The organism is Thiemannella venezuelensis (assembly GCF_014203605.1).
Classification (GTDB): Bacteria; Actinomycetota; Actinomycetes; order Streptosporangiales; family Streptosporangiaceae; genus Planomonospora_A; species Planomonospora_A venezuelensis.
Genome location: NZ_JACHJJ010000022.1, coordinates 26804 through 83251, shown reverse-complemented (window position 1 = coordinate 83251; position 56448 = coordinate 26804). Strand labels below are relative to the sequence as shown.

The window sequence follows — 56448 nt, the reverse complement described above, 5'->3', positions numbered from 1 at the left end:
CCGGGCGAGGGCTCCGTCTTCACCATCACCCTGCCGGCCTCGGGGCCGCCGCGGGAGACCGGTGGGGAGTCCGGTTAGGGCCGGTCCTCAGGGGCGGCCGTCCAGTCGAGCTCCGGCCCCCGCGGCACGATCCGCGTCGGGTTGATGTTCGTCTGGGTGATGAAGTAGTGCCGCTTGATCTGGTCGAAGTCGGTGGTGCCGCGGAAGGCCGGGATCGCGTAGAGGCGGCGGGCGTAGGCCCACAGCGCCGGGTAGTCGACCAGGCGGCGGATCGCGCACTTGAAGTGCGAGTGGTAGACCGCGTCGAACCGGGCGAGCGTCGTGTAGGTCCGCACGTCGCTCTCGGTCAGCGCCTCGCCGTGCAGGTACGGCCGGCCGTCGGACAGGCGCCCCTCCAGCATGTCCAGCGTGGCGAAGACCTTCACCACCGCCTCGTCGTAGGCCTCCTGCGAGGTGGCGAAGCCGGCTCCGTAGACGCCGTTGTTGAGCCCGCGGTAGATCGTCTCGTTCAGCGCGTCGATCTCCGCGCGGAGCGCGGCCGGGTAGAGGTCGGGCGCGCCCTCGGCGTGCCAGGGGGCGAAGGCGGTCTCCAGGGTGAGCGTGATCTGGAAGTAGTCGTTGGTGGCGATGCGCCCGGCCGTGCGGTCCCAGACGCAGGGCACGGTGTAGCGGCCCCGGAAGTCCGGGTCGGTGGCGTGGTAGAGCTCCGAGAGGTACTCGACTCCGGTCACCGGGTCGCCGCCCGGGATCCGCCAGCCCTTCTCGTCCCTGATCGGATCCACGACGGTCACGCCGACCACGTCCTGGAGCCCGAGCAGCTCGCGCACGATGAGCGAGCGCTGCGCCCACGGGCAGGCGTAGGAGGCGTAGATCTGGTAGCGGCCCGGCTCGGGCGGGTGCTCGCCGCCCTCCTCGATCCGCGCGGTGAACCGGTTGGGCTGGCGGACGAACCGCCCGTCGCCCGCGATCTCGTTTCCCAGCTTCATGGGTTTCACGCTACGGCGCTCGTACGGCGTGCCCGGCGGCGCCCCGTGGTACCCCGAGTAGAACATAATTCGGTGCAGGGGGCAGAATCGGGGACGTCGAAGGGAGTTCGGGGATGACCAAGGTGACGCCGGCCAGTGAGGCGCAGCGGGAGGCGTGGACGAGCGGGGGCTTCCCGGAGGTGGAGCGGGTCCGGCCGGGGCTCTGGTCGATCCCGGTGCCGCTGCCCGCCATCCCCCTGCGCTACGTGCTGGTCTACGCCCTGGAGCTGCCCGACGGGGTGGCGATCGTCGACGCGGGCTGGAACACCGACGAGGCGTACGGCGCGCTGGCCGCCGGGCTGAAGGTCGCCGGGTACGAGATGACCGACGTCAAGGCGGTGCTGGTCACCCACATCCACCCCGACCACTACGGCCTGGCCGGGCGGATCCGCGAGGTCTCGGGGGCCTGGATCGGCCTGCACCCGGCGGACTCCCGGCTGCTGCACGACCGCTACGACGACGGTGCGGTCGACAGCCTGGTGGCGCAGGAGCGCGCACTGCTGGTGCGCTCGGGCGTGCCGCAGGCGACCCTGGACGAGCTGGCCGGGGCCTCGATGATGATCCGGCACTACGTGACCATGGCCAGACCCGACCGGCTGATCGAGGACGGCGAGCGCGTCGGCCTGCCCGGCTGGGACCTGCAGGCGGTCTGGACCCCCGGTCACTCGCCGGGCCACCTGTGCTTCGTCGAGCGGGAGCGGCGGCTGCTGTTCTCCGGGGACCACGTGCTCGCGAGGATCACGCCGATCGTGGCGGTCCACCCGCAGTCCGCGCCCAACCCGCTGGCCGACTACCTCCAGGCGCTGGCGACGGTGCGGAAGTTCGACGTGGACGAGGTGCTGCCCGCGCACGAGTACCGGTTCCTGGAGCTGGCCGAGCGGGTCGACCACGTGATGGCCCACCACTCCGAGCGGCTGGCCGAGATCGAGGCGGCGGTCGGCGCGGCGGGCGGGATCACCTGCTGGGACACCGCGACCCGGCTGACCTGGTCGCGGCCGTGGGAGACCATCCCGTCGTTCATGCGCCGGGCGGCCAACAACGAGACCCTGGCCCACCTGGTCTGGCTGGAGGCCCGCGGCCGCCTGCGCCGTGTCCCGGGCGAACCCGACCTCTGGCATCCGGCGTAGTCCCGGAGCCTCCCCCGCCCGCCGGCCGGTCGCGGGCCCGTCGGGGGGCCCGGACACCGCTTGCCGTAGTCTGTATCCGAATCGTCACACTATGTGTTCCACCGGTGGAGCGGTCCACCCGGTGGAGCGGTCCGGCGCCGGGAGGCCGACGGGCGGAGAGGGCACGGCAGGGCCCGGCGGAGGGGTCCGGGAAGGTGGGAGGCACGGTGCCGGAGACGCCCATACCGTCCGACGAGGCCGAACGGGTGCGGGAGCTGGAGGAGCTGGGGGTGCTGGACGCCCCGCTGGAGCCGGACCTCGACGCCATCGCCATGCTGGCCGCGCACGTCTGCGAGGCGCCCATGGCCCTGGTCAACCTGCTGGACGCGGACCGGCAGCACTTCAAGGGGCGGTCCGGCGTCACCTGGACCGGTGCCGACCGGGACAGCGGCTACTGCCACCGCACCATCTGCGGCCGGACTCTGCTGGAGATCCCCGACACGCTGGCGGACCCGGTCTTCAGCCGCAACGTCGTGGCCGAGGGGGAACCGTACGTGCGCTACTACGCGGGGGTGCCGCTGGTCAGCAGGCGCGGCCACGCCCTGGGCACGGTGTGCGTGCTCGACCACCGTCCGCGCCGGCTGGTCCCCGAGCAGCGGCAGCTCCTGCAGGCCCTGGCCGCCAGCGCCACCACGATGCTGGAGCTGTACCGCCACGCCGCCGGATCGGGCGGGCGCGTCCCGCGCCCGCCCGAGCTGGAAAGGCTGAGGGACCAGTTCCTGACCAGCATCAACCACGAGCTGCGCACCCCGATGACCTCCATCCGCAACGCCCTGCAGTTCCTGAAGGAAGGCGGGCTGGACGAGGACACCGAACGCAGGTTCATGGCGGTGATGGAGCGCAACAACGACAGGCTGATGCGGTTGCTGGACGAGCTGCTGCTGACGGCCAGCCTCAACGCCGGGACGGCCGCCTTCGCTCCGGAGCGGACCGACCTGGCGGGCGTCGCCCGGCTCGCGGCCGAGGACGTCGCCGACGGCGTCCGGCACAGAAGGCACACCCTGACCGTGCGGGCCCCGCAGGAGGCGGTGGTGCGGGCCGACCCCGGGATGTTGCGGATCGCGCTCAGGCACGTCCTGGACAACGCGGTCAAGTTCACCCCGCCCGGCGGCACCATCGCCGTGACGGTCACCGCCGGGCACCGGCCGGCGGTGGAGGTCCGCGACACCGGGATCGGCATCGGAGCCGACGACCTCGGGCACGTCCTGGAGGACTTCTACCGCGGAGCGGAGGCGGAGGAGCGGGCGATCGACGGCACGGGGCTCGGCCTGTCCGTCACCGAGAAGATCGTCCGCCTGCACGGGGGCACCGTGCGGCTGGAGAGCGAGCCGGGTGCGGGCACCTGCGTCCGCATCACCGTCCCCGCTCCGTAGCCCGCGCGCAGGGAGGCGCACACCGTCTCCGGGCCGCGGCCGTCCATGTCTGCCTGTGAGATAACATGCGATTATTCGCAAACGTTGTTTTTATTGCAAAAAGGTGACATGTGGCTATTGGGAGTAAAGAACGTAATAATCTGAATTTCTTGGGCAATCCTGGAGGAAGACCGATGGTCTTCTCCCACGGCTTCGGCTGTGACCAGAACATGTGGAGACTCGTCGCGCCCGCCTTCGCGGACCGGTACCGGGTCGTGCTGTTCGACCACGCGGGCGCCGGGGCGTCCGGTCCCGCGAGCTACTCCTTCGAGCGCTACTCCTCGCTCGGCGGCTATGCGCAGGACGTGCTGGAGATCTGCCGGGAGGCGGACCTGAAGGACGTCGTCTTCGTCGGCCACTCGGTCTCCGCGATGATCGGCGTCCTCGCGGAGGCCGAGGAACCCGGGCGGTTCGGCGCGCTGGTGCTGGTGGGGCCGTCCCCCCGCTACATCGACGACGGGGACTACGTCGGCGGGTTCTCCCGGGAGGACATCGACGAGCTGCTCGAATCGCTGGAGAGCAACTACCTGGGCTGGTCGAGCGCCATGGCTCCGATGATCGTCGGCAACCCGGACCGCCCCGAACTGGGCGCCGAGCTGACCAACAGCTTCTGCCGTACGGATCCCGCGATCGCCCGGCACTTCGCCGGCGTGACCTTCCTCTCGGACAACCGGGCGGACCTGCGCCGGGTGACGACGCCGACGCTCATCCTGCAGTGCTCCGACGACCTGATCGCGCCCCGGGCGGTGGGCGAATACGTCCACCGGGAGATTCCCGGCAGCGAACTGGTCCTGATGGAGGCGACCGGCCACTGCCCCAACCTGAGCGCTCCCCAGGAGACCGTGGACGCGATCCGCGCATTTCTGGGTGATTGAACGACGACGGGAAACGGGAATGCCTTCCGCGGGCCGATCGAACGAGGACGTGCGCCGGGCGCCCCGCCACCCGGTGGCGGGGGACGCCGACGAGAACCTGGAAGACCTGTACGAGAACGCGCCGTTCGGCTACCTGTCCACGCTCATGGACGGGACGATCGTCAAGGTCAACACCACGTTCCTGACGCTGACCGGATACGACCGGGAGGGGCTGGTGGGCCGGGCCCGCATCCAGTCCCTCCTGCCGGTGGGCGACCGGATCTTCTACGAGACGCACTTCGCCCCGCTGCTCGTGATCCAGGGACAGGTCAGGGAGATCGCGGTCGAGTTGAAGAGCGCCGGAGGCGCGCGGCTGCCGGTCCTGCTCAACGGGGTGGTGCGCGGGCCGGTCCCGGACCGGCCCGCGCTGGTCCGCTTCTCGGTGGCGCCGGCGACCGACCGCAGGGAGTACGAGCGCGAACTGCTCCGGGCCCGGCAGCGGGCCGAGCGTTCGGAGGCCGAGACCCGCCGGCTCGCCCAGATCCTCCAGGCGGGGTTCGTGCCGTCGGAACTGCCCCCGGTGCCCGGAGCGGACGTCGCGGGGGTGTACCGGCCCGCCGGGCGCGGCGACGAGGTCGGGGGTGACTTCTACGACCTCTTCGAGACCCCGCAGGGCTGGGCGCTGTCCCTGGGGGACGTGTGCGGCAAGGGGGCGCAGGCCGCGGTGGTCACCAGCCTGGCGAGGTACACGCTGCGCGCCGTCGGGATGCAGCGGACCCCTCCCCGGGACGCCCTCGCCCTGCTCAACCAGGCCGTCCTGCGTGAGCGCACGGACCGGTTCCTGACCGCGGCCTACGCCCGGATCGACCGGGACGGCGGGGAGGGCGCGCGCGTGACCATGTCCCTGGCGGGGCATCCGCCGCCCTTCCTCGTCCCGGCCGCCGGCGCCGTCGGGCCGGTGGGCCGTCCGGGGACCCTGCTGGGCGTGTTCCAGGATCCGAACCTGTACGAGACCGCCGTGGACCTGGCGCCGGGCGACGCGCTCGTCTTCTACACGGACGGGATCATCGAGGGGCGCGGCGCGGGCGAAGGCCTGTTCGGGGAGGAGCGGCTTGCGGGCCTGCTGGAGGCGGCCCGCGACCTGGACGCGAAGGGCGTCGCCGAGCACCTCGTGGACGAGGTGGTGTCGTTCCAGTCCGGGCTGCCGAGTGACGACATCGCCGTCCTGGTGCTGCGGATCCCCCGCGACGCCCCGCCGTCCCCGCCCCGGCCGCCGGGGCTTTGCCGGCCGAGCGGGGAGCGCGCGGGTTCAGGCGAGGCGGACGGTGCCGCGGCCGGTGGCGAGGGGGAGGTCGAGGACGGTGCGGACGCCGGGCGGGGCGGCGCAGACGGCGGCGATGGAGTTGACGGCGTGTGAGGCGGCCCCGGCCAGACCGTCGGAGACCTCGCCGCCGGTGACCGTCATCTGCGGGACGCCGTCGATGTGGACGGTGAAGCCGGGCGCGGACCAGCGGCCGACCCTGGTGGCGTCGGCCTTGTAGACGCACTCCACGGTCATGAACGGCCTCCCGCGGACCAGGCCGGAGAAGGTCCAGCGGGAGGCGCACACCGTGTCCGGGCGGACCACGCCGGCCGCGATCTCGAACTCCTCGGTTGCGAGCTCGAACTCGTCGCTCTCCTCCACCTCGTCGAGCGTGACGCCGAGGGCGGCGGCCACCAGCTGCACGCTCTCGGCGAACAGCGCGCGCTGGAAGGCGCGGAACGGGCGGACGGCGACGGTGTAGTCCTTGGCCGAGAGGGTGAAGCCCATCAGCCCGGCCACCATCTGCCGGGACGGGTGGCCGCGGAAGTCGGAGCACTCGCGGATGTAGACGTGGTCGATCCGGCCGGACAGGCCGGTGAGGGCCAGGGGGAGCAGGTCGCTCACGAACCCGGGGTTGATGCCGGTGCCGTGCAGGGACGTCCCGCCGGTACGGCAGGCCGCCTCCAGCCGGTCCACCAGGCCGGGGCCGTAGCAGGCGGGGTAGACGAAGCCGGTGGTGGTGATGACGTTCTTGCCCGAGGCGAGCAGCGCGCAGATCGTCTCGACGTCGGCCATGTGGTCGCCGCCGAAGGAGGAGGCGGGCAGCGGCATGTGCAGCACGCAGTCGGCCTCCAGGGCCAGGATCCGCTCGACCTCGTCGGTGCAGGCGACGCCGGTCTCCGGGAGCCCGACGAGCTCCCCGGCGTCCCTGCCCGCCTTGGCCGGGTCGTAGACCAGCACCCCGGCCAGCTCGAACTCGGGGCGGGTGATCAGGCTGCGGAGCGAATATCTGCCTACGGCGCCCGTGGCCCACTGGACCACGCGGAGGGGCGGCGACAAGGGCATGCGGGGCCTCCAGCCCGGAGCGGGGGGCGGGGGCCGTGCCGGGAGGTGCGTCGTCGTTGACCCACGCCAGGTGCGGGGGAGAAATCCTAACAGGGGGACGCCCTTTTGATCACTATCCGGGACGCCTCATCACGCTGACCTCCGACACCGGGATCCGACGGCCTCCGGCTCATGACGTCAGGGGGGCGGGCAGGCTATCCTCTGCAACACTAGAACTTTATTCTCGTGGGAGGGCTGCTGATGTCAGAGCTGCGGTTCGACGGCAAGGTCGCGGTCGTCACCGGTGCGGGGCACGGCCTGGGCCGGGCGCACGCGCTGTCGCTGGCCGAGCGCGGGGCCAAGGTGGTCGTCAACGACCTCGGCGGCGCGCTGGACGGCACCGGCGCGTCCGCCGGCCCCGCCGCCGAGGTAGTCGAGCTGATCGTCAAGAACGGCGGAGAGGCCGTCGCGAACACCGACAACGTCGCCACCCCGGAGGGCGCCCAGGCGATCGTGCGCTCCGCGATCGACGCCTTCGGGCGGGTGGACGTCGTCGTCAACAACGCGGGGATCCTGCGCGACAAGTCGTTCGGCAAGATGACGGTGGAGGAGTTCGACGCCGTCCTCGCCGTCCACGTCCGGGGCTCGTTCCTGGTCAGCCACGCGGCCTTCCCCTACCTCAAGGAGCAGGGCTACGGCCGGATCGTCAACACCTCCTCGCCCGCCGGCCTGTTCGGCAACTTCGGCCAGGCCAACTACTCCACCGCCAAGATGGGCCTGGTCGGCCTGACCAAGACCCTCGGCATCGAGGGCGCCCGGGCGGGCATCAAGGCCAACGCGATCGCGCCGATCGCCTGGACCCGGATGACCGAGGCGCTGCTCCCCGCCGAGTTCGAGGCCAAGTTCACCGCCGAGCGGGTCAGCGCGCTGGTGACGTTCCTGGCGCACGAGTCCTGCGAGACCAGCGGCGAGGTCTTCAGCGTCGGCGGCGGCCGGATCGCCCGGGTGTTCGTCGCCGAGGGGCCCGGCTGGAAGCAGGACGACCACACGGTCGAGGACATCAGGGACAACTGGGAGGCCATCATGGCCGAGCAGCCCTACCTGACCCCGACCACCCTCGGCCAGCAGGCCGGCGCGTCGATGAAGGCCATGCTCTAGGGGCGTCCACCGGGACTCCGGGCGCCCCGCCGAGGACCGCAGCGGGCCGCGCCCGTCCGGGCCATCGCAGGCGGCCCCCCGCCGGATCACGGCGGGGGGCTTCTTCATGTCCTCGACTTTTGCATAAATCAGCGAAAGTCTGCCGGAGATCGGTAAAAGGTCTTCACAAGCGACCAAAACAGGGTTAGCTTCTGCATCACAAACTCCGCATCTGGAATGTGCTGAGACGGAGGACCCGTGTCCGCAGAACCCCCTCTGCTGCTGATGCGAGGGATCGTCAAACAGTTCCCCGGTGTCCGCGCGCTCGACGGCGTCGACCTGGAGGTACGCCGGGGCGAGGTGCACTGCCTGCTCGGCCAGAACGGCGCGGGCAAGTCCACGCTCATCAAGATCCTGTCCGGTGCCCACCAGCCGGACGAGGGCGTCATCGCCCTCGGCGGAGAGGAGGTGCGGCTGACCGGCCCGACCGCCGCCATCCGGCTCGGCATCTCCACGATCTACCAGGAGCTCGACCTCGTCGACGGGCTCAGCGTGGCCGAGAACGTCTTCCTCGGCCACGAGCGGGCCCGGCTCGGCTTCGTCCGGCAGGGCGAGGCCAACCGGGCCACCCGCGACCTCCTCACCCGGCTCGGCCATCCCGAGATCCGCCCGTCCACCGAGGTCGGCCGCCTCTCGCCCGCCGCCAAGCAGGTGGTCAGCATGGCCCGGGCGCTCTCCCACGACACGCGCCTGATCATCATGGACGAGCCGTCGGCCGCCCTCGCCCACGACGAGGTCGCCAACCTCTTCCGGATCGTCCGCGAGCTGACCTCCCGGGGCGTGGCGGTCGTCTACATCTCCCACCGGCTGGAGGAGATCCGCGAGATCGGCGACCGGGTCACCGTCCTGAAGGACGGCCGGACCGCCGCCGTGGGCCTCCCCGCGAAGAGCACGCCCACCTCGGAGATCGTCTCCCTGATGACCGGCCGCACCGTCGAGTACGTCTTCCCGCCCCGCCGCCCCCGCCCCGCCACCGGGTCCGAGGTGCTCCGGGTGACGGGGCTGACCGTGCCCGGCGTCGTCGAGGACGTCTCCTTCACCATCGGGGCGGGGGAGATCGTGGGCCTCGCCGGGCTGGTCGGCTCGGGCCGGTCGGAGATCATCGAGGCGGTGTACGGCGCGCGCCGGGCCTCGGGCGAGGTGGTGCTCGAAGGCCGCCCGATGGGGCGCGGCAGAACGGCGGGGCGCGGCGGCACCGCGGCCGCGGTCAGGCTCGGCATGGGCCTGGCCCCCGAGGAGCGCAAGGCCCAGGCGCTGCTGCTGGACCAGAGCGTCGCGCACAACATCACCCTCGCCGGGCTCGGCAGGTACTCCCGGTTCGGCTGGCTCGACCGGCGCCGGGAGAGCGCGGAGGCGCGGGAACTGGTCGAGACCCTCGACATCCGGCCCGGCGACCCGGACCGGCCGATCAAGACGCTCTCCGGCGGCAACCAGCAGAAGGCGGTGCTCGCCCGGTGGCTGGTCGGCGAGCGCAGGCTGCTCCTGCTGGACGAGCCCACGCGCGGGGTGGACGTCGGCGCCCGCGCGGAGCTGTACGCCGTCATCCGGAGGCTGGCCGACGAGGGCATCGGGGTGCTGCTGGTCTCCAGCGAGGTGCCCGAGGTCCTGGGCCTGGCCGACCGGGTGCTGGTGGTGCGCGAGGGCCGGATCATCCACCGGGCCGACGCGCAGGACCTGGACGAACACCGGGTGCTCGACATGATCATGGAAGGGAGCGCGCTGTGACCGACGCCCGCGGGCCGAAGGCCCACGAGAGATCTCCGGCGGACGGGACGCCTCCCGCGGCCGGTGAGCCGCATGGCGGTGAGGCGCGGACCGGCGAGGCGCAGACCGCCGGCCGCACCGCAGCGGGGGCGAAGGCCCCGGTGCGCGGGTCGTCCGGACCCGCCGGGCTGGCCCGGCTCGGCGAGGCCCGGCATCTCGGCCTGGTCCTGGCGCTGGTGCTGCTGGCCGCCATCGGTCTGGTGACCCGGCCCGAGAACTTCGCCACCGCCTCCAACCTGGTCAGCATCCTCTCGCTGGCCGCCACCATCGGTGTGATCACCGTCGGCATGACATTCGTGATCATCGGCGGCGGCATCGACCTCTCGGTCGGCGCGATCATGGCGCTGGCCTCGGTCTGGGCCACCACGCTGGCCACCCAGTCCTACGGCCCGTTCGTGATGATCCTCTGCGCCGTCCTGGTCGGCACCGGGGCGGGCCTGGTCAACGGCTTCCTGATCTCCTACGGGCGGATGGTGCCGTTCATCGCCACCCTGGCCATGCTGGTCGCCGCCCGCGGCCTGGCCCAGCGCATGTCGGACCGGAAGACCCAGCTGATCCAGCAGGGCAACGAGGTGATCGTGGAGCTGTCCACCACCCGCGTGCTCGGCCTGCCGCTGCTGGTCTACGTCTTCGCCCTGGTGGTGGCGGCGGGCTGGGTCGTGCTCAACCGCACGACCTTCGGCCGCCGCACCTACGCGGTCGGCGGCAACCCCGAGGCCGCCCGGCTGGCCGGCATCGACGTGCGGCGGCACACCATGCTGCTCTACGCGCTGTCCGGGCTCTGCTGCGGCATCGCCGCGGTCCTCATCATGGCCAGGACCACCACCGGCTCCTCCACCCACGGAGACCTGTACGAGCTGGACGCGATCGCCGCCGTCATCATCGGCGGCACGCTCCTCACCGGCGGCCGAGGTTCGATCATCGGTTCGATCCTCGGCCTCCTGATCTTCACGCTGATCACCAACCTCTTCATCCTCAACGGCCTCAACACCAGCGACCAGCTGATCGCCAAGGGTCTGATCATCATCGTGGCCGTGCTGCTCCAGCGGCGCAGCCTCGAATCCCGGACCTGAGACCCGCGCCCCGCGGACCGGTCAGGGGCCCGCGGGGCGCGCCCTTCCCAACGTGATCCACACCGCCATCCAGACACCCCCCGCAAGGAACTCGAAGGAGCACGGCCATGTCCAACAACCCACTCGCCCGCCGGGGGTTCCTCGTCGGCGGAGCCGTCATCGGCGCCGGAGCCCTGGTCTCCGCCTGCACGAGCAACGAGCCCGCCGCCCAGTCCAGCCCCGCCGGCTCCCAGGCCGCGGCCGCCCCGGCCCCCGGCACCGACAACGACAAGCCGGGCGAGAAGGTCGTCATCGGCTTCTCCGCCCCCGCGGCCGACCACGGCTGGATCGCCGCGATCGCCAAGAACGCCGAGGCCACGGCCAAGCAGTACAGCGACGTGGAGTTCAGGCCGGTCGAGCCCACCAACGACATCAACGCGCAGATCTCGGCGGTCGAGTCGCTGATCGCGGCCAAGGTCTCCGTGCTGGTGATCCTGCCCAACGACGGCCAGCAGCTCAACCAGATCGCCCGCCGGGCCAGCGACGCGGGCATCCCGGTGGTCAACCTCGACCGGGTCTTCCCCGACAAGCTCTCGTACCGGACCTGGGTCGGCGGGGACAACTACGGAATGGGCGTGGCCGCGGGACACTACATCGGTAAGAAGCTCAAGGACGGCGGGGTGTCGAACCCGGTGATCCTGGAGATCCAGGGCATCGCGACGCTCCCCCTCACCCAGGACCGGAGCAAGGGCTTCGCCGACGCCCTGAAGTCGTACGGCTTCAGCGTGACGGCCCAGCAGGACGCCCAGTTCACCGTGGAGACCGGGAACGAGGTCGCCACCAACCTGCTCCAGGCGCACAAGAAGGTCGACGCGCTCTGGAACCACGACGACGACCAGGGCGTCGGCGTGCTGGCCGCGATCAAGGAGGCGGGCCGGGACGAGTTCTTCATGGTCGGCGGCGCGGGCTCGGCCAACGCGATGCGCGAGATCCAGGCCGGGACCGGCGTGCTGGAGGCCACGGTGACCTACAGCCCGACGATGGCCTCCTCGGCGGTCAAGCTCGCCCGGCTCATCGCCCAGGGCAAGGGCATGAGCGACCTGGTGGAGAACCAGGTGCCGCAGTCGATCACACTGGCCTCGGAGACCATCACCAAGGACAACGTCGCCCAGTACCTGCCGCTGGGGTTCGAGTCGTGAAGCCGTCCATCGGGGTGGGCATGGTCGGGCACGCGTTCATGGGGCGCGTGCACTCCCAGGCCTGGCGGAGCGTCTCCGCCTTCTTCGACCTCCCGGCCGTCCCGGCGATGGCGGTGCTCTGCGGCCGCTCGCCGGAACGCACGGCGGAGGCCGCGGCCCGGCTCGGCTGGGCCGCGGCCGAGACGGACTGGCGGCGGCTCGTCGAGCGGGACGACGTGCAGATCGTGGACATCTGCACGCCGGGCGACTCGCACGCCGAGATCGCGATCGCCGCGCTGGCCGCCGGCAAGCACGTGCTGTGCGAGAAACCGCTGGCCAACACCGTCGCCGAGGCCGAGGCGATGGCCGAGGCGGCCCGCAGCGCGGCGGCGCGGGGGGTGCGGTCCATGGTCGCCTTCAACTACCGCCGCGTCCCGGCCGTCGCCTTCGCCCGCCGGCTGGTGGCCGAGGGCCGCCTGGGCGAGCTGCGCCACGTGCGGGCGCAGTACCTCCAGGACTGGATCGTCGATCCGGAGTTCCCGCTGGTCTGGCGGCTGAGCAAGGACCGGGCCGGCTCGGGCGCGCTCGGCGACATCGGGTCGCACATCGTGGACACCGCCCAGTTCGTCACCGGTCAGCACCTGACGGGCGTCTCGGCGCTCACCGAGACGTTCGTCAAGGAGCGTCCCCTCGCGGAGGGGGCGGAAGGGCTGGCGGGCGGGAGCCGTACCGGGGAGCGGGGGCTGGTCGACGTCGACGACGCGGCGCTGTTCATCGGGCGGTTCGACGGGGGAGCGCTGGCCTCGTTCGAGGCGACCCGGTTCGCGTCGGGACGCAAGAACGCGCTCCGGATCGAGGTCAACGGCTCGAAGGGGAGCCTGGCCTTCGACTTCGAGGCGATGAACGAGCTCTGGTTCCACGACCACACGCTGCCCGACGCCGAGGCGGGGTTCCGGCGGATCGTCGTCACCGAGTCCGGCCACCCGTACGCAGGGGCCTGGTGGCCGCCCGGGCACGGACTGGGCTACGAGCACACCTTCACCCACGAGGTGAAGGACTTCCTTGAGGCGGTCGCCGCCGGGACCGACCCCGAGCCGTCCTTCGAGGACGGCCTGCGGGTGCAGCGGGTCCTCGAGGCGGTGGAGGCGAGCGCGGCCGACGAGAGCCGCTGGACGGTGGTGGAGAGATGAGCAGGCCGATCACGCTGTTCACGGGCCAGTGGGCCGACCTCCCGTTCGAGGAGGTCTGCCGGCTGGCCGCGGAGTGGGGCTACGACGGGCTGGAGATCGCCTGCTGGGGCGATCACTTCGAGGTGGACAAGGCCCTGGCCGACGACTCCTACGTCGGCCGGAAGCTGGAGACGCTCGCCAAGTACGACCTGAAGGTGTGGGCGGTCTCCAACCACCTCGTCGGGCAGGCGGTCTGCGACCACCCGATCGACGAGCGGCACCGGGCGATCCTGCCCGCGCGGATCTGGGGCTCCGGAGACCCCGAAGAGGTGCGGCGGGCGGCGGCCGAGGAGATGAAGGACACCGCCAGGGCCGCGGCCAGGCTCGGCGTGAAGACCGTGGTGGGGTTCACCGGGTCGCCGATCTGGCACACGGTCGCGATGTTCCCGCCGGTCCCGGCCGCCATGGTCGAGGCGGGGTACGCCGATTTCGCCGAGCGGTGGAACCCGATCCTCGACGTGTTCGACGAGGTGGGGGTCAGGTTCGCGCACGAGGTGCATCCGAGCGAGATCGCCTACGACTACCACACGACGGTCCGCACGCTGGAGGCGATCGGGCGCAGGGAGGCGTTCGGGCTCAACTGGGACCCCTCCCACATGGTGTGGCAGGACCTCGACCCGGCCGGGTTCATCCTCGACTTCGCCGACCGGATCTACCACGTCGACTGCAAGGACGCGAAGGTCAGGTGCGGCGACGGGCGGCGGGGACGGCTCTCCTCCCACCTGCCCTGGGCGGACATGCGGCGCGGCTGGGACTTCGTCTCGACCGGCCACGGCGACGTGCCGTGGGAGGACTGCTTCCGGGCGCTGAACTCCATCGGCTACGACGGGCCGATCTCCATCGAGTGGGAGGACGCGGGGATGGACCGCCTGGCCGGCGCTCCCGAGGCGCTGGAGTTCGTCAGGCGGCTGAACGCCATCACACCGCCGGCCGCCGCCTTCGACGCGGCGTTCGGCGGGGAGTGACGGTACCGGGCCCGCGTGCGGGGCGGCGGCGCCACGAGGGCCGCCGGTGAGCGGGGCGGCGGGCCGCTGCGTCCGCCGGGCATGCCGCCGCCCCGCCGCTCACCGGGCGTCCCGGCCGTTCAGGAGGTGCCGCCTGTCACAGGCGCCGCCACAGAGCCGGGACGTTCGGGGGCTCCCAGCCCGCCAGGGCCGTGTGCGCCTGGAGGCACCGGTAGCCCGCGCCGCCGTAGGTGACCTGGTCGCCGACGCTGTAGGCGGTCCCGGCCCGCCAGGTGCCGCCCCCGCCGGTGGGGGTCACCGTCGGCGTCGGCGTCGGCGTCGGCGAGCTCGTGCCGGCGACGTCGAGCACGAAGTCGAACGTCGCCTCCCGCCCGGAGCCGACCGTGCGCACGTTCATGAGCAGCGACGGGTCGTAGATCGTGTCGGTGTTGTTGCGCGGCTCGCCGGGGAAGTAGAGCTGGGTGGTCAGGATCTGCGGCCGGCCCGGGGCCTGGAGCTTGACGTGGATGTGCCGGGTCCGGCCCGGGTAGAGACCGGGGACGATGGTGGTCAGCCGGTAGACCCCGTTCGCGTCGGTGTACAGGTGGCCGCGCAGGGTGTAGCGGACGTTGTCGTAGGCGCCCATGGTGTCGGCCTGCCAGAAGTCCAGCAGCACCCGGCTGAGCGGCTGGCAGGCGCGGTTGAAGACGTGGCCGGTGACGACCAGGCGGGTGCCGGAGACTCCGGCGGTGAGGTCGTCGCGCTCGGGGGAGTTGGGCTTGAAGTACGGCCCCTCCGTCTGCGCGATGGTCGTCCGGCCGGGGGTGCAGGCCAGCGGCTCGTCCACCGCCGGGGCCCCGGAGGCGGCGGCGCCGGCGGTGGCGGCGCCGACCACGGCGGGGACGGCCAGGGCGCCCACCCCGACCGCGGCGATGAACTGCTTACGGCTGAGGCCGGACTCCTCGTCGGTCGCGTGAGGGTTCTCGGACATGAGTGCTCTCCTTCGGACAGCGGCGGTCGACCGCGCTGGGGGGTGCGGCGCGGTCCGTCCCGTCCTGACGTGTATATCCACCGGCCGGTCCGGAGTTTTGGCCTCCGGCGCCAGGCTGTTGGCGGGCAGCGCCAGGCCGGGAGGGGGCGCCGGGTATAACACGGGGCTGGAGACGCGGATGGGATTTCCGCCGGGCCGCGGCGGGACGGGAGGCTGGGACCGTCAGCGCGACGAGGAGACGGTCATGCCCACGTACGTCAGCACGGCCGGCCAGCCGGTCCGGGACCAGGCCGCGTTCTGGCGGCACCTCGTGTCGGAGGCCTTCGGCCCGCTGGAGCTGCGGGCCGACGCCCGCGAGGGGTTCGCCGGCCGGATCGTCGGCCGCACCCTCGGCCCGGTCCAGGTGAGCGAGGTGCACGCCCCGGCCCACGTGGTCAGCCGCGCCGCCCGGCATGTCCTGCGCGACGGCCGCGAGCACTACAAGCTCTCCCTGCTGCTGCGCGGCTCGGGCGTGGTCGAGCAGGCGGGCAGGCACGTCGAGGTCGGCTCCGGGGACCTGGTCCTGTACGACCTGGCCCGCCCGATCCGGTTCGCGCTGCGCGAGCACGACCTGCTGGCGCTCACGATCCCCCGGTCGGTGATCCCGCTGCCCCCGGCCCACGTGGCGGCCCTGGCGGGCACGGTGCTGGGCAGCCGATCGGGCCCCGGCCGGCTGGCCGTCTCGTTCCTGACCGCGCTGGCGGCCGACGGCGACGCCGCGGAGGGCCCGCACGGCCCGCACGTGGGGGAGGCACTGGTCAGCGTGGTGACCGGGGCGATGCGCGAGCGGCTCGACGGCGTGCTCCCCGCCGCGGGCGCCCACGCCGAGATGCTCGCGCGGATCGAGGACTGGATCGAGGAGAACCTGCAGCACCCCGGCCTGTCCCCGGCGGTGATCGCCCGGGCCCACCACGTCTCGGTCCGTCAGCTCCACCGGATCTTCCAGGCGGCGGGCACCACGGTCGCCGCGCACGTGCGGGCCCGCCGCCTGGACCACTGCCGCCGCGAGCTGTCGGCCGCGGAGCCGGGCGAGCGGGTGAACACCATCGCCGCCCGCTGGGGCTTCCCCGACGCGGCCTCGTTCAGCCGGGCCTTCCGCCGCGCCTACGGGGCCGCCCCCCGGGACTACCGCTCCTGACGGGGGTCCGCCCCCGACAGGACCACAGCCCCTGTGACGGGGGACTTCCGCGGCCGGCCGCTCGTACGGGTGGGGTGCGGCGGCCGGACGGAGACGGCCCGCGGCGTCCGGTGATCCGGATGCCGCGGGCCGTGCTGCCGGGGGGAGCCGCCGGGGCCGGGCGCCGTGCCGTCCCCGGCGGCGGGCCGTACCGGCCGTGCGGCCCGGAGCCGTCAGTCCAGGACCACGACCTGGCGCAGGACCTCGCCGCCGCGCAGCGCCGCCACGGCGTCGTTGAGGTCGGCGAGCTTGATCCGGGAGCTGATCATGCTCTCCAGGTCGAGCTTGCCCGCCTTGTACAGCTCGGCGAAGAACGGGAAGTCCCGGCGGACGTCGGACCCGCCGTACAGCGAGCTGAGGATGTTCTTGCCCTCGAACAGGAGGTTGAACGCGGTCAGCGGGACGGTGTCGTCCATCGCGCCCGCACCGACGATCACCACGTCACCGCCGCGCCGGGTGGCCTGCCAGGCGGTCATGATGGCGGCGGACTTGCCGACCGCCTCGAAGCCGTAGTCGAAGCCCTGGCCGCCGGTCAGCGTGCCGAGCGCGTCCGTGAGCTGGTCGGGCGTGATCGCGTGGGTGGCGCCGACCTTCTTGGCCAGCTCGTGCTTGGACTCCAGCGGGTCGATCGCCAGGATCGTGGTCGCGCCGGAGATCCGGGCGCCCTGGATGATCGACAGGCCGATGCCGCCGGCGCCGACCACGGCCACGGTCGAGCCCGGGCGGACCTTGGCGGTGTTGAGCGCCGCGCCGACGCCGGTGGTGACGCCGCAGCCGATCAGCGCCGCGACCTCGAAGGGCACCTCCGGGTCGACCTTGATCGCGCCCTGCCAGGGCACGACGATCTCCTCGGACCAGGTGCCGCACCCGGCCATGCCGAACGCCGGGGTGTCGCCGCCGTAGCGGAAGCGGGCGTTGACGAAGCTGTCCATGACGTAGGTCATGCACAGGAACGGCTGGCCGACCAGGCAGTTGGGGCAGGAGCCGCAGGCCGGGGTCCAGTTGACGATGACGTGGTCACCGGGCTGGAGGCCGGTCACGTGGTCGCCGACCTCGACGACCTCGCCCGCGCCCTCGTGGCCGGGGATGACCGGGAGCGGCATGGGCAGCACGCCGCTGAGAACCGACAGGTCGGAGTGGCAGACACCGGTCGCCCGCACCTTGATCCGCACGTCGGCCGGGCCCATCGGGGCGAGGGTGAAGTCATCGCGGATGTCGAGCTTGTCGTCGCCTACTGCGTGCAGGAGCGCACCACGCATGGGGGGATCCCTTCCTAGTTCTCCTCGAGGGAGAGAGCGGCTTTGGGGCAGGACCGCACGGCGTGCCGCACGCGGTCCATCATCTCCGGCGGCGGCTCAGGCAGCAGGATGTGCAGCTGGTCGTCGTCGTCGAGCTCGAAGACCTCCGGGGCGAGTCCCATGCAGACCGCGTTGGCCTCGCAGACCAGATAGTCGACCTTGACCTTCATGTGAGCCTCCTCAGCCGGGCTGGACCTGCGTGGCGAGCTTACGGTGATCCCAGGAGATCACCCGGGTAGGCTCCACCACGAAGGCGACCCGCTTGCGGCCGGTGTAGGCGACGTACTCGGTCAGGAGCTCCTCGGCGTCCGGCATCCCGGCCATCCGCCTGGCGACGTTCATGCCGACGTCGAGGATGCCCTCGGTGTCGTCGATCCTGCGGGCGACGCCGTACACCAGGACCCCGCGCAGGTCGGAGTACTCGTCTCCGGCCTCGATCAGGCAGCTCACCCGGGCGTCCCGCTCGATGTTGCGCGTCTTCTGGGCCTTGCCGTAGGTCCAGAACGAGATCTTTCCGCCGGTCAGCCCGTAGAACATGGTCACCATGTGCGGTGTGCCGTCCGGGTTGATCGTGCCGAGCTGGAGTTTGCGTGAGTCGGCGATGAAGGCGGTGACCTCGTCTTCGGACATCACGATGCGGGCGCGCTGGTTCACGGTGCAAAGTAGAACACGTTCCATAGGGCCGGGCAAGAGCCGTACGGAATGTTGTTCGGCCTGGGTAGTCTGCTCCGATGAGCAACGCCACGCCGCCTCCGATGCCCTCCGACCTGCTGGGCGCCGCGCAGCGCGCCAAGGGGTTCATGCCCCACCCCGAGGGACTGGTCCTGTTCGAGACCGCCGTCGAGTACGGCCCGCTCGGGCCGATCTGCGAGATCGGCACCTACTGCGGGAAGTCGGCCGTCTACCTCGGCGCCGCCGCCCGCCAGGCGGGCTCGGTGGTCCTGACCGTCGACCACCACCGGGGCTCGGAGGAGATCCAGCCGGGCTGGGCGCACCACGACCCCACCCTGGTCGACCCGCGCTTCGGCAAGATGGACTCGCTGCCCGTCTTCCGCGCCACGATCGCCTCCGCCGGGCTGGAGGAGGAGGTCATCGCGATCGTCGGCAGGTCCGAGCAGGTCGCCCGGCTCTGGAACACCCCGCTGGCGATGCTGTTCATCGACGGCGGCCACTCCGAGGAGCCGGTGACCAAGGACTACGAGGGCTGGGCGCCGCACGTCATGATCGGCGGAGCGCTGGTCTTCCACGACGTCTACCCCGACCCGGCCGACGGCGGGCAGGCGCCGTACCGCGTCTACCAGCGGGTCCTCGCCTCCGGGGCGTTCAAGGAGGTCCGGAGGGAGGGGTCGCTGCGGGTGCTGGAGCGCACCGGCCCCGGCATCGGCTGAGCCGCCCCTCAGGGCAGGCGCGCGCGGCGGGACCAGGCCTTGCGGACCCCGGCCCGCCAGGCCTGGTAGTGCTCGGCGCTGTGGGCGTTGTGGCCGAGCGCGATGAGCGCGGTGTCGGTCCAGCCGGCGGCCTCGTCCACCTCCGCCCCGCAGAGCACGGGCGCGGCGTCGATGGTGTGCCCGGGCACGATCTCGGAGATCATCCGGATGGCGCAGGCGAAGGCTCCGCCCTGGGCGAGGTGCGCGCGCAGGCCGACGCGGGCCGCGGCCTCGTCCAGCCGCTCCAGCGCGGCCGGGGTCGCGCCACCGGCGTACACGGCGGCCTGGCCGACGCCGCTCCACAGGTCGGGGTGGCGTCCGGCGGGGAACTCGGCGATGCGCGCGACGACGTCCTCCACGCCCGCGCACTCGTGGAACCAGAGCATCCGGCCCAGTCCCTGGTCGAAGACGGCCCTGCGGGTCCGGTCCAGCAGCCCGGCGGTGCGCTGCCGCCCGACGGTCCGGTCGGCGGCGGCGAAGCCCTGGTGGAAGCCGAAGCCGTCGAAGGCCAGCCAGCGCAGCAGCGGGTGGACCGCGCGGATGCCCCACATCGGGCGGATCCGGAGCCGCGCGTAGGCGCGCCCCGCGCCGATGTGGACCAGGTGCGGGTAGCGCATGCCCGGCCCGCTGAGCAGCTCCCGGAGCCGCCGCCCGCCGGTCAGCGTGAGCACGTCCAGCGTCGCGCAGGCCATGCCCGCGCCCTCGTAGGCGAACCCGCGCAGCTCCCCGGAGAGGTCGTCGATCCGGCCGGTCTCGCCCGCGAGGACCGCGTTGAACCCGGTCAGGAAGGAGCGGCAGCCCGCCTCCAGGTGGGCGCGGGCCGTACCCAGGCGGAACCGGAGCGCCCCGAAGCCGGCCCGGCCGGGATCCTGCCAGAGCAGGCCGCGCGGGCCGCCGGGACGGACCGGCCAGGAGGCGTCCTGGCCGGTCGGCTCGGCCGCCGCCGGCTCGGGCCCCGCCGGCTCGGGCCCCGCCGGCGCGGGCCCCGCCGGCGCGGCCGATTCGGGCGAGATCGGCGCCGCCGGTCCGGGGACGACCGGTGCGACCGGCCCGGGGGCGACGACCCCGTCGGTCTCGCCGCGCTGAGTCACTGCTCCGGTGCCCTCCGCGTTGCTCACGGGTCCCGACCGTAGCCACCGGGCTCCGGGCCCTCAAACACCGCGGGACGGGGTCCGGGCAAAGAGCCGGGAAAGAAACCGGCCGCCGGTGTCAGCGGGAGTGGGCGTGGCTGCAGCCGCAGGCGGCCGTGGGGCGGTCCGTCGGGTACCTGCCCGCGTCGCGGAAGATCCCCGCGCCCGGGGTACGGCCGAGCAGCGCGTCGGCGGCGAGCACGACGGCGGCCGCGGTGTAGGCCGAGCGCTCGTGCGGGAACCACTTCTCGTTCACGAACTGCCAGCCGGTCCAGTAGGAGCCGTCCTCGTGCCGCAGGTGCTGCATGTCGGCGAAGAGCTTCAGCGCCCGCTCGCGCTCGCCCAGGGCGTCCAGCGCCAGCACCAGCTCGCACGACTCCGCCCCGGTCACCCAGGGCTGGTCGGAGACGCAGCGGATGCCCAGGCCCGGCTCGACGAAGGTCTCCCACTCCTCGGCCAGCCGGGCGTGGGCCGCCGGGCCGCGCAGCGCGCCGCCGAGGATCGGGTAGTACCAGTCCATGGAGAAGCGGCTCTTGTCGGCGAACGCCTCGGGGTGGGCGGTCAGCACGTGGCCGAGCTGGTCGGCGGCGAGCTCCCAGTCGGGCTGCGGGTCGCCCAGGTGCTCGCCGAGCAGCACGCCGCAGCGCAGCCCCTGGTAGATCGAGGAGCATCCGGTCAGCAGGGCGTACGGCGCGGCCAGGCCGTCGGCCGCGCGCTCCCAGACGATCTCGCCCCGGGTCGTCTGCAGGCCGACCACGAAGTCGAGCGCGGCCCGGACGACCGGCCACATCTCCCGGGCGAACGCCTCGTCCCCGGTGACCAGCAGTTCGTGCCAGACGCCGACCGCGACGTAGGCGGCGTGGTTGGACTCCCCGCCCTTCTCCACGGCCTCGCCCGCGACGAGCTTCATCGGCCAGGAGCCGTCGGCCCGCTGGGTGCGCGCCAGCCAGTCGTAGCCCCGGCGGGCCGGTCCGGTCAGCCCGGCCACGCTCATCGCCATCAGGCACTCGACGTGGTTCCAGGCGTCGACGTGGCCCTCGGGCCACGGGATGCCGCCGTCGGGCTCCTGCACGGCCGCGATGCTCCGGGCGGTCTCGACCACCCTGGCCCATTCGAGCGGGAACGTCATGCGGGCTTCCGGACGTAGAGCACCACGCTCTTGCCGATGAGCGGGTTGAGCACGGCCTCGGCGATGCGGGTGGCGGCCGGGCGCTTCATGATGTCCCAGACCAGGATCTCGTGGTACGCCTTGGCCAGCGGGTGGTCGTCGTTGTTGACGCCGACCGCGCACTTGATCCACCAGTACGGCGCGTGCAGGCCGTGGGCGTGGTGGTGCGGGCCGATGGTGAAGCCGGTCGACTTCAGCTTCGCGCTGAGCTCGGCGAGCGTGTAGATCCGCACGTGCCCGCCGGGGGCGGTGTGGTAGTCCTCGTCCAGCGCCCAGCAGATCCGCTCGGGCAGGAAGCTCGGCACCGTGATCGCGGCCTGGCCGCCCGGCTTGAGGACCCGGAAGATCTCCCGCATGGCCGCCATGTCGTCGGGGATGTGCTCCAGCACCTCGGCGGCGATCACGCGGTCGAAGCTCGCGTCCGGGAACGGCATGTCCAGCGCGTCGCCGGTCACGGTCTCGGCCGTCGCCTCGTCGGGCACCTCCCCGGCCTGCTCCATGGCGGCGAACATGGTCGCCACGCCCTTCAGCTCCTCGGCGTCCATGTCGAAGGCGACCACGTCGGCACCGCGGCGCAGCACCTCGAACGCGTGCCGCCCGCCGCCGCAGCCCAGGTCGAGAACTCGGGTGCCGGGCCCGACGGGCAACCGGCCGAAGTCGACAGTCAGCACTTGCCGCTCCTTGCAGGGGTTGATGGTGTTACTTCGCGCGCCGGGCCGAGATGGCCTCGCGGTAGGCCTCCACGGTCCGCTGCGCGACGACGTTCCAGGTGAAGCGCTCCATGACCCGGTCGTAGCCCTTGCGGCCGACCGCGGCCCGCTCCTCGGGCGAGTCGAGCAGGCGGCGCAGGACGGCGGCCAGCTCCTCCGGGTCACCGGGGGCGACCTGGACGGCCGCGTCGCCGACGACCTCGGGGAGCGCGCCGGTCCGCGAGGCGACCAGCGGAGTGCCGCAGGCCATGTGCTCGACGGCGGGCAGGGAGAAGCCCTCGTAGAGGGAGGGCACGACGGAGATCTCCGAGGTGGCGATCAGCTCGCCCAGCTCGTCGTCGGAGATGCCGTGCACGAACCGGACCCGGTCGTGCAGGGAGAGCTCGGCGACCAGCTTCTCGGTCGGACCGCCGGAGGTCGGCTTGCTGACCACGGTCAGGTTCACGTCGCGCTCGGTGGCGAGTTTGGCGACCGCGCGCAGCAGCGTCGCGACCCCCTTCATCGGGGAGTCGGCGCTGGCCACGGCGACGATCGAACCGGGCCGCTTGGGCAGTCCGGGGCGCGGGTGGAAGTAGCGGGTGTCCACGCCCAGCGGGATGAGCCGCATGTTGGCCTGGGGGACGTTGAAGTCGCGGTGGATGTCGGCCAGCGAGGACTCGCTGACGGTGAGGATCGGGTTCAGCCGGGGGGCGACCCGGGCCTGCATGCGGACGAAGCCGTACCACCGGCGCATGGAGAACTGCTTGCGCAGCGGCGCGGCCTTGAGCTCGATCCGCCGGTCCACGCTGATCGGGTGGTGGATGGTGCCGACCACCGGGAAGAGCTTCTGGATGCCGAGCAGGCCGTACCCGAGGGTCTGGTTGTCCTGGACCACGTCGAAGTCGCCGACGCGCTTGGCCAGCTCGCGGCGGGCCCGCAGGGTGAAGGTCAGCGGTTCGGGGAAGCCGGCGGTCCACATGGTCGCGACCTCCAGCCAGTCGATCCAGTCGCGGTACTCGCTCAGGCCGGGGGTGCGGAAGGGGTCCTCGTCGCGGTACAGGTCCAGGCTGGGGACCTTGTTGAGGACGACGCCCTCGTCGAGCTCGGGGTACGGCTGGCCGGAGAAGACCTCCACGTGGTGCCCCAGCGCGACCAGTTCCCTGCTGAGATGGCGCAGGTAGACACCCTGGCCACCGCAGGTCGGCTTGCTGCGGTAGGAGAGCAGCGCAACCCGCAGAGCGTCCGCACCTGGCACGGCAACCCCTTCCTCATCCTGTCCGATGAGGACAGGTACCGTGAAAGATGACCTTAGACCTCGGACCCTACCATTCGGTAGTTCTCTCCTACCTAATGTGGAATTGTGCTCAACGCCACCTTCACGGGGCGCGAACTGCGGCGTTAGCCTGACCGAACGAGACTCAGTGAAACGCGTTCTAGTCGTGTCGCGATCGGTGGCGTGCTCACACCGGGGCAGAGCGGTACATTCGCCAGTCACACGGCACACTGTTCGGGCGAGACGAGATCCGGGCGACAGTCCCGCCCGACGAGCGAGGAGGACGCGTTGGCCAGGCGCGCACTGATCACCGGCATCACCGGGCAGGACGGCTCCTATCTGGCCGAGTGCCTGCTGGAGCGGGGCTACGAGGTCTGGGGCCTGGTCCGGGGGCAGGCCAACCCGCGGGTCTCCCGGGTGCGCAGGCTCCTGCAGGACGTCCGGCTCGTCCGCGGCGATCTGCTCGACCAGGGCTCGCTGATCTCGGCCGTGGAGAAGGTCCAGCCGGACGAGGTCTACAACCTGGGCGCCATCTCGTTCGTGCCGATGTCGTGGGAGCAGGCCGAGCTCACCGCCGAGGTCACCGGCATGGGCGTGCTGCGCATGCTGGAGGCCATCCGGGTCTGCTCGGGCATCTCCTCCTCCAGGAGCGCCAACGGCTCCGGCCAGATCCGCTTCTACCAGGCGTCGTCCTCGGAGATGTTCGGCCAGGTCCGGGAGACCCCGCAGGCCGAGACCACCCCGTTCCACCCCCGCTCGCCGTACGGCGTGGCCAAGGCCTACGGCCACTTCCTGACCCAGAACTACCGCGAGTCCTACGGCATGTTCGCCGTCTCCGGCATCCTGTTCAACCACGAGTCCCCGCGCCGCGGCGCCGAGTTCGTCACCCGCAAGGTCTCCCTCGGCGCGGCCCGCATCAAGCTGGGCCTCGCCTCCGAGCTGCGCCTGGGCAACCTGGAGGCCCGCCGCGACTGGGGCTACGCCGGCGACTACGTCCGCGCGATGCACCTGATGCTCCAGGCGGAGACGCCGGAGGACTACGTGATCGGCACCGGCCGCACCCAGTCGGTGCGCGAGCTGGTCGAGGCGGCCTTCACCGCCGCGGACCTCGACTGGGAGCGGTACGTGGTCTGCGACCAGGCCCTGCACCGCCCGGCCGAGGTGGACCTGCTGTGCGCCGACCCCAAGAAGGCCCGCGTCCAGCTCGGCTGGGAGCCCTCGGTCTCCTTCGAGGAGCTCGTCGCCATGATGGTCGAGTCGGACGTCAGGCTCCTGTCCGAGGGCGGCGACCCCGACCAGGACTCCTCCTGGCCCTGACGCCCGCCGTATCGGGCGGCCCTGCGCCGCCCCGCCCGCGTCGCGCTCCTTTCGCCCCGGTACGGGGGTCCATCCAGTCAACGGCGCCCCAAGCCTGGCCGGGGGCCTACCAGGTGCCCCTGGCCCATCGACCTGACGTGCCGTCCTCGGACCAGACGTCGGCGAAGTGCCCTGTCTGCCTCAGGCTGCAGAGGAGCGGCCGTCGGTGGATGTCTCGTCCGGCTGGGGACGGTGATGCGGCGTGAAGACGAAAGTCGAGTCGCCGTCGTCCAGCCGGATGCTCAGGGAGGCGTCCAGGGCGCCGGCGAGGCGGGTCAGCAGGGCCAGGGTGGGCACGGAGTCGCCGCCTTCGATGGTGGAGATCTGCGGTTGGGTCATGCCCGCGCGGCGGGCCAGCTCGGCCTGGGAGAGACCGAGAGCGGTCCGGCGGTCGTAGACGGCCTGTCCGAGTGCCAGAGCGTATCCGGCCTCCACGTAGGCGGGGGATTCCTCGATCGTCTCCCCCAGAAGCCTCCTGGTCCGTCGGGTCTTCCACTGGGAATGGTTCATGACTTCGGCTCCTCTGCCCGGTCGTAGGTGTGCTCGGCGGGGTTGTGTTCGGCTTCGCACACCTTCTGCGCCTGTCGTGCCCGTTCGATCTCCGCTTCCTCGTGCTGCCGGGTCTTGCGGAACACCGTGAGGAGCACGATCCGTTGCTCGGGGGCAAGCCAGTAGGTGATGCGGACGGCGCTGCCATCCAGGTTGAAACGCAGTTCGCGGACCCTGCCGCCGAGGTGGCGGGAGTACGGCTCGCCAAGGGTGGTCGGCTGGGAGGCGAGCATGTCGACGGCCCGCTCGGCCTTGTCGTAGTGCCGGTCGGTGAGGAGCTCCAGCCACTGCCGGACCTCCGGCTCGATCTCGATCCGCCAAAGAGCGCTCACATGCCGACTATACAAAAAACGATATAGCGAGGTGCCGAGAGCACAGAGCCAGGCACGGTCGGTGAGCTCTACGGCACCTGCAGGATCGAATACCTCTCAGCTGAGTGTGCCGTTCTTGGACCACACGTCGGCGAAGTGCTCCATCTGCTGTAGGACCAGCTCGATGGCCTTGACCTCGTACTCCGGGGGATAGTTGTAGCGGGCCAGGGGACGCCTGGCGGACGAGGAACCGCAGCCGCCGGTGGTCAGTGTCCGCGCTTGCGCTTGAGCCGTTCGGCTTGGGCGACCGGGAGCTTCTTGATGCCGTTGATGAGGATGCGCCGACCGGTCGGGATCCCGACCGGACCGCTGAACCTATTTGCTCACCGCGGAATCCTCCGCCAGACGTAGGAGGAACCGAGTTTTCCGGTCGAAAAGGCCCCGGTTCAGCCGGGGGATGGCGATCATCGCGGCTGTCGCCCGGCACCAGTCCATCAGTCGATCAGGGGTCAGATCCGGGAGTAGGGCGGCGAGGTGGGCGATGTTCTCCTCCAGTTCGCGAAGCTCTGCGACTTGAGCGAGCACCCAGTCGATGGCGTCGAAGGCAGGATCGCCGATGCTGGGCCGCGGGTCGATCACGACGAGACCGTGGCTGCCGCTGATGAGGACGTTACCGGGGTGCAGGTCCCCATGGACCAGTCCGGCAGGGCCGTCCGCGGACAGGGCGAGTGCGGCGGCCCGGCAGCGATCGAGGAGATCGCGGTCGAGGTGCTTCTCCGCCGGGCTGTCCCGCCATCGGCCGACGGTCAGGTCGAAGAGAAAGTCAATGCGCTGCCGTAGCGCGGGAAGTCCGTTCTCGGGGATCGTCGTCGGGCGGAGCCGGCGGAGAAGCATCGCGACGTCTTCGATCGGCAGCCGCTCGACCGGGTTGCCGGGTTCCACAGCTCCCAGCAGCAGGGACCCCGACTCGCTGTCCGAGTCGATCAGCGGGACTACGTGGACGTTGTCCGCCCACGCCCGGAGCGCGATCGCCTCGGTGACGCCGATCTCCGGCTCGGGAGTGAGCTTGAGGAAGGCCGGACTGCCATCGGCCCGCCGCACATGGAAGGCACACGAGGTGTTACCCGCCGCGACGGCGGCGACGATCTCCAGATTCCAGCGCCGGACGAGTCTCTCCAACAGCTCGGGCAGAGCGGCGAATCAGTCGTGAAATCCAGGACCGAACCGGCTGACGAGCCTGGCCTCAGCAGCGGGATCAAGAGCGAGATCGGGAATGCTGCAGTGTCGCACACGCCGTTGAACTGCTTGTTGTGAAAGAACGCCGATGATCGCCTCTATGCGGCCTATGGAAGTCCCGGGGTTCGGCGCTACCGAGGCGTCCTGACTTCCGGGGGTGGAGAGCGCGGGGTCAGGAGCCGAGGAACAGGCCGGCGCCGCACAGGACGAAGGACAGGGCGGAGACCGCGCAGGCGCCGATCACCGAGGCCCGGAGGCCGCGCCTGGCCTCGAAGCCGAACAGCAGCATGGCGGGGATGAAGGACAGGCAGAAGGGGGCGAGGGCGAGCAGGCCCACCGAGGCCCAGACGCCCCGGGCTCCCGTGGGCACGACGCGGTCGCCCTCGGGGGTGAGGGCGGCGGGGAAGACCTCGCCCGCCAGCGCGTCCGGCACGGTGCCGGCGACGATCGGCCCGCGCGCCGGGTCGTCGAACGTGAACCGGGCGTCGCAGTCGTAGCGCCCCCTGCCGAGGCTCTCGCAGGACAGGACCTCGGCGGTCCCGGGCGTGCCCCGGGAGCCGAGCGCGATCTCCAGGTCGGGGAGCGCGGTCGCGACGACGGTGCAGGCCAGGTACACCATCAGGCCCGCGAGGAAGAGCGCCCCCGCCGGTCCGGCGACCCGCCCCGCGAGCCCGTCGCGCACCGCCCTGCCCGGGGCGCCCCTGCGGGCGGGGGTGTTCTTCCGCGCGGGGGCGGGGCGCCGGTTCCGCGCGCTCTTGCCCGGCGCGGAGCCCTTCCCGGATCTGGAGGTCATGCGCTCCATGATGCGGGGCGGGACTTACAGGTCGGTTGCATATTTATGTGTAGTTATGTGATTGATAGTCCGGATCGTACGGCGGGCGCCCCGGACCGGTTCGGACCACACCGCCGCGCGCTCCCCCTACAGGACCGCGCTCCCGAGGACCGCGCCCACGATGCACACCACGAGTGAGAGCGTCGCCACCACGCCTCCCACGATGAGCGAGACGATGAAAGAGCGTTCGAGGGCGAAGCCGAACGTCAGGATGGGGGGGACGAAGGCCAGGCCGAACGGGACGAGGGCGAGCAGGCCCACCGCGGTCCAGACGCCCCGGGCTCCCGTGGGCTTGACGCGGTCACCCTCGGGGGTGAGGGCGGCGGGGAAGACCTCGCCCGCCTCCGCCTCGGGCACGGTGTCGACGGTGATGGGGTCGCGTGCCGGGTCGTCGAAGACGAACCACGCCTTGCAGTCGTACTCCCCCTTGCCGATGCGCTCGCAGGAGAAGACGTGGGCGGTCCCGGGCGTGCCCTTCCGGCCGAGCGCGACCTCCAGGTCGGGAAGGGTCGTCGTGATGACGGTCCAGGCCATCAGCAGGATCCCGCCTGTCGAGAAGAACATCATCCCCGCGGCGCCGAGGAGCTCCCGGGGAGTACGGCGCTGCCTGACCCCCCGGCGGGCGTCCTCCTTGCGGCGGGCCTCCTCTGCGAGGCGGGCCTGCTGCAGCCGGTAGTCCTTCCTGGACTGGCCCCGCTGCCGGGGGACGACGGGCACGGCCGGCTCGGAGCCTTCCGGGGACCCGGCGGCCGGGGGAGAGCCGTCTCCGGAGGACCGGCGGGCGCGGCTCTTGCGGGACCGGGACTTCCTGCCGGCGGTGTCTGGCGCGGGGGACATGCCCCCGAGCATGGCCGGGGGCACTTGGGACTCACCTGCAGCCCGGTGGGAACCGCCCTCAGGCGAGCGTGACCGGGAGCTCCTTGATGCCGTTGATGAAGTTGGAGCGCAGGCGGCGGGCCGGCCCGGCCTGGGCGATGCCGGGCAGGCGCTCGGCCAGGACCTCGAAGAGCACCCGCAGCTCCAGCTTGGCCAGGTGGTTGCCGAGGCAGAAGTGGGCCCCTCCGCCGCCGAAGCCGATGTGCGGGTTGGGGTCGCGCCCGATGTCGAAGACCCCGGGTGAGTCGAAGACGGTCTCGTCGCGGTTGGCCGAGCTGTAGAAGACCACGACCTTGTCGCCCTCGGCCACCTCCTGCCCGCCGATCACCGTGTCGGCGGTCGCCGTACGGCGGAAGAGATTGACCGGGGAGGCCCAGCGGACGATCTCGTCGGCCGCGGTGGCGGCCAGGGACGGGTCGGCCACCAGCCGGGCCCACTGCTCGGGGTGCTCGAAGAGGGCCAGCATGCCGCCGGAGGCCGCGTTGCGGGTGGTCTCGTTGCCCGCGACCACCAGCAGCAGCACGAACAGGTCGAACTCCTCCTCGCTGAGCGCCTCGCCGTTCTCGGCGGGCTGCAGGAGCCTGGTGACGATGTCGTCGCGGGGCTCGGCGCGCCGCCGCGCCGCCAGCTCGTTGGCGTAGGCGTAGACCTCCGCCGCCGCGGCCTGCCCCTCGGCGGGTTCGGCGGCGTAGTCGGGGTCGTCGGCGCCGACCAGCCGGTTGGACCAGTCGAAGAGCTTGTCCCGGTCCTCGACGGGGGCGCCGAGCAGCTCGCAGATCACGTACAGGGGGAGCGGGGCGGAGACGTCCCGGACGAAGTCGACCGAGCCCCGGCCCTTGGCCTCGTCCACCAGATCGTGGCAGATGTCGCGGATGTGCTGCTCCAGCTGCCCGATGGTCCGCGGGGTGAAGCCCCGGTTGACCAGGGAGCGGCGCCGGGTGTGCTCCGGCGGGTCCTGGTTGAGCATCATCATCCGCTGGAGCTCGCGCTCCTCCTCGGGCACCTCGTTGAACAGCGCGAGTTTCCGGCTGGAGGAGAACAGGTCGGAGTGCCGGGAGACGTGGACCACGTCGGCGTGCCGGGTCACCGCCCAGAAGTCGGGGCCCTCCTCGCCGCCGGGGTGCCGGTAGACCGGGGCGTTGGCCCGCAGCCAGGCGAGCTGCTCGTACGGAGGTCCGTGCTGCGCGTAGAAATCCCGGCCGACGAGGTCGATGTCCATGGGCCCTCCTGCGGTGACGCGTGTGTGCCGGGAGGCGCCGACCATGCGGGCGCGGCTCGTCGCCAGGCACTTGATCAAGCGCTTGGTCGGATATGTTTCTGAAACGTGTTCTATTACGGGTGCGGGGCGGAGTCAAGGGCCGGGGTCCGCCGGCGGGCGGCTCCCGGCGCCCCGTTCTCACCCTTCGTGTGCGGTCGAGGCGATTCCGCGAAAACGTGGCGGTCATGAGATCCGAGGTCCGATCTTTTTCCGGCGTCCCCCAACGGCTGCCCTCGACCGCCCTCTCCATTCACGCCGTAAGGTCCTCCCTGCTCGGGCCCGGTGCCCCACCGCCGGCGAACGGAGACCGTGGCCTCCGGGCTACGCCTTCGCCCGCTAACAGGTCGGATGTGTCGCCTGGTGAGGTCTTGACATGTGACTTCGGTCTCAGCGAGCATCGCGGCACAAGACATCCGATGTATGAGTGAAGGATGCGGTGTGAAACTGCTGCGAGTGGGACCTCCCGGCCAGGAGCGCCCGGCCGTGCTGGACGGGGCGGGGAACCTCCGGGAGATCTCCGGGGAGATCGACGGGGCCTTCTTCGCCTCCGGCGGGGTGGCACGCGTCCGCGCGGCGCTGGACCGGGACGAACTGCCCGTGATGGAGGCCGCGGGACTCCGGATCGGACCGCCGGTCGCCCGGCCCGGGAAGATCGTGTGCATCGGCCTCAACTACCGCGACCACGCCGGGGAGACCGGCGCCGAGCCCCCCGCCGAGCCGGTCGTCTTCATGAAGGCCCCCTCCACGGTCATCGGACCTTACGACGAGGTCCTCATCCCGCGCGGCAGCGTCAAGACCGACTGGGAGGTCGAGCTGGCCGTCGTCATCGGCGAGACGGCCCGCTACGTCGAGACGCACGAGGAGGCGCTGGCCAAGGTCGCGGGCTACACGATCTCCAACGACGTCTCCGAGCGGGAGTTCCAGCTGGAGCGCGGCGGCCAGTGGGACAAGGGCAAGTCCTGCGAGACCTTCAACCCGCTCGGTCCCTGGCTGGTCACCGCCGACGAGGTGCCCGACCCGCAGGACCTGGGCCTGCGCCTGTGGGTGGACGGCGAGCCGTACCAGAACGGCTCCACCAAGAACATGATCTTCGGCGTGGCCGAGGTCGTCCGCTACCTCAGCCACTTCATGGTCCTGGAGCCCGGCGACGTCATCAACACCGGCACCCCGGCCGGGGTCGCGCTCGGCCTGCCCGGCACGCCCTATCTGCGCGCGGGCCAGGTGATGGAGCTGGAAATCGACGGCCTCGGCCGCCAGCGCCAGACGGTCGGGCAAGCGTGAGCGAGCGGAGCAAGCGAGCCATGAGCACGGTAGCGCCGCGAACGCGGCTGATGAAGGAAGCCGTGTGAGTTACCGGATAACGGCTCTGGAGAGCCATGACATCCGGTTCCCGACCTCGCTGGAGCTCGACGGCTCCGACGCGATGAATCCCGACCCGGACTACTCGGCCGCCTACCTGGTGCTCCGCACCGACGACGGCTCCGAGGGGCACGGCTTCGCCTTCACCATCGGCCGGGGCAACGAGGTGCAGGCCGCCGCGATCAGGGCGCTGGAGCCGTACGTGCTCGGCCGCGACGCCGAGGACCTCGGCGCGCTCTGGAAGGAGATGGTCCACGACTCCCAGCTGCGCTGGCTCGGGCCGGAGAAGGGCGTCATGCACATGGCGATCTCCGCCGTGGTCAACGCGCTCTGGGACCTGAAGGCCAGGCGCGCGGGCAAGCCGCTCTGGCTGCTGCTGGGCGAGATGTCCCCCGAGGAGATCGTCGCGCTGGTGGACTTCCGCTACCTCACCGACGCGCTCACCCCCGAGGAGGCCCTGGCCATCCTGCGCGCCGCCGAACCCGGCCGCGCCGAGCGGATCGCCCACCTGCGGGAGCACGGCTACCCGGCCTACACCACCTCGCCCGGCTGGCTCGGCTACGGCGACGACAAGCTCCGCCGGCTGTGCAAGGAGGCGATGGCCGAGGGCTTCACCCAGATCAAGCTGAAGGTCGGCGCCGACCTGGACGACGACCTGCGGCGGCTGCGCATCGCCAGGGAGACCTGCGGCGACGACTTCCCGATCGCGATCGACGCCAACCAGCGCTGGGACGTGGACTCGGCGATCGCCTGGGTGAACGCCCTGGCGGAGTTCCGGCCGCACTGGGTGGAGGAGCCGACCAGCCCCGACGACGTGCTCGGCCACGCCGCCATCGCCCGGGGCATCGCGCCGATCCCGGTCGCCACCGGCGAGCACGTGGCCAACCGCACGGTCTTCAAGCAGCTCCTGCAGGCCGAGGCGGTCTCCTACCTCCAGCTCGACGCGGCCCGCGTCGCCGGGGTGAACGAGAACATCGCGATCCTGCTGCTCGCCGCCAAGTTCGGCGTCCCGGTCTGCCCGCACGCGGGCGGGGTGGGCCTGTGCGAGCTGGTGCAGCACCTGTCGATGTTCGACTACGTCGCGGTCAGCGCCTCGATGGAGAACCGGGTGATCGAGTACGTCGACCACCTCCACGAGCACTTCGTCGACCCGGTGGTCATCAGGAACGGCGCCTACGTGGCCCCGAGCCGGCCCGGGTTCGGCGCGCGGATGCACGCCGCCTCGATCGCCGACCACACCTACCCCGACGGACCGGTCTGGAGGTCCCTCGATGCCTGAGACGGCCGCGGCACCCGAGTTCGGCGGCCTGCGCGCCCTGGTCACCGGAGGCGGATCCGGGATCGGCCTGGCGACCGCCACCCTGCTCGCCGCGCGCGGCGCGGCGGTCGCCTGCCTCGACCTGGAGCCGCCGGGAGAGCCGCTGCTCGGGGTCACCGCCGACGTCACCGACGACGACCAGGTCCGTACGGCGGTCGCCGCGGCGGCCGAGCGCCTGGGCGGCCTGGACGTCCTGGTCAACAACGCCGGGATCGGCGCCGCCGGGACGGTCGAGGACAACCCCGACGACGAGTGGCGGCGGGTCCTGGACGTCAACGTGCTCGGCATGGTCCGGGTCACCCGGGCGGCCCTGCCGTACCTGCGCCGCTCCGGGCACGCGGCGATCGTCAACACCTGCTCGATCGCGGCCACCGCCGGGCTGCCCCAGCGGGCGCTCTACAGCGCCTCCAAGGGCGCCGTCCAGGCGCTGACGCTCGCGATGGCCGCCGACCACGTGCGCGAGGGGATCCGGGTCAACTGCGTCAACCCGGGCACCGCCGACACCCCGTGGGTGCAGCGGCTGCTCGACGCGGCGGCGGACCCCGCCGCCGAGCGCGCGGCGCTGCACGGGCGCCAGCCGACGGGCCGCCTGGTGAGCGCGGAGGAGGTCGCCGCCTCGATCGCCTACCTCGCGAGCCCGCTGGCGGCCTCCACGACCGGAGCGGTCCTGGCCGTCGACGGGGGCATGCAGGGCCTCCGCCTCCGGCCCGGACCATGACCGGCCCCCTTGGTGAACGAGATATCGGTCCGGCTGCGATCACCCCCGACCTGGTTCAGGATCGAGGCGACGGTCGAAGCCCCGAACTGCCGCAGGGCGGGGCCGTACCGGCGCCCGCCACGGAAACGGAGCATGCGTGGACCTGACCCTGACCCTGAGCCTGAGCCGGTACGGCTTCGGCGGCGCGCCGATCGGCAACCTGTTCACCGCGGTGGACGACGACGCGGCGCGGGCGGCGGTGGACGCCGCCTACGAGGCCGGGATCCGCCTGTTCGACACCGCGCCCCACTACGGGCTCGGCCTGGCCGAGCGGAGGCTCGGCGCCGCCCTGGCCTCCCGCCCCCGCGACTCCTACGTCCTGTCCACCAAGGTCGGCCGCCTGCTCGTGCCCTCCGGAGGGGGCGGCCGGGATTCCGCAGGCCGGGATTCCGCAGGCCGGGATTCCGCAGGCCGGGACTCCGCCGGTCGGGACTCCGCCGGTCGGGACGACGAGGGCTTCGACGTCCCGGCCGGTCTGCGGCGGGTGCGGGACTACTCGCGCGACGGGGTACGTCGGTCGCTGGAGGAGAGCCTGGAGCGGCTCGGCCTCGACCGGATCGACGTCGCGCTGATCCACGACCCGGACGAGCACTGGGAGCGGGCCGTCTCCGAGGCCTACCCCGCCCTGGCCGAGCTGCGCGACCAGGGTGTCGTCAGGGCGATCGGGGCGGGGATGAACCAGTGGGAGATGCTCGCCCGGTTCGTCCGTGAGACCGACCCGGACGTGGTCATGCTCGCCGGCCGCCACACCCTGCTCGACCAGTCCGGGACGCGCGGGCTGCTCCCGCTCTGCCGGGAGCGCGGCGTCCGCGTGCTCGCCGCCGGGGTCTTCAACAGCGGCCTGCTCGCCACCGACGAGCCCTCCGGCACCTACGACTACGCCCCGGCCCCCGGCTCGCTGCTGGCCCGCGCCCGCGCGATCGCCGCCGTCTGCGGGCGCCACGGCGTCACCCTGCCCCAGGCCGCCCTGGCCTTCCCGCTGCGCCACCCGGCGGTCGCCTCCGTGGTCGTCGGGGCACGCTCCGCCGCCGAGGTCGCCCGCAACGCCGCCCTGGCCGCCCGCCCCGTCCCCGAGGCCCTCTGGACCGACCTCACCGCCGAGGGCCTGGTCTCCTGCTGACCCCGCCGTCCCGGGGAGCCGGAGGCGACTGCGGCAGGGTCCGCCGAGGCCGCCGCGGCCGTCAGGCGAGGGCGCTGCGCAGCCACTCCTCGACACCGGCGATGTGCACGGTGGCCCAGGCACGGGCGACCTCCGGCCGGCGGGAGGCGATGGCCTCGCAGATCGCGGCGTGCTGCTCGCGGGTCTTCTCCAGGGCGTTCTCCTGGGTGAGGCCCCGCCAGACCCGGGCCCTGGTGGTCGGTCCGGAGAGGCTCTCGATGAGCGAGCAGAGGACCGCGTTGCCCGATCCCTCCGCGATGCGCCGGTGGAACTCCAGGTCGTTGGCGACGAGCTGCTCGACGCTCGGGTCCTCGGGCAGCGCGCCGAGGATCCTGCGCAGCTCGCCGACACCGGAGTCGTCCATCCGCTCGGCGGCCATCGCGGTGGCGGCCGGTTCCAGGATCCGCCGGACCTGGAAGAACTGGAGCACGGTGTCGTCGGTGTGGAAGTCGACCACGAACGACAGGGCGTCCAGCAGGAGCCGCGGCTCCAGGCTGGTGACGTAGGTCCCGTCGCCCTGCCGCACGTCCAGCACGTTGATCAGCGCCAGGGCGCGCACGGCCTCGCGCAGGGAGTTGCGCGAGAGCCCGAGCCGTTCGGCGAGGTCGGCCTCCTTCGGCAGCCTGCTGCCCGGCGCCAGCTCACCCGAGAGGATCATCTGCTTGATCTTGTCGATAGCGGCGTCGGTGACCGCCACGCTTCACCATCCCGGGCTCGCCCATACATCGGATGTCTAGGAGTGTAGGGCGAACGTGACCGGCTCCGCTCCCGGAGTGCGGCGGATCACCCCGCGGACCTCCAGCGCCCGCAGGTGCGCCGCGGCCTCTCCGGCGGCCATCCCGCGCAGCATCGCGGGCAGCTCCTCCCAGGGCCGGTTCCAGGTCATCCGCCCGGCGGTCTCCCAGATGGTGAGCGGTTCGCCCGCCCCCTCCAGCAGGGCGGACAGGGCCAGCAGCTTCTCCTCGTGGTGGGCGAGGATCTCCAGCGCCCGCGCCGCCGCGTCCGGGAAGGCCCACTCGTGCGCGGGCAGCGCCTCCAGGCCGCCGAGCCCGGCCACCTTCCGCAGCGAGGCCAGGAAGTCGCCGAGCGGGTCGACGTCGTCGCGGTCGTAGGGGTAGACGCCGACGTGCGGGGTGATCCCGGGCAGCACGTGGTCGCCGGTGAACAGCCGGTCGGCGTCGGCGAGGTGGAGGCAGACGTGGCCCGGCGTGTGCCCGGGGGTCCAGATCACCCGGAGCCGGCGCCCCGGCAGGTCGACGAGGTCGCCGTCGCGGAGCGTCAGGTCGGGCACGGCGGGCGGCCGGGGCCGGTGCGCGGTCGCCTCCTCGACCTCGACCGCCCCCGCCCCCGCGCGCTTGAGCATGTCGGCCTGGAAGTCGCGGTGCGCGCCGTCCTCGAACTCGTGCATGAGCCGGACCAGTGCCGCGTCCTCCTCGTGCATGGCGACCCACGCCCCGGACTCCTCCCGGACCCGCCCGGCGAGCCCCGCGTGGTCCGGGTGGAAGTGGGTGACCACCACGCCGCGGACCTCGCGCACGTCCATGCCCGCCGAGGCCAGTCCGTCCCGGAGCGCGGCCCAGGCGTCGGGGTGGTTCCAGCCCGCGTCGACGAGGACGGGCCCCGCGGGAGACTCGATCAGGTAGACGAGCGTGTAGCCGAGCGGGTTGCCCGGGATCGGCACGGGCACGCTCCACACCCCGCCGCCGAGGTCGGTGGTGCTCTGCTCGCTGTACGGCCTGCGGCGGGTCTTCAACGCGTGTTCTCCTGTGTCCGGGGGCACCCCTGAGTCTGCCTCAGAGGCGTTCGAGGATGGTGGCGGTGGCCAGGGCCCCGCCCGCGCACATCGACACCAGCGCGGTCGAGGAGTCGGAGCGCTCCAGCTCGTGCAGGGCGCTGGTGACCAGCCGGGCGCCGGTGGCGCCCACCGGGTGGCCGATCGCGATGGCCCCGCCGTTGACGTTGACGCGGTCCATGTCCGGCTGGTGCACCGACGCCCAGGAGAGGACGACCGAGGCGAAGGCCTCGTTGACCTCGAAGCGGTCGATGTCGCCGACGTTCATACCGGTGGCCGCCAGCACCCTGGCCGTGGCGTCCACCGGGCCGTCCAGGTGGTAGTACGGCTCGGAGCCGACGAGGGCCTGGGCGAGGATCCTGGCCCGGGGGCGCAGGCCGTACCGGGCGGCGGCCTCCTCGCTCATCAGCAGCACCGCCGCCGCGCCGTCGGAGATCTGGGAGGAGGTGCCCGCGGTGTGCAGGCCGTCCTCGCCCATCACCGGCCTGAGCGCGGCCAGCGTCTCGGCCGTGGTCTCGCGCAGCCCCTGGTCCCGGGTGACCGTACGGCTCCCGCCGGTCGGCTGCCCGTCCTCGCCGAGGACCGGCGCCTCCACCGGGACGACCTCCCGGTCGTAGCGGCCGTCGGCCCAGGCCTTGGCGGCCAGCCGCTGGGAGCGGGCGCCGAACCAGTCGAGCCGTTCGCGGGTCAGCCCGCGCCGCCGCGCGATGCGCTCGGCGGCGGTGAACTGGTCGGGCAGGTCGATGGACCAGTCGTCGGGCCGGGGCCGGGCCGGGAGCACGTTGCTGCCGAGCGGCGCGCGGCTCATCACCTCGACGCCGCAGGCGACGCCCGCCTCGATGACGCCCGCCTGGATGAGGGCGGCGACCAGGTGCACGGCCTGCTGGGAGGAGCCGCACTGCGCGTCGACGGTGGTCACGCCCGTCTGGTAGGGCAGGCCCGCGTAGAGCCAGGCGTGCCGCCCGACGTGGCCGCCCTGCTCGCCCGCCTGGGTCACGCACCCGGCGAAGACCTGGCCGACGACCGCCGGGTCGATCCCGGCCCTGCCGATCAGGCCGTTCAGCGCGGCGGCGAGCACGGCCTGGGGCTTCAGTCCCGCGAGCAGGCCGTTGCGCCTGCCGATCGGGGTCCGCACGGCCTCGACGATCACTGCACCCATCCGAGATCCCCTCGTCCGGCGGCCCGGAGCCGTCCCGCCGGGGTGCACCGCGTGCGGGTGCGCCCGTCGCGGTCGCTCCCGCCGCTCCAGAACATCGCTCCAGTCGCTTTCCGAATGCGACTGTAACGCGTTCTAATTTCAGGTGGAAGGAGGGACGGGGAAATCGGCGAGCAGCCGGGCGGCGGCGATCTCGACGCGGCGCTGGATCTGCTCGTGGGTGCGGCGTCCGCGCAGCATCTCCAGCAGTTCGTGGACCCAGACGCTGGAGAGCGAGCCCGCGAGGGCGAACTGCTCGTCGGTGGCGGTCTCCGCGGTGATCCCGTTCCCGGCGACGCGGAGCAGCAGGTCCGTCATGCGGTCCCCGAAGGGGGTGTCCACCTCCGCCATGATCAGCGAGCGGATGAGCGCGTCGGCGAGCTCGGGCTCGCGCATCAGGCCCCGGGTGGCGCGCATGAGGATGTCGACCGCCCGGCCGGCGGGCGTGCCCGCGCTGGGCGGGCGGCGCTCGATGCTGCTCTCCAGGAGGTCGATCTCCTCGCCGACGACGGCGACGACCAGATCCATCTTCGAGGGGAAGTAGCGGTAGAGCGTGCCGAGCGCGACACCCGCGCGCTCGGCGACGGTGCGCATCTGCATGGCCTCGACGCCGCCGCGCGAGGCGAGGGCGGCCGCGGCCTGGACGATGCGCTTGCGCCGCTGGTGCTGGCTTCTGGTGCGGACGGCCGCGGACGCCGGTTCGGTGTGCACGCCAGAGGTCCCCTCGGTCGTGGACGGGCCGGCGGTGCTCGGGGCGGACGTGCCGGCGGGGCGCGGGGTCACCGGCGCCTCGATGGTCGCATGCGGAGTACGCATGAGAACACGTTATCTGATTCCTGGATAATCCTACTGGTTACCCGCGGGTCACAAAGGTGGGCCAGCGGCCATGGCATATGTCCTATAACGGCATGTTGTGGAGTATTGCTATGGGTTGATGCTGGACAAATAATAGAATCTGTTCTACTTTTTCGGCGGCTGGCTGAGCATCCGTGCCGGGAGGTGCCATGTCGCGTGAGACGCCCGTGGAGACGCTGGCGGAACTGCTGGAACTGCGTGCCGGGGACGACCGCCCCGGCCTGCTCTTCGAGGACCGGACGTGGAGCTGGCGGGAGTACGTCGCCGAGTGCCGGGCCCGCGCGGCATGGATGGACGCCCGGAGCGGGACGGCGCGGGCGCGGGGTGAGGACGCCCGCGCGGGGGTCCCCGGGGCGGCGTCCGGAGGGCCGGCCCGCACGGCTCGCCGCACCGGGGCCCTCCACGTCGGCGTGCTCTTCGACAACGTGCCCGAGCTGCTGTTCCTGCTGGGCGGCGCGGCCCTGTCCGGCCACGTGCTCGTCGCGCTCAACCCGACCCGCGGTCCCGCCGAGCTCGCCAGGGACGCCGACGCCACCGACGTGGACGTCATCCTCCACGACCCGGTCCACGCCGGGCTCGCCGCCGAGGCCGCCGCCCTGCGGTCCGCCCCTCCGGCCGGCGTCCCTTCGGGTTCCGCCCCTCTGCCCGGTCCCCCCGCGACCGGTCCCCCCGCGGCCGACGCCTCCGCCCGGACCGGGCCCGGCGGGCTCGTGATGCTGATCTTCACCTCGGGCACCTCCGGGCGGCCCCGCGCGGTGAAGGTCACCCAGCGGAAGATCGCGGTTCCCGGCACCAGCCTGGCGGCGCTGCTCACGCCGGAGGACGTCGTCTACTGCGCGATGCCGCTCTTCCACTCGGGGGCGATCATGGCGGCCTACGCGCCCGCCGCGGCCTCGGGGGCCGCCCTGGTGCTGCGCCGCAGGTTCTCCGCCTCGGGCCTGATGGACGACGTCAGGCGGTACGGCGTGACCTACCTGCACTACGTCGGCAAGGCGCTCTCCTACGTCCTGGCCACCCCCGAGACCCCCGCCGACCGGGAGAACACCCTGAAGATCGCCTTCGGCAACGAGGGGAGCGCCACCGCGACCAGGCGCTTCGGCGAGCGGTTCGGCTGCCACGTCATCGACGCCTTCGGCTCCACCGAGACGGCGATCGCGATCACCCCCGACCCCTCGGGCCCTCCCGGCTGCCTGGGCAGGCTCCCCGAGGGGGTGGAGATCCGCGACCCGGCCACCGGCGAGCGCCGCCCGCCGGGGATCATCGAGAACGGCCGGCTGGTCAACGGGGACGAGGCGATCGGCGAACTGGTCAACACCCGGGGCCTGGGCCTGTTCGACGGCTACTACAACGACCCCGAGGCCGACCGCGAGCGCATCCGCGACGGAGCCTTCTGGTCGGGCGACATGGCCTACGCCGACGGGGACGGCTACGTCTTCTTCGCCGGCCGGGGCACCGAGCGGCTCCGCGTCGACGGGGAGAACCTCGCGGTGGCCCCGATCGAGGCGGCCGTGCGCGAGTTCCCCGGCGTGGTCGAGGCCGCCGTCTACCCCGTCCCCGACGCCGCGGCCGGCGACCAGGTCATGGCGGCCCTCGTCACCTCCGGCGCCTGGGACGCCGCGGAGTTCGCGGCCTTCCTCGACGGCCGGGCCGACCTGAGCCGCAAGGCGGTCCCCCGCTACGTCCGGCTCAGCGCCGAACTCCCCCAGACCCCCTCCCACAAGGTCGTCAAGCGCCTGCTCGCCGCGGAGGCGTGGCGGACCGGGGACCCCGTGTGGTGGCGCCCGCCCCGAGAGCGGGAATGGCGCCTGCTGACCCCGGAGGACACCAGGCAGATCGAGCACGAATTCGTCCGGCACGGCCGAGAGCACCTTCTGGAGCGCTAGTGGATTTCAATCTTGACGAGACCCAGGACGACCTGCGCGGACTCGCCGCCGACCTGTTCGGCCGGGAGGCGGCCACGTCCCGGCTGGAGGCCCACGAGGAGAGCGGCGCGCCGTACGACGCGGGCCTGTGGAGCGCTCTGGCCCGGGCGGGCCTGCTCGGCGCCTGCCTGCCCGAGGAGGCGGGCGGGGCGGGGCTCGGCCCGGTGGAACTGGCCGTGATCCTGCGGGAGGCCGGCGCGCACGTCGCTCCCGTCCCCGTCCTGCAGAGCCTGGTCACGGCGGCGACCGTCGCGAGGTACGGCTCCGGCGGGCAGCGCGAGGCCCTGGCCCCGCTGGCCGAGGGGGGGATCGTGCTGGCCTCGGCCCCGCGCGGCCCCGGCCGCGACCTCGGCGCCGCCCCCGCCGTGACGGCCCGCCAGGACGGAGGGGGCGGCTGGACCCTGCACGGCCGTACCGGGACCGTGCCCTACGCCGCGCAGGCGGCGAAGGTCCTCATCCCCGCCGTGGCAGGGGACGGGACCGGCCTGTTCCTGGTCGAGCCGGGCGAGGCCGGTATGACGCCCGTGCCGCTGTCCACCGGGGAACCGGGCGCGGTGCTCACCCTGGAGGGCACCCCCGGCGAGCAGGTCGGCCCGGTGGACGGCGAGGCCGCCGCCGGGCTGCGCAGGCTGACCACGGCGGGGACGATCGCCACCGTCTCCGGGGTGCTGGCCGGGGCGCTGGCGCTGACCACCGGATACCTGAAGACCCGCAGGCAGTTCGACCGGGCGCTGGCCGAGTTCCAGGCCGTCACCGTGCAGATCGCCGACGTCTACATCGCCGGGCGGGCGCTGGACGTGGCCGTCTGGTCGGGCGCCTGGCGGCTGGCCGAGGGGCTCGTCGAGGAGGCCGACGCCGACCTGGCCGTCGGCGCGTTCACCGCCTCCGAGACGGTCCTGGAGGCCCTCTACACCTGCCAGCACCTGCACGGCGGGATCGGAGTGGACGTGAGCTACCCGCTGCACCGCTACTTCGCCTGGGCCAAGCACCACGCCCACCTGCTGGGCGGCGTGGAGGCCCAGCTCGACACGATCGGAGCGCTCGTCTGATGCTGATCGACCTGACCCCCGGGCAGAAACGCCTCCGCGACGAGCTGCGCGAGTACTTCCGGGACTGCCTGACCGCCGAGGACCGCAGGAAGATCGCCGACGACCCGTTCGGCGAGGCCTACATGGAGCACTGCCGCCGGCTCGGCCGCGACGGCAAGCTCGGCCTCGGCTGGCCGAAGGAGTACGGCGGCGGCGGGTACGGCCCGCTGGAGCAGCAGATCTTCGCCAACGAGATCGCCAGGGCCGAGGTGCCCTACCCGATCATCACCGTGCAGACCGTCGGCCCGACGCTCATGCAGTACGGCACCGCCGCGCAGAAGGAGTTCTTCCTCCCGCGCATCCTGGCCGGGGAGTGCCACTTCGCGATCGGCTACTCCGAGCCCGAGGCCGGCACCGACCTGGCGTCCCTGCGCACCACCGCCGTGCTGGACGGCGAGCACTACGTCGTCAACGGCCAGAAGATCTTCACCTCCGGCGCGCACTACGCCCAGTACATCTGGCTGGCCGCCCGCACCGACCCGTCCGCCAAGAAGCACCGCGGCATCACGATGATGATCGCCGACTGCGCCGACCCCGGCTTCTCCTGGACGCCGATCGTCACCATGGACGGGCGGCACCACACCAACGCCACCTACTACTCCGACGTGCGCGTCCCGGTGGACATGGTCGTGGGCGAGGTGAACAAGGGCTGGGACCTGATCGTCAACCAGCTCAACCACGAGCGGGTCACGCTCGGGCCGGCGGGCAACATCGGCCACACCTACGACCGGTTCCTGCGCTGGGCCAGGAGCACCGGGCTGATCGAGGAACCCGCGGTCCGCAGGGCGCTGGGCCGGGTCTACGCCTACTTCCGCACCAACGAGCTGCTCAACTGGCAGGTGGCGGCCAACATGGACCTCGGCTGGCTGGGCGCGCCCGACGCCTCCGCCACCAAGGTCTACGGCTCCGAGCGCATGCAGGAGGTCGGCCGGATCGTCGGCGAGGTCCTGGCCCGCTTCGGCGACCCGGCGGACCCCGAGACGGCGGCGTTCGCCGACCGGCTCGACCACGGCGTCAAGGGCGCGCTGGTGCTGACCTTCGGCGGCGGCGTCAACGAGGTGCAGCGCGAGCTGATCGCCATGCTCGGCCTGAGCCTGCCGAGGCCGCCGCGATGACGATCGCCACCGACCCGACCCTCCACGACCGGCTCGCGGCGCTGGCCGAGCGGCAGATCGCGGCCGGCGAGTCCGTTGGAGCCGTGGCGGCCGACCCGGTCAACGTCCCGATGATCCGGCACTGGACCGCGGCCATGGGCGACGCCAACCCCGTCTACACCGACCCCGCGGCGGCCGAGGCGAGCACGCACGGCGGCATCGTGGCGCCCCCGGCGATGATCCAGGTCTGGACCATGCCCGGCGTGAACGGCAGGGCGAGGCAGGGCGCCACCCCGGTCGACGGCGTGCTGGCCATGCTCGACGAGAACGGCTACACCGGCGTGGTCGCGACCAACTGCGAGCAGACCTACCACCGCTACGTACGGCCCGGCGAGCGGCTCGTCCCGGCGACCAGGCTCACCGCGCTGGCGGGCCCGAAGAAGACCGCGCTCGGCGAGGGCTACTTCGTGACCTGGAACGTCGCCTGGTACTCCGGCGAGGAGCAGGTGGCCGAGATGCTCTTCCGGGTGCTGAAGTTCCGCCCCCGCACCAGGCGGGACCGGGGCGGAGGCGGGGAACCGGCCGCGGGGCGCGAGCCGTACCCGCTGCGGCCCGCGGTCAACCGGGACACCGCGTTCTTCTGGGAGGGCGCCGCCCGGGGCGAGCTCAGGATCCAGCGGTGCACCGCCTGCGGGGAGCTCCGCCACCCGCCGGGCCCGGTCTGCCCCTCGTGCCGCTCGACGGACCGCGGGTACGCCGTGGCGAGCGGGGAGGGCGAGGTCTACAGCTACGTCGTGCACCACAACCCCCCGGTCCCGGGACGCCGGACGCCCTTCGTGGTCGCTGTGGTCCAGTTGCCGGAAGGGGTGCGGATCGTGGGCAACGTGGTGGACTGCCCTCCGTCGGAAGTGGGTATCGGTATGCCGTTGCGTGTGACGTATCGCCAGATGGACGACGATCTCATCCTGCCCATGTGGGCCCCCCGGGAGCCGTGATGCGGACACTGAACGAGGACCAGGTGGAGATCGGGCTCGTCCTCCCCGAGCTCTCGATCGAGCTGACCCCCACCGTGGTCATCTCGACCGCGCTGGCGACGATGGACTTCACCCCCGTCCACCACGACGTCGAGGGCGCCCAGGCGCAGGGGTCGAAGGACATCTTCCTCAACATCCTGACGACGATGGGACTCGTCGAGCGCTACGTCACCGACTGGGCCGGTCCCGAGGCGCTGATCCGCGGGATCAACGTCAAGCTCGGCGTCCCCGCCTACGCGGGCGACACGCTGACCTTCACCGGCAGCGTCGTCGGCTGCGAGAACGGCGAGTTCACGGTGGAGGTCCGCGGCAAGGTCAGCCTCGGCGACCACGCCTCCGGAACCGTCCGCTTCGCCCTGCCGGGCTAGCCCGCACCGGCGGATCCGGGCCGGGAGGTCCGCGCCGGCGGGCCCGGGCCGGAAGATCCAGGCCGGCGGGCCCGCGCGGCCGGGGGCGCCCCCGGCCGCCCGCCCGCCGTCCCCGCACCCCACGCGAGAGGTTCAGCACGTGTCTTCTCTCTCCGGTCGTACGGCCGTCGCCGGCATCGGCGCGACCGAGTTCTCCAAGCAGTCCGGCCGGTCCGAGCTGCAGCTCGCCGCCGAGGCGGTCTTCGCCGCGCTGGACGACGCGGGGCTGAGCCCGTCCGACGTCGACGGGCTCGTCACCTACACCCAGGACGTCAACCAGGAGATCGCCGTCGCCCGCGAGACGGGCATCGGCGACCTGTCGTTCTTCTCCCGCGTGCACTACGGAGGCGGCGCGGCCTGCGGCACGGTGCTGCACGCCGCGATGGCGGTCGCCACCGGGGCCGCCGAGACGGTGGTCTGCTACCGCGCCTTCAACGAGCGCTCCGGGCGCAGGTTCGGCCAGCCCGACGCCCGCCTCGGCGGGGAGCCGTCCTCCCAGGGGCTGGAGATGAGCTGGCACGTGCCGTACGGCCTCATGACGCCCGCCGCCTGGGTGGCCATGTTCGCCCGCCGGTACATGCACGCCTACGGCGCGACGTCGGAGGACTTCGGCCGGGTCGCCGTGGCCATGCGGCGGCACGCGGCCGCCAACCCCGCCGCCTGGTTCCACAAGCGGCCGATCACGCTGGAGGAGCACCAGGCGTCGAAGTGGATCGTGGAGCCGCTGCACCTGCTCGACTGCTGCCAGGAGAGCGACGGCGCGGTGGCGCTGGTGGTCACCTCGGCCGAGCGCGCCCGCGACCTGCGCCGCTCGCCCGCGGTGATCCGGGCCGCGGCCCAGGGGTCGGGCGCCGGGCAGATGATGATGACCAGCTACTACCGCGACGACATGACCGGCCTGCCGGAGATGGGCGTCGTCGGCCGCCGGCTCTGGGAGCAGGCCGGTCTCGGGCCGTCGGACGTGCAGACCGCGATCCTCTACGACCACTTCACCCCGTTCGTCCTCACCCAGCTGGAGGAGCTCGGCTTCTGCGGGCGCGGTGAGGCACGCGACTACGTCGCCGGCGGCGGGATCGAGATCGACGGCCGGCTCCCGGTCAACCCGCACGGGGGGCAGCTCGGCGAGGCCTACATCCACGGCATGAACGGCATCGCCGAGGCCGTCCGGCAGATCCGCGGGACCTCGGTCAACCAGATCGCCGGGGTGCACAACGTCCTCGTCACCGCCGGGACCGGCGTCCCCACCAGCGGCCTGATCCTGTCCCGCGACTGATCAGAGGCCGCCGTCCCCGGGCCCCGTGAGCTCCGCGACGGCGAGTTCGACGGTGGGACGGGCCTGGAGCGTGCGCCCCAGGCCCGTCACGCGCAGGAGCCGGGCGAACCGGTCGCGGACCCCGCTGAGCAGCAGGCGTCCGCCGGCCCGCTCCACCTCGTGGACCGTCTTCACCATCAGGTTCAGCCCCGAGGAGTCGCAGAAGTCGAGGTGCTGGACGTCGATCACCAGCCGGGGCGGGGAGATGAGCCTGGCGGCCTCCGCGATCTGGAGACCCAGGCGCGGGGCGGTGGACATGTCCAGCTCGCCGGAGAGCCGCACGATGACGATGTCCCCGCGCAGGCCCACGCTCGCCGAGAAGATGCCGAGTTCGCCGGGGTCGATCGATCTCATGTGCTTCCGTCTCCGCCGTGCGTCCCTGGGGCGCCGCCCTGACTCCGCTCCGCAGCCGTCCGGTCGCCGAGAGCCTTTCACGTTCATGATTGCACAGGGCAAAGGAAATGCATGGAAGGTCACAGGGGATCGTTACCGGCGGGAGGGGGCGGCCGTACGGCCCGGCGGGCACGGGCCCGCCCCGCGCACGCCAGGTCCGTGCCCGGGCCCGTCACGGAGTGATGATGGTCGGGCCGGCGAAGAAGACGATCATCGCGATCGCCAGGCAGATGAGGAAGCCGGCCAGCTCCCAGGCCCAGTCGTAGTGGTGCTCGCCGCGTTTGACCGGCTTGACCGGCCTGGCCCGGCCGCCGCGGTGCCGGGATCCGCCGCCCGCCGGGCCGCCGTCCGGCGGAGAGCCGCTCTCCTGCCGTGCGACCTCGTTCACGATCTCCCGTGCGAGCTCGTGCGGGGTCTCCGCGGGGGTCTCCCGGGGCGCGGAGGCGACCAGTTTGTCGGTGTAGGCCAGCGCGGCCCGGACCTCGGGGGCGAGCGGGCGGAACAGCTCGCCGGGGAGGGGGTAGTCCAGGCGGGGCGGGTTGCTCTCCAGGATGTCCGCCGGGATCGGGGCGGTGAGCGGCATCGCCACCCGCGGCTGCGGCCGCTGCGGCAACCGCGGGCGCTGCGGCCGGGACCGCCGGGGCGGCCGGAGGGCCGCGTCGTCGAGGGCGGTCAGGACCGAGTCGCGCAGCTTGGGCATCGGCTCGGTGGTCGCCTCGTGGAGGGAGACGGCGTCCGGGTCCGGCGGCGCGAAGGCGTCCCCCGGTGCGAGGACGTCCGCCGGGGTGAAGGCGTCCGCCGGGGTGAAGGCGTCCGCCGGGGTGAAGGCGTCCGCCGGGGCGAGGACGTCCGCGCCGGCCGGCTCGGCGAGCGGTTGCGGCCACGAGCCGGCGGTCGGCCAGAGCGGCTTGACCTGCAGGGACGCGGTGAGGGACGCGGCGGGGGACGGGGCCCGGGAGGCGGAAGCCGTACCCGGGGCGGAGGCGCCGAGGACGGCGGCGCGCAGGCCCGCGGGCGGGGCGGCCCAGGGGGCGCGGGCGAGCACGTCGCGGATCGGGGCGACGGCGAGCGCGCCGAACACGTCCGCCAGGTGGAGCGGGATCCGGGCCGAGTCCAGGGCCAGGGTCAGCGACTGGGCGAAGCGGCGGCAGGCGCTCACGGTCAGCTCGTCGGCGGTGTCGGCGGCCACGTCGAGCACCCAGGACATCTCGACGGTGTCCATCTCGCACACGCCGGACAGGAACAGCACCTCGCGCTGGTGCGGGCGCAGGTCGCGCAGGACCCGCCGGACGAAGGCGCCGACCGGGTCGGCGCCGGGGGAGGGCGGGGCGTGGACCACGTCGCGCCGGAGGAACTCGCGGCGGGCCAGCGCGTACAGCGCGGCGCGCGGGGGTTCGACGGAGGAGACGGCGGTGAGCACGGCCGTCAGGGTGGCGCCGGCCGTGCCGGGGTCGCCGAGCTGGTCGTGACAGTAGGCGAACAGACCGGTGGCGTGGCGGTCGTAGAGCTCGGCGATCAACTCGCTGCGTGATCGCTGACCGAGGAGCGGTTGGGTCACGGCGGGACCGGTTCCTGTCGGATTCGGTGGATCTGGGGAGACTGGGGAGAGAGGGGTCTATGCGGCGCGTGTGACGTGAGGGGGGTCATGTCCACGATATGGGCAATGATGCCAAGGCGGGGAGGTCCGGCGCACTATTGGATACCTATTTGATGTCGAACAGGTTTGAGCGGGGCCGACGGGACAGATCAGGACCGTCCGCCGTAGTCTGGTCCGCGAGGGATCATGGGGCGGTTGTGGCAGGGGGGCCGCGCCCCTGCCGGAGACCAGGGGATGCACATGATCACATTTGACGACGTCAGCAAGCGGTACCCCGACGGGACCGTCGCGGTGGACGGACTCACCCTCCACGCGCCCACCGGGGAGATCACCGTCCTCGTGGGCCCGTCGGGATGCGGCAAGACCACGTCGCTGCGCATGGTCAACCGGATGGTCGACGCCACCGGCGGGCGGATCCTGCTCGACGGGGTGGACGTGCGGACCGTCGACCCGCCCACCCTGCGGCGCGGCATCGGCTACGTCATCCAGCAGGCCGGGCTCTTCCCGCACCGGAAGATCGTCGACAACGTGGCGACGGTTCCGTACCTGCTCGGCTGGGACCGGAAGAGGGCCAGGGCGCGGGCGATGGAGCTGCTGGAGCGGGTCGGGCTCGACGCCGGGCTCGCCGGGCGCTATCCCTTCCAGCTCTCCGGCGGCCAGCAGCAGCGTGTCGGCGTGGCCCGCGCGCTCGCCGCGGACCCGCCGGTCCTGCTGATGGACGAGCCGTTCAGCGCGGTGGACCCGATCGTGCGGGCGAGCCTCCAGGACGAGCTGCTCCGGCTGCAGTCCGAGCTCAACAAGACGATCGTCTTCGTCACCCACGACATCGACGAGGCGATCAAGCTCGGCGACCGGGTGGCGGTGCTCCGCGTCGGCGGGCGCCTGGCGCAGCTCGCCTCCCCGGCGGAGCTGCTGGCCGAGCCCGCCGACGACTTCGTCCGCGAGTTCCTCGGCCGCGACCGCGGCATCCGGCGCCTGTCGTTCGTCCCCGGCGACGGCCTGCGGCTGCGCACCGACCTGACCGTGCCGGTCTCCGCCGAGGCCGCCTCGGTGCGCGGTACGGCGGAGCCCTGGCTGGCGGTGGTGGACGGCGAGGGCAGGCCGCTGGGCTGGGTCGCGCGCGAGGACCTGCCCGACTCCGGCACGCTGGCGGGCGTGCCGGCGGCGCCGTACGGGGCGTTCGTGCGGGAGCGCGACTCGCTGCGCTCCGCGCTGGACGCGGCGCTGCTCTCCCCGTCGGGCAACGCGCTCGCGGTGGACGGCGCCGGGCGGGTCGAGGGCGTGGTGACCCGCGACGAGCTGGACGCGGCGCTGGCCCGGGCCGCGGGGGGCGCCCGTGGGTGAGGAGCCGCTGGTCCGCTGGGACTGGATCGGGCGCAACTGGCCGGAGATCCTGGAACTGGCGGCGGACAATCTCGTCATGGCGCTGGTGCCGGTGGCCGTCGCCCTGCTCGCCGCGCTCCCGCTCGGGCTGGCGGGGGCCCGCTGGCGCTGGTTCTACCAGCCGACGGTCGGCGTGGTGAACGTGGTCTACTCGCTGCCCTCGCTGGCCGTCTTCATCGTGCTGATCCCGGTCACCGGCCTGGCCACCCGGACGACCGTCATGGTGCCGCTCGTCTTCTACGCGATGGCCGTGCTGATCCCGGCCGTGGTGGACGGGCTGGCCTCGGTCCCCGACCACGTCCGGCAGTCCGCGGTGGCGATGGGCTTCACCCCGCTGCGGCGGCTGCTCGGAGTCGAGCTGCCGATCGCGGTCCCCGTCGTGCTCGCCGGGCTCCGGGTGGCGACGGTCTCCAGCATCAGCCTGGTCAGCGTGGGCGCGCTGGTCGGCAGGGGCGGGCTCGGCTACCTGTTCATCGACGGCTGGCAGCGGCAGTTCCCCACCCCGATCATCGCGGGCATCGTGCTGGTCGTGCTCCTGGCGGGCCTCGCCGACCTGCTGCTGGTGCTGGCGCAGCGGTGGCTGACCCCCTGGTCGGCGGCGCGGGTGGCGGCGCGGGCGCAGGCCCGGCCGGCGGCGGGGGAACGGAAGGGAGCGGCGTGAACTGGCTGGCCGACTTCTTCGGGGACCCGGCCAACTGGTCGGGTCCCGACGGCATCCCGCTCCGGCTCGCCGAGCACCTGGAGTTCGCCGGGCTCTCGCTGCTGCTGGCCATGCTGGTCGCGCTGCCGCTCGGGCTCTGGATCGGGCACACCGGCCGGGGCGCGCTGCTGGTGGTGCTGAGCGCGAACGCGGCCCGCGCCCTGCCGACGCTGGGCCTGCTCGTGCTCGTCGTGCTGCTGATGGGCGTCGGCACCATCGCCCCGGTGCTGATCCCGCTGGTGGCGCTGGCCGTGCCGCCGATCCTGGTCAACACCTACGAGGGCATCCGGGGCGTGGACGCCGACCTGCGCGACGCGGCGTACGGCATGGGCCTGCGCGGCGGCCAGGTCCTCGGCCGGGTGCTGGTGCCGGTCGCGCTCCCGCTGATCCTGCTCGGCCTGCGCACCGCCGCGATCCAGGTGGTGGCGACCGCGACGGTGGCCGCCTACGTGGGGCTGGGCGGCCTCGGCCGCTACATCATCGACGGGCTGGCGACCAAGCGGTATCCGCTGGCGGTGGGCGGGGCCGTGCTGGTGGCGCTGCTGGCGCTGGCGGTCCAGGGGTTGTTCGGCGTCCTGCAGCGGTTCCTCGTCTCCCCGGGGGTGAGCGGGCGGCAGAAGATCCGATAATCTATATATTACCCCCCGTTTTAGAAGGGAAAGCACGATGAAGCGCTTGTCCGGCACCGCGGCCCTCGTCCTGTCCGCGATGCTCACTCTCAGCGCGTGCGGTGGCGGAGACCCGCTCACCAGCGCGTCGGCGACCCCCGCGGGCTCCGGCTCCGCGTCCGCGCCCGCCTCCGGGGGGAAGGTCGTCATCGGCTCGGCCAACTTCCCGGAGAACGTCCTGCTGGCCGAGATCTACTCCCAGGCGCTGGCCGCCAAGGGCGTGCAGGTCGAGGAGAAGCTCAACATCGGCAGCCGCGAGGTGCTCTACGACCAGATCAAGAGCGGCGGCCTGACGATCCTGCCGGAGTACGCCGGCTCGCTGCTGGCCTACGTCGACAAGGAGGCGACGGCGAAGAGCAAGGAGGAGGTCGTCGCCGCCCTGAAGGAGAAGCTCCCGGCCGAGCTGGAGATCCTGGAGCCCGCCGCGGCCGAGGACAACAACTCGCTCACCGTGACCAAGGCCACCGCCGAGAAGGAGGGCCTGACCACGATCGAGGACCTGGCCAAGGTCGCCAAGGGCTACGCGGTCGGCGGCCCGCCGGAGTTCCAGTCCCGCCAGGAGCAGAACTTCAAGGACGTCTACGGCCTGGAGTTCAAGGAGTGGAAGAAGACCGGCGACGCCACCGCCGACGCCATCAAGGACGGCACCGTCCAGGTCGGCAACGTCTTCACCACCGACCCCAAGATCGTGGTCAACGACCTGGTCTCGCTCCAGGACAACAAGAACGCCTTCGCCGCCGAGAACATCACGCCGCTGGTGAACAAGGCCGGGGTCGACGACACCGTCAGGACCACGCTGAACGCGGTCTCCGCCAAGCTCGACACCGCCGGTCTCGTCGCGCTGATGAAGCGCGTCGCGATCGACAAGGAGGACGCCGAGGACGTGGCCGAGGACTGGCTGACGCAGAGCGGCCTGCTGTAACCCGCGGAGCCGTACGGCGGCTCCCGCGGGCCGGAACGCGTGGAAGGGCCCCCGCCCAGGCGGGGGCCCTTCCCGCGGGAGAGCCGGACCGGCGGCGGGGGCGCCCGGCGGCCGTCCTAGAGTGGTGCGGCGTGAGGGGGGCGGATGAGCGAGTTCACTGAGGCGATGGCGCAGGTCGCCGGGGCGGTCTCGGTCGTGACGGTGCGGGACGAGCGCGACGACGTGGGCACCACCGTGACCACCTTCGCCTCGCTCTCCCTCGACCCGCCCCTGGTGATGGTCAGCCTGGCCAGTGCCGGCTACCTCAACGAACTGCTGCTGCGCCGGGACCGCTGGGCGGTGAGCGTGCTCTCGGCCGGGCAGAAGGCGATGGCCAGCCGCTTCGCCACCCCCGGCCGCCCCGGCGCCCGCCTCCTGCTCGCCGGGACCCCGCACCACCGGGGCGGGCTCAGCGAGGCGCTCGTCGTCGAGGGCGGCGTCACCGCCCTGGAGGCCGAGACCGTCCAGGTCGTCCCCACCGGGGACCACACCCTCTACGTCGCCCGGGTCCTGGCCGTCGACTACGTCGACGCCGCCGCCGCCCCGCTCGTACGGCTCCGCGGCCGCTACCGCCCCGTCGCCTGACCTCGCGGGCGGACCGGCCCGGCGGGCCTTCCGGGGCGGACGCGGGGACCGCGCGCTCCGCGGCCGCCGTCCCCTTCCCCCCGCCCGCCGGTAGGGCGGGCCCTACCTCCGATACGGCAGGCTTCCGGCTTCCGGCGCAGGTCACCAGGTCAATACGGTCGTGGGGAGATCGCGTCCGCGGGGGCGGCGACCGGCGCCACCAGCCGGCAGGTTCCGGCCGCCCCGCGGCGCCGCAGCCACGGTGGGACCGGAACGAGGATCGAGATGACGACGCACGCGGTGCGCCTGAACGCGGTGACGAAGACGTACGGACGGGGGACGGAGCAGGTGCACGCCCTGCGCGGGGTGACGGTCGCCCTGCCCAGGGGAGGGTTCACCGCCGTGATGGGACCGTCCGGGTCGGGCAAGAGCACCTTCCTGCACTGCGCCGCGGGCCTGGACACACCGACCTCGGGGACGGTCCACCTGGGCGACACCGAGCTGTCCCGCCTGGACGAGACCAGGCTGACCGAGCTGCGGCGGGCGAAGGCCGGTTTCGTCTTCCAGGCGTTCAACCTCGTCCCCGCGCTCGACGTGACGGGCAACGTCACGCTGCCGCTCCGGCTGGCGGGCCTGCGCCCGGACCGCGACTGGCTGCGGGAGGTCGTCGCGCGCGTCGGCCTCGAAGACCGTACGGGCCACCGGCCCGCCCAGCTCTCCGGCGGCCAGCAGCAGCGGGTGGCGCTCGCCCGGGCCCTGGTGACCCGGCCCGAGGTCGTCTTCGCCGACGAGCCGACCGGCGCGCTCGACACCTGCACCGCCGCCGAGGTGCTCGGCCTGCTGCGCCAGGCGGTGGACGCGATGGGCCAGACCGTGGTGATGGTGACCCACGACCCGGTGGCCGCCGCCTACGCCGACCGGGTGCTGTTCCTGGCCGGCGGCGCCCTGGTGGACGAGGCGTGGTCCGCCGGCGCGGATGCGATCGGGCGCCGCATGGCCGACCTGGGCGGGTACGGCCACCGCCCCGGGACCGCCCGCCGTACGGCGGTCCCGGGGCGGCGGGAGAGCGCCGTCGCGGGCGGGGTCGCGTCCGGGGCGGGGGCCGCGGGATGCTGAGGCTCGCCGCGGCCACCCTGCGGGGACGCGGGGCCTCGCTCGCCGGCGTGTTCGCCGCGCTGCTGTTCGCCTCGGTCCTGGTCACCGCGTGCGGGCTGCTCGTGGAGAGCGGCCTGCGCGCGCAGGCGCCGCCGGAGCGCTACGCCGCCGCGCCGGTGGTGGTGGCCGGGCGGCAGTGGACCTCGATCACCGGAAGGGGCGCCGACACCGTGACCACCGTGAGCGTCCGGCTCACCGAGCCCGTCACGGTCCCGGCCTCGCTGGCCGGGGAGATCGGGAAGGTGCCGGGCGTGACACGGGTCGTGCCCGAGCTCGCCTTCCCTGTCGCCCTGGTGGGGCGGGACGGCCGTCTCACCGGAGGGCCAGGGGTGCTCGGCCACGCCTGGGAGTCGGCGGTGCTCACGCCGTACACCCTGAGCGAGGGGCGGGCACCCGCCGCGCCCGGCGAGATCGTCGTCGACGCCCTCCTGGCCCGGCAGGCGGGGCTGGAGACCGGGCGGAGCGTCCGGGTCCTCGGCCGGGACGGCGTCCGGGAGTACACGGTGAGCGGGATCGCCGGACCCGGCCTGGCCCGGCGGCCGGCGGTGTTCTTCACCGCCGGCCGGGCCGGGGAGCTGTTCGGCCGTCCCGGCCGCGTCTCGGCCTTCGGCGTGTTCGGTCCGGGCGCCCCGGCACCGCTGAAAGCGCGGATCGACGCGGCGCTGGACACGTCCGAGGCGTCGGCGGCGGCGTTCTCGGTCTCGCCGGAGGGCAGGCCCGCCGGCGGGGACACGGTGGCCTACGCCGGAGCCGACCGGGGGTTCGCGGAGGACCTCCGGGCGCAGGCCGGCCGGGAGACGCTCGTGCAGCTCGGCAGCAGCATCGGCGGCGTCGCCGCCATGGTCGCGGTCTTCGTGGTCGCGGGCACCTTCGGGCTCGCCGTCCGGCAGCGGGAGCGGGAGATCGCGCTGCTCCGGGCGGTCGGCGCGACGCCCCGGCAGGTCCGGTCGATGATCGGACGGGAGGCGGTGCTGCTCGGGCTGGTGGCGGGCGCCCTGGGCGTGCCGCCGGGGGTCGCCGCGGGTCACTGGCTGTTCGGCCGGTTCGCGGCCCTGGGGACGTTCCCGGAGACCTTCGCCCCCGTCACCGGCCCGGTGCCGATGCTGGTCGCCGTCGTCACCGGGGCCGCGACGGCCTGGCTGGCGGCACGCGGCGCCGTACGGCGGGCGGCGCGGATCCGGCCCGCCGAGGCGCTGGGCGAGGCCGCGGTGGAACGCCGCGAGCTGGGCCGCGCCCGGATGATCGCCGGCCTGGTCTTCCTGGTCGCCGGCGGGGCGGTCTCCGTCCTGTCGATGTTCCTGACCGGCGCGGCGGCCGCGGCGAGCGCGGGCGGGATCGTCCTGCTCCTCGTGGTGGCCGCCACGCTGCTGGGCCCGTGGCTCGTCCGGTGGGCCGTGGCGCTCACCGGGAGCCTCCTCGGCCGGGTCTCCCGGGTGGGCGGCTACCTCGCCGCGGCCACCACCAGGGCCGAGTCCAGGAGACTGGCGGCCGTGGTCAGCCCGCTCGTGCTGATGCTCGCGTTCGCCTCGGCGACCCTGTTCACCCAGTCGACCGTCGGCCACGCGGCCGCCCGGCAGGCCGAGGAGGGGGCCCGCGCCGACTACGTCGTCACGTCCACCGGACCGGGGCTGCCCCCGCAGGCCGCCCGGGCGGCCCGGGAGACGCCCGGGGTGGCGGGCGTGACCGAGGTGATCGACACCCGGGTCGTCGGCGCCCACGAGGAGCTCGGCGACCGCACGCTGAGCACGTTCGGCGCCATGGGGCTGAGCACGCCGGTCCACGGCATCGACCTGGGCGTCCGGGAGGGTTCGCTGGACCGGCTGGGCGAGGACTCGGTGGCGCTCAGCACGTTCGCCGCGGACGCGTTCGGCGTCTCGGCGGGCGAGCGGGTGCGGCTCCTCCTCGGCGACGGGACCCCTGCCACGCCGCGGGTCGTGGCCGTCTACGACCGCGGCCTCGGCTTCGGGGACGTCGTCCTCCCCTACGACCTGGTGCGCGGGCACTCGGCGGCGGGCATGGCCGGCCGGCTGCTCGTCACGGCGGCTCCCGGAGCGGGAGACCTGCGGGAGCGGCTCGGCGGACTGGCTCCCGGCCTGACGGTCCTGGACCGGGCGGGCGGCTCCGCCGCGCGGGACGCCGAGCAGGAGCTGGGCGCCTGGGTCAACCTCCTGGCCCTCGGCATGATCATGGTGTTCACCGCCGTCGCGGTGGTCAACACCCTCGTCATGGCCACCGGGGCACGGGTGCGGGAGCTCGCGCTGCTGCGGCTGGTCGGAGGCACCCGGAGGCAGGTGCTGAGCATGATCCGCTGGGAGGCGCTGCTGGTGGGCGGGATCGCGGTGGCCGTCGGCACGGCGGTCGCCGCGCCGACGCTGGTGGCGCTCAGCTACGGCGTGACGGGCTCGCCGCTGCCGTACGTGCCCCCGGCGGCCTACGCGGCGATGGTGGCCGCGACGCTCGGCCTGGCGCTGGCCGCCACGCTGCTGCCCGCCCGCGCCGCGCTGCTGGGCAGGCCCGCGGAGCGGATCCGCGGCTGACCCGGGCCCGTGCCGCTCTCCCGCTCTCCCCCGCCGGGTCGGCCCCGCCCGTACGGCTCCGCGCCCGCTACCGCCTCGTGGCCTTCTCGGGGTCCCGCAGGAACGCCACCAGGTCGTCGACGTAGCCGTCGGGGGCCAGTGACCGGGGGGCGAAGAGCGCGGCGAGCGCGATCTTGACGTCCGAGCCCGCGAGGCTCTCGCGGACCAGGGAGTGGTCCGCGTCCGGGTAGTGCCTGACCTGGAGCGCGGAGACGGTGTCGCGGTAGACGGCCTCGGTCTCGGCGACGTCGACGTTGAGGTCGTGGCCGGCCAGGACGAGCAGGGTGGGGGTACGGGCGGTCGCCGGCCGCTCCAGGTCCTCGGTGGCGTCGGCGGTGTAGTTGCGCAGGATGAACCGCCAGCGGTCCGCGGTGAGGCCGTCCGTCCTCCCTCCCACGGACGTCCGGTACTCCTCGAAGGACGCCTTCGCGCGCAGCAGGCGCAGCGTCTCGTCGCTGCGGTCGACGGCGGAGCGGATCTCGGCGGTCGTCGCGCCGTCGGCCCGCAACTGGGCGAGCAGGTTGTAGCGGCCCTGCCGGAGCCAGTTGATCGCGGGTGAGACGGCTATCACGAAGCTCACCCCCGGGACACGCGCGGTGACCTTGGGCAGCACCCAGCCCGCCTGGCTGGCGCCCCAGAGCCCGACGCGGCCGGCGTCGAGATCGCGGCGGGAGCGGGCCCACGCGATGGCGGTCTCCACCTCTTCCGCCCGGTCCTCCATGCTCTGGTCCAGCCAGTTCCCCCGGGAACCGCCGACCCCGGGCTTGTTCCAGGAGAGCGAGGCGTAGCCGGCGCGGGCGAACGCCTCCCACGTGGGGCGGTAGAAGCCCTCGTGGGTGGCGTCGACGGGGCCGTCGCCGTGCACGAAGACGACCAGCCCGAACGGCCCCCTCCCGGAGGCGGGGAGGGCGAGCACGCCGTCCAGCGGCTGCGGACCGCCGGAGATCGTGACCCGTTCCTCGCGGAGGTCGTAGGTGTTCTGGACGATCACCACGCCCGCCCCCGCCGCGGCGAGGAGGACGAGGCCGAGCAGTGCGATCAGCGATCTCCGCACGTACCGGCTCACCATGCGGTCCCGCCTGCGCAGGTTTTTCTGTAACCCATCATCATCTCCATGCTTAAACTATCGTTTCTAAAACGATAGTACTAGCATCGATCGATATGAGGGCGACCGGCGATCACGATCCGGCGGGAGGCGCCGTCCCGTCCGCGCCCCGGAAGGCGGAAGAGGGCGGAGAGCGGAAGAGGACGGGAGGCGGAAAAGGACGAGGGAGCCGGGGGGGGGGGGGGGGGGCGGGGGCGGGGGCGGGGCGCCGGGGGGGCGGGGGGGCCGGGGGGGGGGGGGGGCGGGGGGGGCCCGCGGGGGCGGGCCGGGGGGGCG

At 72.9% G+C, this 56448-nt stretch carries 54 protein-coding genes (1 of these 54 running past the window's edge); 31 read left to right on the top strand and 23 right to left on the bottom strand.

Going from position 1 to position 56448, the window contains the following annotated elements; genetic code table 11:
• On the top strand, positions 1-78 hold the 3' portion of the coding sequence (locus FHS22_RS27420) for a PAS domain-containing sensor histidine kinase (RefSeq protein WP_184946247.1). The gene continues 1107 nt to the left of window position 1, outside the view; only the last 78 of its 1185 coding nucleotides appear in the window; its start codon lies off the left edge, out of view; its stop codon occupies positions 76-78.
• Here FHS22_RS27420 and FHS22_RS27415 read toward each other — a convergent pair.
• Complete coding sequence (locus FHS22_RS27415) at positions 75-986, bottom strand: glutathione S-transferase family protein (RefSeq protein ID WP_184946245.1); 912 nt, start codon at positions 984-986, stop codon at positions 75-77. The two genes, FHS22_RS27420 and FHS22_RS27415, sit on opposite strands and share 4 nt — an antisense overlap.
• 113 nt (positions 987-1099) lie before the next feature.
• Between FHS22_RS27415 and FHS22_RS27410 the strand changes: the two genes are divergently transcribed.
• From FHS22_RS27410 to FHS22_RS27395, 4 genes are all read left to right on the top strand, one after another.
• On the top strand, positions 1100-2152 hold the full coding sequence (locus FHS22_RS27410) for an MBL fold metallo-hydrolase (protein ID WP_184946243.1): 1053 nt from the start codon (positions 1100-1102) through the stop codon (positions 2150-2152).
• 206 nt (positions 2153-2358) lie between these two features.
• On the top strand, positions 2359-3564 hold the full coding sequence (locus FHS22_RS27405; RefSeq protein WP_184946241.1) for a GAF domain-containing sensor histidine kinase: 1206 nt from the start codon (positions 2359-2361) through the stop codon (positions 3562-3564).
• 173 nt (positions 3565-3737) lie between these two features.
• A complete protein-coding gene (locus FHS22_RS27400; protein WP_184946240.1) occupies positions 3738-4478 on the top strand; it encodes an alpha/beta fold hydrolase in 741 nt (246 codons plus the stop codon).
• 19 nt (positions 4479-4497) lie between these two features.
• Positions 4498-5874 carry a PP2C family protein-serine/threonine phosphatase gene (locus FHS22_RS27395; protein ID WP_184946238.1) on the top strand — a complete coding sequence of 459 codons (1377 nt, stop codon included), beginning with the start codon at positions 4498-4500 and terminating at the stop codon, positions 5872-5874.
• Here the strand turns inward: FHS22_RS27395 and FHS22_RS27390 are convergent.
• Positions 5767-6825, bottom strand: coding sequence for an NAD(P)H-dependent amine dehydrogenase family protein (locus tag FHS22_RS27390; RefSeq protein ID WP_184946236.1), 1059 nt, complete (start codon positions 6823-6825; stop codon positions 5767-5769). The genes FHS22_RS27395 and FHS22_RS27390 overlap by 108 nt on opposite strands.
• 240 nt (positions 6826-7065) lie before the next feature.
• Here FHS22_RS27390 and FHS22_RS27385 point away from each other — a divergent pair, with 240 nt between their 5' ends.
• From FHS22_RS27385 to FHS22_RS27360, 6 genes are all read left to right on the top strand, one after another.
• Positions 7066-7962, top strand: coding sequence for an SDR family oxidoreductase (locus tag FHS22_RS27385; protein WP_184946234.1), 897 nt, complete (start codon positions 7066-7068; stop codon positions 7960-7962).
• A 237-nt stretch (positions 7963-8199) separates the two neighbouring features.
• Positions 8200-9726, top strand: coding sequence for a sugar ABC transporter ATP-binding protein (locus tag FHS22_RS27380; protein WP_338047976.1), 1527 nt, complete (start codon positions 8200-8202; stop codon positions 9724-9726).
• Complete coding sequence (locus tag FHS22_RS27375; RefSeq protein ID WP_338047975.1) at positions 9723-10838, top strand: ABC transporter permease; 1116 nt, start codon at positions 9723-9725, stop codon at positions 10836-10838. Before FHS22_RS27380 ends, FHS22_RS27375 begins: the two co-directional genes overlap by 4 nt.
• A 107-nt stretch (positions 10839-10945) precedes the next feature.
• Positions 10946-12016 carry an ABC transporter substrate-binding protein gene (locus tag FHS22_RS27370; RefSeq protein ID WP_184946232.1) on the top strand — a complete coding sequence of 357 codons (1071 nt, stop codon included), beginning with the start codon at positions 10946-10948 and terminating at the stop codon, positions 12014-12016.
• Entirely contained in the window at positions 12013-13185 is a 1173-nt protein-coding gene (locus FHS22_RS27365; protein ID WP_338047974.1) for a Gfo/Idh/MocA family protein, read from the top strand. The genes FHS22_RS27370 and FHS22_RS27365 overlap by 4 nt, the downstream gene beginning before the upstream one ends.
• Positions 13182-14189 carry a sugar phosphate isomerase/epimerase family protein gene (locus FHS22_RS27360; RefSeq protein WP_184946230.1) on the top strand — a complete coding sequence of 336 codons (1008 nt, stop codon included), beginning with the start codon at positions 13182-13184 and terminating at the stop codon, positions 14187-14189. Before FHS22_RS27365 ends, FHS22_RS27360 begins: the two co-directional genes overlap by 4 nt.
• A gap of 136 nt (positions 14190-14325) precedes the next feature.
• Here FHS22_RS27360 and FHS22_RS27355 read toward each other — a convergent pair whose 3' ends face one another.
• Entirely contained in the window at positions 14326-15159 is an 834-nt protein-coding gene (locus FHS22_RS27355; RefSeq protein ID WP_184946229.1) for a dioxygenase family protein, read from the bottom strand.
• 244 nt (positions 15160-15403) lie between these two features.
• Between FHS22_RS27355 and FHS22_RS27350 the strand changes: the two genes are divergently transcribed.
• Positions 15404-16336, top strand: coding sequence for an AraC-like ligand-binding domain-containing protein (locus tag FHS22_RS27350; RefSeq protein WP_184946227.1), 933 nt, complete (start codon positions 15404-15406; stop codon positions 16334-16336).
• A gap of 212 nt (positions 16337-16548) precedes the next feature.
• On the opposite strand, the gene FHS22_RS27345 is transcribed toward FHS22_RS27350, so the two are convergent.
• From FHS22_RS27345 to FHS22_RS27335, 3 genes are read right to left on the bottom strand one after another with little or no spacing between them, the layout of a single operon-like run.
• Positions 16549-17634 (bottom strand): alcohol dehydrogenase catalytic domain-containing protein, encoded by a 1086-nt coding sequence (locus FHS22_RS27345; RefSeq protein ID WP_184946225.1) that lies wholly within the window; start codon positions 17632-17634, stop codon positions 16549-16551.
• 14 nt (positions 17635-17648) lie between these two features.
• The gene (locus tag FHS22_RS27340) at positions 17649-17843 is read right to left on the bottom strand and encodes a ferredoxin (RefSeq protein WP_184946224.1); all 195 of its coding nucleotides are present in this window, start codon (positions 17841-17843) and stop codon (positions 17649-17651) included.
• Positions 17844-17853: 10 nt separating this feature from the next.
• A complete protein-coding gene (locus FHS22_RS27335) occupies positions 17854-18327 on the bottom strand; it encodes a pyridoxamine 5'-phosphate oxidase family protein (protein ID WP_184946222.1) in 474 nt (157 codons plus the stop codon).
• Positions 18328-18404: 77 nt separating this feature from the next.
• Here FHS22_RS27335 and FHS22_RS27330 point away from each other — a divergent pair, with 77 nt between their 5' ends.
• Complete coding sequence (locus FHS22_RS27330) at positions 18405-19061, top strand: class I SAM-dependent methyltransferase (RefSeq protein ID WP_260408339.1); 657 nt, start codon at positions 18405-18407, stop codon at positions 19059-19061.
• A gap of 8 nt (positions 19062-19069) precedes the next feature.
• Here the strand turns inward: FHS22_RS27330 and FHS22_RS27325 are convergent, their stop codons facing one another.
• The 4 genes from FHS22_RS27325 to FHS22_RS27310 form a co-directional block, all read right to left on the bottom strand.
• Complete coding sequence (locus FHS22_RS27325) at positions 19070-20218, bottom strand: DUF1702 family protein (RefSeq protein ID WP_184946220.1); 1149 nt, start codon at positions 20216-20218, stop codon at positions 19070-19072.
• 91 nt (positions 20219-20309) lie between these two features.
• Entirely contained in the window at positions 20310-21359 is a 1050-nt protein-coding gene (locus FHS22_RS27320) for a prenyltransferase (RefSeq protein WP_184946218.1), read from the bottom strand.
• Complete coding sequence (locus tag FHS22_RS27315) at positions 21356-22069, bottom strand: class I SAM-dependent methyltransferase (RefSeq protein ID WP_184946216.1); 714 nt, start codon at positions 22067-22069, stop codon at positions 21356-21358. The genes FHS22_RS27320 and FHS22_RS27315 overlap by 4 nt, the downstream gene beginning before the upstream one ends.
• A gap of 28 nt (positions 22070-22097) precedes the next feature.
• The gene (locus FHS22_RS27310; protein ID WP_184946214.1) at positions 22098-23342 is read right to left on the bottom strand and encodes a glycosyltransferase family 4 protein; all 1245 of its coding nucleotides are present in this window, start codon (positions 23340-23342) and stop codon (positions 22098-22100) included.
• Positions 23343-23648: 306 nt separating this feature from the next.
• Here FHS22_RS27310 and FHS22_RS27305 point away from each other — a divergent pair, with 306 nt between their 5' ends.
• Positions 23649-24677 carry a GDP-mannose 4,6-dehydratase gene (locus FHS22_RS27305; protein WP_184946212.1) on the top strand — a complete coding sequence of 343 codons (1029 nt, stop codon included), beginning with the start codon at positions 23649-23651 and terminating at the stop codon, positions 24675-24677.
• 180 nt (positions 24678-24857) lie between these two features.
• Here the strand turns inward: FHS22_RS27305 and FHS22_RS27300 are convergent, their stop codons facing one another.
• From FHS22_RS27300 to FHS22_RS27275, 6 genes are all read right to left on the bottom strand, one after another.
• Positions 24858-25226, bottom strand: a complete 369-nt coding sequence (locus FHS22_RS27300) for a helix-turn-helix domain-containing protein (RefSeq protein WP_184946210.1) — start codon at positions 25224-25226, stop codon at positions 24858-24860.
• The gene (locus FHS22_RS27295; protein ID WP_184946208.1) at positions 25223-25597 is read right to left on the bottom strand and encodes a type II toxin-antitoxin system RelE/ParE family toxin; all 375 of its coding nucleotides are present in this window, start codon (positions 25595-25597) and stop codon (positions 25223-25225) included. The genes FHS22_RS27300 and FHS22_RS27295 overlap by 4 nt, the downstream gene beginning before the upstream one ends.
• Before the next feature lie 354 nt (positions 25598-25951).
• Complete coding sequence (locus tag FHS22_RS27290; protein ID WP_184946206.1) at positions 25952-26755, bottom strand: aminoglycoside phosphotransferase family protein; 804 nt, start codon at positions 26753-26755, stop codon at positions 25952-25954.
• A gap of 229 nt (positions 26756-26984) precedes the next feature.
• Positions 26985-27605 (bottom strand): hypothetical protein, encoded by a 621-nt coding sequence (locus FHS22_RS27285; RefSeq protein WP_184946204.1) that lies wholly within the window; start codon positions 27603-27605, stop codon positions 26985-26987.
• A 126-nt stretch (positions 27606-27731) separates the two neighbouring features.
• Positions 27732-28481, bottom strand: coding sequence for a hypothetical protein (locus tag FHS22_RS27280; RefSeq protein WP_184946202.1), 750 nt, complete (start codon positions 28479-28481; stop codon positions 27732-27734).
• 58 nt (positions 28482-28539) lie between these two features.
• Positions 28540-29739 (bottom strand): cytochrome P450, encoded by a 1200-nt coding sequence (locus tag FHS22_RS27275; protein WP_184946200.1) that lies wholly within the window; start codon positions 29737-29739, stop codon positions 28540-28542.
• A 477-nt stretch (positions 29740-30216) separates the two neighbouring features.
• Between FHS22_RS27275 and FHS22_RS27270 the strand changes: the two genes are divergently transcribed.
• The 4 genes from FHS22_RS27270 to FHS22_RS27255 all read left to right on the top strand — a co-directional run bounded on the left by FHS22_RS27270 (position 30217) and on the right by FHS22_RS27255 (position 34332).
• Positions 30217-31059, top strand: coding sequence for a fumarylacetoacetate hydrolase family protein (locus FHS22_RS27270; RefSeq protein WP_184946198.1), 843 nt, complete (start codon positions 30217-30219; stop codon positions 31057-31059).
• A gap of 64 nt (positions 31060-31123) precedes the next feature.
• Positions 31124-32416 (top strand): enolase C-terminal domain-like protein, encoded by a 1293-nt coding sequence (locus FHS22_RS27265; RefSeq protein ID WP_184946196.1) that lies wholly within the window; start codon positions 31124-31126, stop codon positions 32414-32416.
• A complete protein-coding gene (locus tag FHS22_RS27260) occupies positions 32409-33173 on the top strand; it encodes an SDR family NAD(P)-dependent oxidoreductase (RefSeq protein ID WP_184946194.1) in 765 nt (254 codons plus the stop codon). The genes FHS22_RS27265 and FHS22_RS27260 overlap by 8 nt, the downstream gene beginning before the upstream one ends.
• Before the next feature lie 136 nt (positions 33174-33309).
• Positions 33310-34332, top strand: a complete 1023-nt coding sequence (locus FHS22_RS27255) for an aldo/keto reductase (protein ID WP_338047973.1) — start codon at positions 33310-33312, stop codon at positions 34330-34332.
• A 61-nt stretch (positions 34333-34393) separates the two neighbouring features.
• Here the strand turns inward: FHS22_RS27255 and FHS22_RS27250 are convergent, their stop codons facing one another.
• The 4 genes from FHS22_RS27250 to FHS22_RS27235 form a co-directional block, all read right to left on the bottom strand.
• Positions 34394-35068, bottom strand: coding sequence for a FadR/GntR family transcriptional regulator (locus FHS22_RS27250; protein WP_184946192.1), 675 nt, complete (start codon positions 35066-35068; stop codon positions 34394-34396).
• A 36-nt stretch (positions 35069-35104) separates the two neighbouring features.
• A complete protein-coding gene (locus tag FHS22_RS27245) occupies positions 35105-36124 on the bottom strand; it encodes an MBL fold metallo-hydrolase (protein WP_184946190.1) in 1020 nt (339 codons plus the stop codon).
• Between the two features lie 40 nt (positions 36125-36164).
• Positions 36165-37322, bottom strand: a complete 1158-nt coding sequence (locus FHS22_RS27240; RefSeq protein ID WP_184946188.1) for a steroid 3-ketoacyl-CoA thiolase — start codon at positions 37320-37322, stop codon at positions 36165-36167.
• A 138-nt stretch (positions 37323-37460) separates the two neighbouring features.
• Positions 37461-38174 (bottom strand): TetR family transcriptional regulator, encoded by a 714-nt coding sequence (locus FHS22_RS27235; protein WP_184946186.1) that lies wholly within the window; start codon positions 38172-38174, stop codon positions 37461-37463.
• A 188-nt stretch (positions 38175-38362) separates the two neighbouring features.
• Here FHS22_RS27235 and FHS22_RS27230 point away from each other — a divergent pair, with 188 nt between their 5' ends.
• The 6 genes from FHS22_RS27230 to FHS22_RS27205 all read left to right on the top strand — a co-directional run bounded on the left by FHS22_RS27230 (position 38363) and on the right by FHS22_RS27205 (position 45031).
• Entirely contained in the window at positions 38363-40096 is a 1734-nt protein-coding gene (locus FHS22_RS27230) for an AMP-binding protein (protein WP_184946184.1), read from the top strand.
• Positions 40096-41184 carry an acyl-CoA dehydrogenase family protein gene (locus tag FHS22_RS27225; protein ID WP_184946182.1) on the top strand — a complete coding sequence of 363 codons (1089 nt, stop codon included), beginning with the start codon at positions 40096-40098 and terminating at the stop codon, positions 41182-41184. The genes FHS22_RS27230 and FHS22_RS27225 overlap by 1 nt, the downstream gene beginning before the upstream one ends.
• Positions 41184-42338, top strand: a complete 1155-nt coding sequence (locus FHS22_RS27220) for an acyl-CoA dehydrogenase family protein (protein WP_184946180.1) — start codon at positions 41184-41186, stop codon at positions 42336-42338. Before FHS22_RS27225 ends, FHS22_RS27220 begins: the two co-directional genes overlap by 1 nt.
• Positions 42335-43312, top strand: coding sequence for a bifunctional MaoC family dehydratase N-terminal/OB-fold nucleic acid binding domain-containing protein (locus tag FHS22_RS27215; RefSeq protein WP_184946178.1), 978 nt, complete (start codon positions 42335-42337; stop codon positions 43310-43312). The genes FHS22_RS27220 and FHS22_RS27215 overlap by 4 nt, the downstream gene beginning before the upstream one ends.
• Entirely contained in the window at positions 43312-43719 is a 408-nt protein-coding gene (locus tag FHS22_RS27210; RefSeq protein WP_184946176.1) for a MaoC/PaaZ C-terminal domain-containing protein, read from the top strand. Before FHS22_RS27215 ends, FHS22_RS27210 begins: the two co-directional genes overlap by 1 nt.
• Positions 43720-43858: 139 nt before the next feature.
• Positions 43859-45031: a lipid-transfer protein gene (locus tag FHS22_RS27205; RefSeq protein ID WP_184946175.1), complete on the top strand. Its 1173-nt coding sequence runs from the start codon at positions 43859-43861 to the stop codon at positions 45029-45031.
• On the opposite strand, the gene FHS22_RS27200 is transcribed toward FHS22_RS27205, so the two are convergent.
• Together FHS22_RS27200 and FHS22_RS27195 are read right to left on the bottom strand one after the other, a co-directional pair.
• Positions 45032-45424 (bottom strand): STAS domain-containing protein, encoded by a 393-nt coding sequence (locus FHS22_RS27200; protein ID WP_184946173.1) that lies wholly within the window; start codon positions 45422-45424, stop codon positions 45032-45034.
• Between the two features lie 211 nt (positions 45425-45635).
• Positions 45636-47021 (bottom strand): hypothetical protein, encoded by a 1386-nt coding sequence (locus tag FHS22_RS27195; protein WP_184946171.1) that lies wholly within the window; start codon positions 47019-47021, stop codon positions 45636-45638.
• A 279-nt stretch (positions 47022-47300) separates the two neighbouring features.
• On the opposite strand from FHS22_RS27195, the gene FHS22_RS27190 reads away from it, so the two are divergent.
• The 7 genes from FHS22_RS27190 to FHS22_RS27160 all read left to right on the top strand — a co-directional run bounded on the left by FHS22_RS27190 (position 47301) and on the right by FHS22_RS27160 (position 55028).
• Positions 47301-48404, top strand: a complete 1104-nt coding sequence (locus FHS22_RS27190) for an ABC transporter ATP-binding protein (protein ID WP_184946169.1) — start codon at positions 47301-47303, stop codon at positions 48402-48404.
• A complete protein-coding gene (locus FHS22_RS27185; RefSeq protein WP_184946166.1) occupies positions 48397-49104 on the top strand; it encodes an ABC transporter permease in 708 nt (235 codons plus the stop codon). The genes FHS22_RS27190 and FHS22_RS27185 overlap by 8 nt, the downstream gene beginning before the upstream one ends.
• Positions 49101-49772: an ABC transporter permease gene (locus tag FHS22_RS27180; RefSeq protein ID WP_184946164.1), complete on the top strand. Its 672-nt coding sequence runs from the start codon at positions 49101-49103 to the stop codon at positions 49770-49772. Before FHS22_RS27185 ends, FHS22_RS27180 begins: the two co-directional genes overlap by 4 nt.
• 37 nt (positions 49773-49809) lie before the next feature.
• Entirely contained in the window at positions 49810-50733 is a 924-nt protein-coding gene (locus FHS22_RS27175; protein ID WP_184946162.1) for an ABC transporter substrate-binding protein, read from the top strand.
• Between the two features lie 144 nt (positions 50734-50877).
• Positions 50878-51357 (top strand): flavin reductase family protein, encoded by a 480-nt coding sequence (locus tag FHS22_RS27170; RefSeq protein ID WP_184946160.1) that lies wholly within the window; start codon positions 50878-50880, stop codon positions 51355-51357.
• Positions 51358-51621: 264 nt separating this feature from the next.
• Positions 51622-52452 (top strand): ABC transporter ATP-binding protein, encoded by an 831-nt coding sequence (locus tag FHS22_RS27165; RefSeq protein WP_184946158.1) that lies wholly within the window; start codon positions 51622-51624, stop codon positions 52450-52452.
• A complete protein-coding gene (locus FHS22_RS27160) occupies positions 52446-55028 on the top strand; it encodes an ABC transporter permease (protein WP_184946156.1) in 2583 nt (860 codons plus the stop codon). Before FHS22_RS27165 ends, FHS22_RS27160 begins: the two co-directional genes overlap by 7 nt.
• 67 nt (positions 55029-55095) lie before the next feature.
• On the opposite strand, the gene FHS22_RS27155 is transcribed toward FHS22_RS27160, so the two are convergent.
• Positions 55096-56121, bottom strand: a complete 1026-nt coding sequence (locus tag FHS22_RS27155) for an alpha/beta hydrolase family protein (RefSeq protein ID WP_338047972.1) — start codon at positions 56119-56121, stop codon at positions 55096-55098.
• Positions 56122-56448 lie beyond the last annotated feature (327 nt).

What these genes read in the sequence shown, in the direction of transcription:
- FHS22_RS27350 (WP_184946227.1), top strand. Translation starts at nt 15,404, where the DNA reads ATGCCCACGTACGTCAGCACGGCCGGCCAGCCGGTCCGGGACCAGGCC.
- FHS22_RS27275 (WP_184946200.1), bottom strand. Translation starts at nt 29,739, where the DNA reads ATGGACATCGACCTCGTCGGCCGGGATTTCTACGCGCAGCACGGACCT.
- FHS22_RS27260 (WP_184946194.1), top strand. Translation starts at nt 32,409, where the DNA reads ATGCCTGAGACGGCCGCGGCACCCGAGTTCGGCGGCCTGCGCGCCCTG.
- FHS22_RS27215 (WP_184946178.1), top strand. Translation starts at nt 42,335, where the DNA reads ATGACGATCGCCACCGACCCGACCCTCCACGACCGGCTCGCGGCGCTG.
- FHS22_RS27385 (WP_184946234.1), top strand. Translation starts at nt 7,066, where the DNA reads ATGTCAGAGCTGCGGTTCGACGGCAAGGTCGCGGTCGTCACCGGTGCG.
- FHS22_RS27320 (WP_184946218.1), bottom strand. Translation starts at nt 21,359, where the DNA reads ATGACGTTCCCGCTCGAATGGGCCAGGGTGGTCGAGACCGCCCGGAGC.
- FHS22_RS27210 (WP_184946176.1), top strand. Translation starts at nt 43,312, where the DNA reads ATGCGGACACTGAACGAGGACCAGGTGGAGATCGGGCTCGTCCTCCCC.
- FHS22_RS27235 (WP_184946186.1), bottom strand. Translation starts at nt 38,174, where the DNA reads ATGCGTACTCCGCATGCGACCATCGAGGCGCCGGTGACCCCGCGCCCC.
- FHS22_RS27410 (WP_184946243.1), top strand. Translation starts at nt 1,100, where the DNA reads ATGACCAAGGTGACGCCGGCCAGTGAGGCGCAGCGGGAGGCGTGGACG.
- FHS22_RS27200 (WP_184946173.1), bottom strand. Translation starts at nt 45,424, where the DNA reads ATGAGATCGATCGACCCCGGCGAACTCGGCATCTTCTCGGCGAGCGTG.
- FHS22_RS27190 (WP_184946169.1), top strand. Translation starts at nt 47,301, where the DNA reads ATGATCACATTTGACGACGTCAGCAAGCGGTACCCCGACGGGACCGTC.
- FHS22_RS27415 (WP_184946245.1), bottom strand. Translation starts at nt 986, where the DNA reads ATGAAGCTGGGAAACGAGATCGCGGGCGACGGGCGGTTCGTCCGCCAG.
- FHS22_RS27400 (WP_184946240.1), top strand. Translation starts at nt 3,738, where the DNA reads ATGGTCTTCTCCCACGGCTTCGGCTGTGACCAGAACATGTGGAGACTC.
- FHS22_RS27175 (WP_184946162.1), top strand. Translation starts at nt 49,810, where the DNA reads ATGAAGCGCTTGTCCGGCACCGCGGCCCTCGTCCTGTCCGCGATGCTC.
- FHS22_RS27300 (WP_184946210.1), bottom strand. Translation starts at nt 25,226, where the DNA reads ATGAACCATTCCCAGTGGAAGACCCGACGGACCAGGAGGCTTCTGGGG.
- FHS22_RS27390 (WP_184946236.1), bottom strand. Translation starts at nt 6,825, where the DNA reads ATGCCCTTGTCGCCGCCCCTCCGCGTGGTCCAGTGGGCCACGGGCGCC.
- FHS22_RS27370 (WP_184946232.1), top strand. Translation starts at nt 10,946, where the DNA reads ATGTCCAACAACCCACTCGCCCGCCGGGGGTTCCTCGTCGGCGGAGCC.
- FHS22_RS27165 (WP_184946158.1), top strand. Translation starts at nt 51,622, where the DNA reads ATGACGACGCACGCGGTGCGCCTGAACGCGGTGACGAAGACGTACGGA.
- FHS22_RS27395 (WP_184946238.1), top strand. Translation starts at nt 4,498, where the DNA reads ATGCCTTCCGCGGGCCGATCGAACGAGGACGTGCGCCGGGCGCCCCGC.
- FHS22_RS27160 (WP_184946156.1), top strand. Translation starts at nt 52,446, where the DNA reads ATGCTGAGGCTCGCCGCGGCCACCCTGCGGGGACGCGGGGCCTCGCTC.
- FHS22_RS27345 (WP_184946225.1), bottom strand. Translation starts at nt 17,634, where the DNA reads ATGCGTGGTGCGCTCCTGCACGCAGTAGGCGACGACAAGCTCGACATC.
- FHS22_RS27330 (WP_260408339.1), top strand. Translation starts at nt 18,405, where the DNA reads ATGAGCAACGCCACGCCGCCTCCGATGCCCTCCGACCTGCTGGGCGCC.
- FHS22_RS27360 (WP_184946230.1), top strand. Translation starts at nt 13,182, where the DNA reads ATGAGCAGGCCGATCACGCTGTTCACGGGCCAGTGGGCCGACCTCCCG.
- FHS22_RS27355 (WP_184946229.1), bottom strand. Translation starts at nt 15,159, where the DNA reads ATGTCCGAGAACCCTCACGCGACCGACGAGGAGTCCGGCCTCAGCCGT.
- FHS22_RS27220 (WP_184946180.1), top strand. Translation starts at nt 41,184, where the DNA reads ATGCTGATCGACCTGACCCCCGGGCAGAAACGCCTCCGCGACGAGCTG.
- FHS22_RS27170 (WP_184946160.1), top strand. Translation starts at nt 50,878, where the DNA reads ATGAGCGAGTTCACTGAGGCGATGGCGCAGGTCGCCGGGGCGGTCTCG.
- FHS22_RS27340 (WP_184946224.1), bottom strand. Translation starts at nt 17,843, where the DNA reads ATGAAGGTCAAGGTCGACTATCTGGTCTGCGAGGCCAACGCGGTCTGC.
- FHS22_RS27280 (WP_184946202.1), bottom strand. Translation starts at nt 28,481, where the DNA reads ATGTCCCCCGCGCCAGACACCGCCGGCAGGAAGTCCCGGTCCCGCAAG.
- FHS22_RS27230 (WP_184946184.1), top strand. Translation starts at nt 38,363, where the DNA reads ATGTCGCGTGAGACGCCCGTGGAGACGCTGGCGGAACTGCTGGAACTG.
- FHS22_RS27285 (WP_184946204.1), bottom strand. Translation starts at nt 27,605, where the DNA reads ATGACCTCCAGATCCGGGAAGGGCTCCGCGCCGGGCAAGAGCGCGCGG.
- FHS22_RS27240 (WP_184946188.1), bottom strand. Translation starts at nt 37,322, where the DNA reads ATGGGTGCAGTGATCGTCGAGGCCGTGCGGACCCCGATCGGCAGGCGC.